Below are 49,037 nucleotides of genomic sequence, written 5' to 3' on the forward strand. Positions count from 1 at the left end.
AGAACCTCACTTGAGGAAGTCCGGGAAGTCCAGCGAGTCCTTGCGACCCGAGGACTTGGGGGTGCCGCTCTCCGGGGGGAGATCGACGTCGAAGCCGGCGTCGTCCGGGACATCGTCGTTCGACGGGGTCGAGGAGGCCGCCGAGGCGCCGCCCCACGACCCCGCTGCCGAGCCGCCGAAGCCCGAGCCCTGGCCGCCGCGCTGGGCGGAGGAGCTCGAGGCCGTGGACGGAGCGCCCGCGCCGGCGCCGAAGGCGGCGCGGGTCGAGGCGGCCTGCTGCGCGGCCGGCGAGTTCGCGTTGGCGTTGGTCTCCTGCGAGAGGGAGTCGAAGCCTGCGGCGATCACGGTGACGCGGGCGCTGTCGCCCAGGGCGTCGTCGATGACCGCCCCGAAGATGATGTTGGCCTCCGGGTGGGCGACCTCCTGGACCAGGCGCGCGGCCTCGTTGATCTCGAACAGGCCGAGATCCGAGCCGCCCTGGATGGACAGCAGCACGCCGTGGGCGCCGTCGATCGAGGCCTCGAGCAGCGGCGAGGCGATCGCCAGCTCGGCGGCCTTGACGGCGCGGTCCTCGCCCTGGGCCGAGCCGATGCCCATGAGCGCGGAGCCCGCGCCCTGCATGACGGACTTGACGTCGGCGAAGTCGAGGTTGATCAGACCCGGCGTGGTGATCAGGTCGGTGATGCCCTGCACACCCGACAGCAGCACCTGGTCCGCGGACTTGAAGGCATCCAGCATGGACACGTTGCGGTCCGAGATGGACAGCAGGCGGTCGTTCGGGATCACGATGAGGGTGTCGACCTCATCGCGCATGGTCTCGATGCCGTTCTCCGCCTGGTTCGAGCGGCGACGGCCCTCGAAGGTGAACGGACGAGTGACCACGCCGATGGTCAGCGCGCCCAGCGAGCGAGCGATGCGCGCGACGACGGGGGCGCCGCCGGTGCCGGTTCCGCCGCCCTCGCCGGCGGTCACGAAGACCATGTCGGCCCCCTTCAGGACCTCCTCGATCTCCTCATGGTGATCCTCGGCCGCCTGGCGCCCGACATCCGGGTTGGCGCCGGCGCCCAGGCCGCGGGTCAGCTCGCGGCCGACATCGAGCTTGACGTCGGCATCCGACATCAGCAGCGCCTGGGCATCCGTGTTGATCGCGATGAACTCCACACCGCGGAGTCCCTCCTCGATCATGCGGTTGACGGCGTTGACGCCGCCGCCGCCGATGCCGACGACCTTGATGACGGCCAGATAGTTCTGGGGCGTGGTGTCCATGATCACCCTGTCTTGTTTCGGGGCCGCCGACCTGCATCGACGGTGGGGTCCGCGTTGATCCCCCAGCTTCAACCTTCGATTCAAGGTCGAGATATATGCCTGAGGGCTCATGCTCTGATTTCCGGGTCAGCCTAACAACCGACACGGCGTGGTCACGAGTTCGCGGCGCGTGTTGAGCGCATTGAGTCCCCGATCCGGGGACATCTGTTCAACTCTCACCTGAAAGTGCAAGGAAATACCGCGGGACGACTACTCAAGGACCGGGTGCCGGGGCGCGGAGACGTCATAGACCTCGACGGCGCCGGTGGCCTCCGAGGCATCCACGAGCTCGGCCAGGACCTCTGCCTTGAGCGCGCTGTCCGTGTCATCGCCCCAGCGCACCGTGACGTCGTCCTGCAGCTCGAGCATCACGACCCCGCCCGATTCGGCGCGCGCCGTGCGGACCTGCTCCAGCAGCGACGACGGCAGCGAGGCCAGCACGGAGCCGACCGTCTCCCAGTCCTCCGTGCCCAGCACCTCGGTCCCGCCGGCGATCACGGGGACCTGGATCTGCTCGCGGTCGGCGACCTGCTCGAGCTGCACTCCGTCGCGGTCTACGAGCTGCCAGCCATCGCCGTCAGCGATGGCGGCCACCGGGATCCGCTCCTGGACCTCGACCCGCAGGGTCCCGCTGCCGCCAGCACTGGTATCCACGGAGGCCACCGCCGGGAAGTCCGCGAGCAGGGACTGGACCTCATCGGCCGAGATCCGTGTCATGGACTTGCCCTCGAGCGGCTGCAGCGCCTCCTCGACCGCCGCCTGATCGCTCAGGGAGAGGCCCTCGATCTCCAGGGAGCGCACCGCGAACAGCGGGGAGAGGAAGACGGCCCACAGGATCAGGGCCACGACCAGCAGGGCCACTACGATGCGCACCAGGCGGCGCATCCGCGGGGAGAGCCGCCGCCCGCCATCATCGTGGCGCCCGCCGCCCTCCGAGCCCCTGGATCCGGAGCGGGACGAGCCCAGCTGCAGCGTGCGCCGCCAGTCGCTGAACTGCCCGCCGCCCGTGGGCACCGGCTCGAACTCGGACTCGCGCTGCTCATCGACAGCTGCGACCTTGCCCCGGCTGTTGACGCGCACCCGGGCAGACCCGCCGCGCCCCTCGGCGGACGAGGCCGGCTCGGATGTCGTCTCGGCGCGCGCCGAGTCCTGCTCGCGCAGGGTGCTCGCGCCCTCCGATGTGCCGTCGAAGCGCGGCTGGCGGGGCCGGGGTCCTCCTGCCATCAGGCCGAGGCCCCCGCCTGCCCGGTGTCCTCCAGCGCGCTGAGCAGGCCGGGGCCCAGAGCCGTGACGTCGCCGGCGCCGACCGTGAGCACCAGATCCCCCTGCCCGGCCTGAGCCGCGATCTGGGCGATCGCCTCCTGGGGATCGAAGGCGCTGCGCACCGACTCCCCTGCGGCATCGGCGATCAGCTCGGCGGAGACGCCCTCGAGAGGATCCTCCCGGGCAGCGTAGATCGGCAGGACCCAGGCCTGGTCCGCGAGCTCGAGCGCCTGGGCGAACTGCGCGGCGAAGGCCTGCGTGCGGGAGAACAGGTGCGGCTGGAAGACCACCAGGACGCGATGCTCCCCCGCGACCCGTCGGGCGGCGCTCAGCGCGGCGCGGACCTCGGTGGGGTGATGGGCGTAGTCGTCGATGACCCGCACGCCCCGGGCCTCGCCCTTGAGGTCGAAACGTCGATCGGAGCCGTGGAACCCGGCCAGCCCCCGCAGCGCGTCCTCGGCCGGGACCCCGGCGATCCGGGTGACCGCGAAGGCCGCCGCCGCGTTGAGCACGTTGTGCTCTCCGGGGACCTCCAGGCGCAGGCGGTGGCTCCAGCGATCGGCCCCCTCGCCCACGCTCAGCTCGGCGGTGGCCCCGATGCCCTCGGTGCGGATGTCGCTGAGACGGATCTGGGCGGAGGCGTCGGTGCCGTAGGTGACCACGCTGCCGCCGCGGCGGCGCACGGCCTCGGCGAGTCGGCGCGAGCCGGCATCGTCCTGGCAGGCCACCAGCGTGCCGCCGGAGCGCACGGTGCCGGCGAAGTCCTCGAAGGCCTGGAAGAACGCCTCCTCGGAGCCGTAGTGGTCCAGGTGGTCGGGCTCGATGTTGGTGACCACAGCGATCGTGGGCGCGTAGGAGAGGAAGGAGCCGTCGGACTCATCGGCCTCGGCCACGAACCAGCGGCCGCGGCCCAGATGGGCATTGGTGCCCAGATCGGCGACGTGCGCGCCGATGGCCCACGACGGGTCCTGCCCGCACTCCTGCAGAGCCACCGCGGCCATGGACGACGTGGTGGTCTTGCCGTGCGTGCCGGCCACGGCGACCACCTGGGAGCCGTGCATGGCCACGGCCAGCGCCTGGGAGCGGTGCAGCACGCGCAGCCCCGCCTCCCGAGCGGCCGCCAGTTCGGGGTTGGTCTCGCGGATCGCCGTGGAGATCACGACGGTCCGGGCCTCGGCGATGTTCTCGGCCGACTGCCCGATGCTGATGCGGGCACCGCGCTCGCGCAGCGCGTCGAGGCCGCGGGAGTCCTGGGCATCCGAGCCGGAGACGCTCACGCCGTGGGCGAGCAGCAGACGGGCGACGGCGGACATGCCCGCCCCGCCGATGCCGATCAGGTGGGTGCGGCCCAGGGCGGCGGGGTCGGTGTCCACGCCCATGGACTCGTTCGGGGACCCGGTTGCGGGATCAGTGCTCATGTCGTGCCTCCTGCAGGATCAGTTCAGCCATGGTCGCGTCCGCATCGCGCACGCCAGCCCCTCGAGCCGCACGGGTCATCTCGGCCAGGCCGTCGGGGGAAGTGAGCAGGGGCAGCACGTTCGCGCGGTACCACTCGGGGGTGAACTCCGAGTCCTCGACGAGCCGGGCGGCGCCTGCGGCCACGAGGGATCGGGCGTTGAGGGCCTGCTCGCCGTTGCCGATCGGCAGCGGCACGAAGATCGCCGGCAGGCCGACGGCGGCGACCTCGGAGACGGTGGCGGCTCCGGCGCGGGCGATCAGCAGATCGGCGGCGGCGTAGACGTCCTCCATGCCGTCGACGTACTCGACCTGCCGGTAGCCCTCCGCCTCGAGCGGGCGAAGGTCCGGGGTGAGCACCGGCTTGTCCCGGCCGGTGATGTGCAGCAGCTGGTAGCCGTGCTCGGCGATCCCCCGCACGATGCCCTGGATCGTGCGGTTGATGGCCACGGCTCCGGAGGATCCTCCCGTGACGATCACGGTCGTCCGGTCGGGCTCCAGGCCCAGTCGCAGACGTGCCTGACGCTGGGCGACCGAGCGGTCGAGCTGCGAGATCTCCCGGCGCATGGGCATCCCGACCGTGCGCGCGCCCTTCAGCGGGGTGTCGGGGAAGGCGGTGGCCACGACGGAGGCGAAGCGAGCTCCCACGCGGTTGGCCAGCCCCGGACGGGCATTGGCCTCGTGGATCACCACCGGCACACCACGACGACGGGCGGCCAGGTACATGGGCGTGCAGACGTAGCCGCCCACCCCCACCACCACGTCGGCCTGGCGGTCGTCGATGATCCGCCCGGCCTGGGTGATCGCCCCGCGCAGGCGCACGGGCAGCTTGAGCAGGTCGATGGAGGGACGGCGCGGCAGCGGGACGCGGTCGATGGTCTCCAGCGCCAGACCGGCGGCCGGGACCAGGCGGGTCTCCATGCCCGAGGCGGTGCCGACCGCAGTGACCTGCGCTGCGGGCTGCGCGCGCAGCACCGCCGCGGCGATCGCCAGCAGCGGCGACACGTGCCCCGCTGTGCCGCCGCCGGCCAGCACCACGCTCACGGGGCGCTGCGGCTCGGTCGGGTGGGGGTCGTGCTCGCTCATGCGGCTGCTCCTGCGGTGTACGGGACGTGCGTTCGGATCCGAGGGCTCAGGCGTCCCCTCGGCGGCGGATGACTCGTCCGCGGCGGATGTCATGGACCTCGGCGATGGGCTCGCGCTCATCATCGAGCAGGTCGTCGTAGCTGCCCTCGTCGTGGTAGGCATCGTACGCATCCTCGTCCGGCCGCGGCCGTCGGGGCGCGACGGCGCGAGAGCGCGGCGGCGGGATCGACTCGACCATGCCGACGGAGGGCCGACGGGCGAAGGACATCACCACGCCCACCGCCGACAGGCACATCAGCAGCGACGAACCGCCGTAGCTGATGAACGGCAGCGGCACGCCGATCACGGGCAGCACGGCGGTGACCATGCCGATGTTCACGAAGGCCTGCCCGATCAGCCAGGCCAGGATGCCGCCGGTGATGATGCGCTCGAAGCCCGAGGTGCAGCGCATCAGGACCCGGGCCATGGCCACCGCCATCACGGCGAACAGCGCCAGGATGCTCACGGTGCCGAGCAGCCCGAGCTCCTCGCCGATGATCGCGAAGATGAAGTCGTTGTGCGCCTCGGGGACGTAGTTGTACTTGGAGCGCGACTGCCCCAGGCCCACACCCCACCAGCCGCCGGTGGCCAGCGCGGAGAGTCCGTGCATGGCCTGGTAGCAGCCCGCCGAGGGGTCGCAGTCCCCGGTCAGCCAGGAGCTCACGCGCTCGAGGCGGTGCGGTGCGGAGATCACGAAGGCCAGTGACACGGCGGCGCCTGCGGCGAAGGCCGTGAGGATCCAGCGGATCGGCACACCGGCGAAGAACACCGCGGCCAGATAGATCAGCAGGAAGATGCCCGCCGTGCCCATGTCGCGGCCGTACATCACGAACGCCACCGGCACGACGACGGCCACGGCCGAGGGCCACAGTGCGTCCTTGAGCGTGCGGATGCGCCCGGCCACGCGACCGAGCCACACGCCGAGGGCCAGGATGCAGGTCAGCTTGGCGATCTCGGAGGGCTGCAGCGTCAAGCCGCCGATCGACAGCCAGTTCCGGTTGCCGCCGACCTCGATGCCGAACGGCACCACGAGCGCCAGGATGACCACGGAGATCCAGAACAGCAGGATCGCCAGGCGGCGCATGAGTCGGGCCGGCATGCGCGAGAGCACGAACATGGAGATCAGCCCCAGCCCGCCGAAGACCAGCTGACGCACGAACAATCCGTAGGCCGACTGCTCGGCCGAGATCGACTCGACGGCCGAAGCGGAGAGCACCATCATGGCGCCGATCGCGAAGAGCAGGACCGCGCTGATGGCCAGCGCGTAGTAGGACTGCAGCAGCGGGCCGGTGCGGATGCTGTCCTCGACTCGGCGCAACGGGCCGGGATGCCGGTCGATCCGGTCCCGCAGCCGGGTGGCGAGCCCCCCGGTCCTCGGGCTCACGAGAGGCGCTCCACCAGATCGGCCACGCTGCGCGCGAAGGCCTCGCCGCGGTGGCCGTAGTCCCGGAACTGGTCCATGGAGGCGGCCGCCGGGGCCATCAGCACGGTGTCGCCGTCCACGGCCACGCGGTGAGCGGCCTCGACGGCGGCGCGCATGACCGCCTCGCCGTCGCTGAGATCCTCCAGGCCCTCCGCGGCGCGCAGGATCGGCACCTCCGGGGCGGAGGCGGCAAGGGCCGCCTCGAGCCGCTCGTTGTCGGTGCCGATCAGCACGACGGCCCGCAGGCGTCCGGCGTGGGCGGCGACCAGCTCGGAGCTGTCCGTTCCCTTGGCCAGCCCGCCGGCGATCCACACCACCGGGTCGAAGGCCGACAGCGAGGCAGCGGCGGCGTGCGGGTTGGTGGCCTTGGAGTCATCGACCCACACCACGCCGAAGGTCTTGGCCACGGGCTGGATGCGGTGCCCGCCCGGTTCCCAGGCGGCCAGGCCGCGGGCGGTGTCCTCGCCGGAGACCCCGGCGGCACGGGCCAATGCGGCTGCGGCCAGCGCGTTGGTCACCCCGTGCGGGGTCGGCACGGGCTTGATCGACTCGACCAGCCCGACCTCCAGTGCCTGGTTGCGGCGGTCTGCCAGGAACGCGCGGTCCACGAGCAGCTCCTCGACCACGCCGAGCATGGAGATCTCCGGGTTGCCCGCCGTGAAGCCGATGGCCCGGCAGCCCTCCACGACGTCCGCCTCCTCGACCATCTCGCGGGTGCGAGGGTCGGCGACGCTGTAGACGGCGGCGACCTGGCAGTTCTCGTAGATCCGCGACTTGTCGGCCACGTAGTTCTCGAATCCCCCGTGCCAGTCCACGTGGTCCTCGGCCACGTTGAGGCACACCGCGGCCAGCGGGGAGACCGAGTGCGCCCAGTGCAGCTGGAAGCTCGACAGCTCGACGGCCAGGACGTCGTAGTCGACGGGGTCGCGCAGGGCATCGAGGATCGGGGTGCCCACGTTGCCCACGGCCAGCGCCTTGAGCCCGCCGGCCTGGAGCATGGCCTCGGCCATCTGCACGGTGGTGGTCTTGCCGTTGGTGCCGGTGATGCACACCCACTGGGCGGTGGGCCGCCCCGCCCGCTCGCGGAGGCGCCAGGCCAGCTCGACGTCGCCCCAGATCTGGATGCCGCGCGAGACGGCCTCGGCCAGGACGGTGTCGTCGGGACGGAAGCCCGGGGAGGTCACCACGAGCTGCGGGTCCTGGCCGTCGACCTGCGGCAGTCCTGCCACGGCCTCCGCGCCCAGCAGGACCTCGGCGGCGCCCACGATCCCCAGGGTCTCGGCCTTCTGCCGGTTGGCCTCGGAGTCCCGGCCGTCGATGACGACCACGCGGGCGCCGAGCTCGATCAGCGTGTCCGCGGCGGCGAAGCCCGACACGCCGATGCCCAGCACCACGACGCGAAGGTCCGCCCAGTCGGCGTCCCAGCTGGTCAGCGACGCCAGCCGGGGGTCGTCCAGGACGGGATTCTCGTTGCTGGCATGGATCACAGGAACGCGCCTCCGTTGGAGATGAGCCACTCGCCGTAGAACACCGCGAGCGCGACGGCAGTGAAGAGCCCGGCGATGATCCAGAAGCGCACGACGATCGTGACCTCCTGCCATCCCTTGAGCTCGAAGTGGTGCTGCAGGGGCGCCATCTTGAAGATGCGCTTGCCGCCGGAGAGCTTGAACCAGCCGACCTGCAGGATCACCGAGACGGTGATGAGCACGAACAGCCCCGCGATCAGCACGAGCAGCAGCTCCGTGCGAGTCAGGATCGCGAACGCCGCGAGAGCGCCGCCCAGGCCCAGGGAGCCGGTGTCGCCCATGAAGATCTTGGCCGGCGACGTGTTCCACCACAGGAAGCCGATCAGCGCTCCCACCAGGGCGGCGGCCAGGACGGTGAGGTCCGAGGGATCGCGCACGGTGTAGCACAGCCCGGGTCCGCCGTCTGCGCACAGGTGGTCCGTCTGCCACAGGCTGATCATGAGGTAGCCGGAGAAGACGAGGATCGATGCGCCCGTGGCCAGGCCGTCGAGCCCGTCGGTGAGGTTGACGGCGTTGGTGGTCGCTGTCGCGATGAGGTTGACCCACACGATGTAGAGGATCAGGCCCAGGATCACGAGCACGACGGTGCGCTCGGAGCTCAGGGCCTCGACGAGCCCGCCGCCCAGCTGGCCGAGGCCCAGGTCCAGACCGGTGTCGCGGGTCAGCGAGACCTCGGTCGAGCCGGGGGTGCGGCCCTGCTGGTCGGGCAGCATCAGCGTGAGCACCGCGAAGATCGTGCCGATCGTGCCCTGAAGCGCGATCTTGCCGCCGGGGCTCAGGCCCAGGTTCTGCTTCTTGGTGATCTTCTTGGCATCGTCGATCCCTCCGACAAAGCCCATGCCGAGCATGAGGAAGGCGGCCAGCAGCCCGGAGGCGGTGGGCCCGATCCACTGTCCCGTGAACAGCCCGACGACGGTTTGCGAGATCAGGTAGGCGAGCACGGCCGAGCCCAGGATCGCCACGCCGCCCATGGTGGGCGTGCCGCGCTTGGTCTGGTGGCTCGAGGGCCCGTCCTCGCGGATGAACTGGCCGTAGCCGCGGCTGGCCAGGAAGCGGATGAACAGCGGGGTGCCCAGGATCGACAGGATCAGACCCAGTGCTGCGGCGACGATGATCTGGATCATGCTCGGCCTCCCTCGCCGGCGCCGGCGACCCGGTCGCCGAGCGTCTTGAGCCCCGCGGAGTTCGAGGACTTGAACAGGACGATGTCTCCGGGTCGGAGGTTCTCTGCCAGGAAGGCCTCGGCCTCCTGGAGGTCCTCGACCCAGGCCGCCTCCTCGCCCCACGAGCCCTCGAGCTGAGCGGTGATGTAGGTGGGCCGCGCCAGCGGCCCCACGGCCAGCAGCCGGGAGATGTTGTAGCGCACCACGAGCGAGCCCAGTCGGTTGTGCTCCTCGACCGAGCTGTCGCCGAGCTCGTACATCTCCCCGAGCACGGCCCAGGTGCGGCGGTGCTGCGGCGAGTCCTGCGGCCCGCCCATGCGCGCCAGGGTCTGCAGCGCCCCTGCCATGGACTGCGGGTTGGCGTTGTAGGCGTCGTTGAGCACCGTCACGCCGTCGGGGCGCTCGGTGCGCTCCATGCGCCAGCGGCTGCCCGGGCCCAGGCCCTGCAGCACGACGGCGATCGTGGCGGCGGGGACGCCTGCCATCGAGGCGGCGGAGGCCGCGGCCAGGATATTGGAGACGTGGTGCTCGCCGATCAGCCCGGAGACCACGTGGTGCACGGAGCCGTCGGCGAAGTGCAGGTCCAGGGACGGGTGCCCGTCGTCGTCGGTCGAGATCCCGTCTGCCCACACGCGAGCCGCCGGGACCTCCGGGAGGATGCTCTGCTGCCCGGTGCCGAAGAACACGATCGGCGCCTGGGTGCGCGTGTGCATGGCGCGCACGCGGTCGTCGTCGTCGTTGAGGATCGCCACGCCGTCCGCGGACAGCGACTCGACCATCTCGCCCTTGGCGATTGCGATGTTCTCCACGCCGCCGAACTCGCCGGCGTGCGCGGAGCCCACGCACAGCACGGTTCCCACGTCCGGGGAGACCATCCGGCACAGATAGGAGATATTGCCGATGTGGGTGGCGCCCATCTCCACGACGAGGTACTCGGTGGACGCATCCGTGCGGAACACGGTCAGCGGCACGCCGACCTCGCCGTTGTAGGAGCCCTGCGGGGCCACGGTGGGACCCATCTCGGAGAGGATCGAGCGCAGCAGGTCCTTGGTGGTCGTCTTGCCGACCGAGCCGGTGACCGCGACCACCTTGAGGCCGTTGTCCTTGCGCAGCATGCGCACCACCGCGGAGGCCAGGACGCCCATGGCCTCCACGACATCCGGCACGCGCACCGACGGGAAGACGGTGCCGTCCTCGGCGGCGACCTCGCGCTCCACGAGCGCCAGCGGGGAGCCGGCTGCGAAGGCGGCGGCCACGAAGCGGTGGCCGTCGGTGACCTCCCCGGGCTTGGCGACGAACAGGGTCGCCTCCCCCGCCTCGCGGGAGTCGGTCGTCACGTGCTCGACGACGGGGCCGTCCTGCTGCGGCTCCAGCCCCAGCAGCTCGCCTCCGACGATCTCGGCGATGCGCCTGGCATTGAGAGGGATCACGAGCGCCCCCACCGTCCTTCCTGCGTGTCGTGGAGCGCGTCGCGCAGCTCCTGCCGATCATCCAGGGGATGGTCGACGCCTGCTATCTCCTGAGTCGTCTCATGTCCTCGCCCGGCGACCAGGATCGAGTCGCGCGGCCCGGCCACGGCGACCGCCGTGCGGATGGCCGTGGCGCGCGGGAAGATCTCCTCGATCTCGGTGGCGCGAGCGGCGCCCTCCTCGCGGGCCTGCAGGGCTCCGGCGATGACCTCGGCGCGGATCCCTGCGGGGTCCTCGTCGTGGGGGTCGTCATCGGTCACGATCACCACGTCCGCGCCCTGGGCTGCGATCCGGCCCATGAACGGGCGCTTGGTGGTGTCACGCTGCCCCGTGGCGCCGAAGACCACGATCACGCGGCCGTCCCCCTCGGGCGGATCGACCGCCTCCAGTGCACGGGTCAGCGCGTCCGGGTTGTGCGCGAAGTCCACGACGGCGGTCGGCTCGCTGCTGATCAGCTGCATGCGCCCGGGCACGTCCGTGGTCAGGGGGTCGTGGTCATCCAGCGCGGTCTGCAGGGCCTGCAGCGGCACGCCGGAGGCCAGCACCATGACGACGGCCAGGGCGGCGTTGGCGACGTTGAACTCGCCGGGAAGCCCGGTCGACACGCGCAGCCGGCGGCCGTCGCGGTGCACCAGCTCGAAGCGGTGGCCCACCCCGCGGCGGGACAGCTCGCTGAGCGTCCAGTCGGCGCCGTGGCGGTGCGGGCCGCGGTCGCGATCCTCGACGATCCCGCCGCGCAGTGCGATGACCTCCACGGCCTCGGCGCCGAGCTCCTCTCGGGCCCGGCGGGCCATGCGCAGGCCCCACTGGTCCTGGTCATCGGCCACCACGATCACGGCGCGGTCCGTGCGAGGGGCGGTGAACAGCTGGGCCTTGACCTCGAAGTAGGCCTCCATGGACCCGTGCAGGTCCAGGTGGTCCTGGGTCAGGTTGGTGAACCCGGTGACGTCGTAGTGCACGCCGTCCACGCGATGGAACTCGAGAGCATGGGAGGAGACCTCCATGGAGGCCCCGGTCATGCCGGCCTCGCGCATGACGGCCAGCAGGGCATGCACCGACGGCGCCTCCGGCGTGGTCAGCAGCGACGGGATGCGCTGATCGCCGGCGAGGATCTCGATTGTGCCGATCAGCCCGGTCGTGCGGCCCAGGGCCTTCTGGATCGAGTTGAGGAAGTACGTGGTGGTGGTCTTGCCGTTCGTGCCGGTCACGCCGAACAGCGGCATGCGTGCGCGCGCGTCCTGTGTGCCGCCGTAGAGCGCGGCGCTGATCTCGCCCATGTGCTCGCGCGGCACCGCCGCCACGATCACCGGGACGCCGAGCGGGCCCAGAGCGCGGATCTGCTCGAGCCCGGCCTCATCGGTGAGCACGGCAGCGGCCCCGGAGCCGATCGCGGCGGCGGCGAATCCCGCGCCGTGGAACCGGGCACCGGGAAGGGCCGCGTAGAGATCTCCGGGCTGCACCGAGCGGGAGTCGATGCTGATGCCTCGGACAGGGAACGGCTCCTGCGCACTGTCGTGCGCCTCGGGTGTCTCCAGGCGCGCGCCGATCCGCTGGGCCAGCTCGGCGGCCGGCAGCGAAGCAGCGCCGCGGGGCCGCAGACGGGCCGCGTCCAGACCCGGCTCGGGCAGGTTCTGCATGTCGTCCTTCCTCGGATCGGCCGGTGGGAGCCGGCCGTTCCCTCGATGCGGGCCCCGTTCGGAGCCCATCGGTCGCGGACAGCGCTTCCCCCTGCCCGCCGAGGACGCCCGACCTCGAGGACGGCGGGGAAGAGCCGTATTCCGGACGTGGCGAGTCTAGTCCGGCAACTGATGCCGCACGCTGAGATCGCCCGCGCGGCGTCCACTCAGGCGATGCCGGTCGGCGTATCCGCCAGCTCCTCGTTGCGATCGGCGTCCTCGCCGAAGAACTTGGGCAGACCGACCGCACCGCCGGTCGAGGGCGGGACGCCGTAGTGGCGCAGCACCTGGCCCATGATCTCGGCGAAGACTGATGAGGCGCCGATCGCGGACACCGCCCCCTCCGGCTTGTGGATGGTGGTCGCCACGACATACTGCGGATCCTCCATGGGGCCGATGCCGGCGAAGGATGTGGTGTAGCCGTCGTAGCCGCCCTCGGCGCTGGCGGCCTCGGCCGTGCCCGACTTGCCGCCCACCCGGTAGCCGTCGGTGGCGGCATCCGGGGCGCCGCCGACGGTGATCACGGACTCCATCATCTCGCGCAGCTGCTGAGCGGTCTCGGCGGAGAAGATCTGGCGCCCCTCCGGGGGCTCCAGCTCGGTGCGGGTGCCGTCGGGGTCGATGATCGCCTGCAGGAGCCGAGGCTCGATCTGCAGGCCGTCGTTGCCGACCGCCTGGAAGATGGTGGAGGTGCGCAGCGGCGACTGGGAGACGCCCTGGCCGAAGAGCACCGTGTACTGCTGCCGGACATCCCAGTCCTCCCAGTCTGCGAGCAGCCCCGGGGACTCGCCGGGCAGCTCGATGCCCGTCAGCTCCCCCACCCCGAACTTCTTCATCCAGTCATAGCGGCCCTGCCGGTCCAGGCGCGAGCCCACCAGCACGGTGCCGGTGTTCATGGAGTCGGCGATGATCCCGGCGAAGGTGCGATCCTCCTCGCGGTGTTCGAAGGCATCCGTGATCGTCTGCCCGTCGATCTCCAGCTCCGGGGGCACGGTGATCTCGGAGTCCTTCTCGGCATGGCCGGTGTCGATCGCCGCCGCCGCCGTGAGGATCTTCTGGGTGGAGCCCGGCTCCACGGCCGAGGCGACGCTGCGCGGCTGGAAGTCGCCCTCATCCTCGGTGCGCCCCGTGTCGTTGGGGTCGACCATCGACGAGTCCGCCAGCGCCAGGACCGCCCCGTCCGAGATCCGCAGCACGATCGCCGTGCCCCACTGCGCGCTGAGCTCCTCCACGCGGCGGGCGATCGCCTGCTGGGCATAGAACTGGACATCGCGGTCCAGGGACAGCTCGATCGACGAGCCGTCCTGCGCGGTCGTCTCGTCCTGCGGAGCGACCGGGATGCGGACACCGTCGGCGCCGATCTCGAAGCTTCGCTCGCCGTCGATGCCCCGCAGGTGCTCGTCCTGAGTCAGCTCGAGGCCGCCCAGGGCCTCGCCCTCGGCCCCGACGAACCCCACGACGGAGCCGGCCAGCGAGCCGTTGGGGTAGCTGCGCTGGGCCACCGGCTCGGCGGTCACGTATCCCACGCGCAGGTCCGTGATGCGGTTCCACTGCTCGGGAGTCGCGTCGCGGAACAGGTACTCGAAGTTCTTGCGCTGCTCGACCGGCACCTCCGTGTCCCCCTGCAGCGTCTCCTTGACCTCCTGATCCGACATCCCGAGGATGTCCGCCAGGCGCCGGATCGCCTCCAGGACGGTGAGCTCCTCGGTCGTGCCGTCCGGGTTCTGCATCACCACGTCCTGCACGATCGTCTGATCGACCGCGATGTCGTAGCGCTGGATGCTGCGCGCCAGCACCGCCCCGTTGCGGTCCAGGATCTCGCCGCGCTGTGCGGGGATGACCTCGACGCGCAGGCGGCTGGCCTCGGCTCGAGCTGCCTGCCCGCGCAGATCCAGCCCCTGGACGTACACGAGCCGCAGCGCGAGCACCACCAGGGCCAGCAGGCCGATCAGCAGGCCCACGAACTCGCGGCGGCCCATGCCGCCGGCGCTGCCGCTGTCATCGCGCGTGCTTCCGCTCACTGGCCTGCTCCTTCCTGCGCGGTGTCGTCCTGGACTGCCTCCTGTGCCGGTCCGCTCAGCGGCGTGTGGCCCTCGGGAGCCTCCGGATTCCCGTCCCCGCTGCTCGTCTGCTCCTGTGCGGCAGAGCTGTCACCGCGCTGCTGCGGTGCGGGGATCGTGCCGCCGTGGAGCTCGACGTCGTCCTCGGCCTCGCGGGCGCTGTCGAGCTGGTCCTCGGCCTCGGACTCCGAGGAGGGCAGAGCATCGCGACGCGCGCGCTCCTCCTTCTGGGCCTGCTCGGCCGCTGAGGATCCGGACTGGATCGGCGCCGGGATGGCGATGTCGAGCTCGTCGTCGGCCTCGGGGGCGGGAACGGCCTGGCCGGTCACCTCTCCTGTGCTCAGATCGACCACTCCCTGCTCGGTGGGAGCGGGCACCAAGCCCTCCTCCCGGGCGCTGCGGGCCAGGTTCTGCGGTGCCTGGTGGAACTCGAGATCCTGGGTCAGCGACTCGTTCTGCTGATCCAGGGCCTCCTCCTGATTGCGCAGCTCGACCATGCGGTACTGCCCGTCGGTGATCCGCACCGTCATCAGCAGGATCACCGCGAAGGTCCCCAGCACCACCAGCAGGGCCGCCGAGACCGGGATCAGTCGCGACCACATGGCGCGTCGGGCGGCGCGCTGGTGCTCGGGGAGCCGGGCACGACGGCGCGGCAGGCGCAGCCGTGGGCGCCCTGGCGTCCTGCCCGCTGCTGTGCTCATGAGTGCTTTCCGTGCCTGGTGTCCGGTCTGATCCGCTCCGCGGCGCGCAGCCGCGCCGAGGCCGCCCTCGGGTTCGCCTCGATCTCCTCGGCGGTCGGCGTGTGGGTGCCGCGGGTGATCATGCGGAAGGTCGGCTTGTGCTCCTCGAGCTCGACCGGCAGGCCCTTGGGCGCCGAGGAGCGTGAGCGGGCGGCCAGCTCCTGCTTGACCATCTTGTCCTCGAGCGAGTGGTAGCTCATGGCAGCGACGCGCCCTCCGAGCCTGAGAGCATCCAGGGCATTCGGCACAGCGCGGCTGAGCACCTCCAGCTCCTGATTGACCTCGATGCGCAGCGCCTGGAACGTCTGCTTGGCCGGGTGGCCCTTCTTGTGCAGGGCCGCGGCGGGCTTGGCCGCCCGGACGATCTCCACGAGCTCGCCGGTGGTCGACAGCCGCCGGTGCTCGCGCGCCTGGACGATCCCCCGTGCGATGCGCTGGGCGAAGCGCTCCTCGCCCCAGTCGCGCAGGATGCGGCGCAGGTCCTGCTCCGAGTACTCCCTGACGATCTCTCGTGCCGTGAGATCGGCCGTGGAATCCATCCGCATGTCCAGCGGCGCATCGTAGGAGTAGGCGAACCCGCGCTCGCGCTCGTCGAGCTGCATCGAGGAGACGCCGAGGTCGAAGAGGATGCCGTCGGCAGCCTCGAATCCGGCCTGCGCGAGGGCATGGTCGATCTCGTCGTAGGTGGTGTGGACCGGGAAGAAGCGCTCGGACCAGGACTGCAGGCGGCGCCCGGCCAGGCGCAGGGCCTCCGAGTCGCGGTCGATGCCCACCAGTCGCACCTCCGGGAAGCGGCGCAGGATGGCCTCGCTGTGCCCGCCCATGCCGAGCGTGGCGTCGATGACCACGGGCGCAGGACCCTCCAATGCGGGGGCGAGCAGGTCCAGGCAGGCCTCGAGAAGGACGGGGACGTGCCGGTCGCCGGCGGGGCGCTCGAGATCGTCCATGGCTCGTCCTCCTGATGCTCGGCGAGGCGCGAGGGACGCGCCGCGACCGGGTGCTCATGCTGGCATCCCGACGACCGCCCACCCTATCGGGCACGGGCGACTGCGAGGCCTCGGCGGGGCCGGTGAGCGCGATGATCCGCGCCACCACCGCACGCCCGGTCCGAGGCCGTCCCGGCGCAGGTGCGCAACGACGACGAGCACCGCATCCGGTGCTCCAGAGCGAGAACCCCAACCGCTGACCATCCCTCGAATCCGGCCTGGCTCAGGGGAAGGTGAGTCAGGACGGGAATGGCAGTGCGGGTGGAGATCCCATCCGGGAGATCCCGATGCAGTGCTCGTGGCGCCGCGTCTGCGGTCCGCCTCTCGGCGGTCCAGGTCGTTCAGAAGAGTCCGGGGATGACTTCCTCCTCGGTGTCCGAGAAGGCCGCCTCCTGCTCCTCCAGGTACTGCTGCCATGCCGCGGCGTCCCAGATCTCGGCCCGGGAGCCCGCGCCGACGACGGCGAGCTCGCGATCCAGACCTGCGTACTGGCGCAGCGGTGCAGGGACGGTCACCCGACCCTGCTTGTCCGGCACCTCGTCCGAGGCGCCCGAGAGGAACACGCGGATGTAGTCACGGGCCTGCTTGGAGGACAGCGGGGCCGCCCTCATCTGCTCGTGCACCCTCTCGAACTCAGCAGCGCTGAAGACGTAGAGGCACCGCTCCTGGCCCCTGGTGAGGACCAGTCCGTCCGCCAGCTCCTCTCGGAACTTGGCCGGAAGGATCAGCCGCCCCTTCTCGTCCAGGCGTGGGGAGTGCGTTCCGAGGAACATGCCCACCGCCGTTCGGATCCGGATGACGTCTGATTCGCTCTCGTGTACACCACTTTACTCCACCTTCCTCCACCGTCAATCGAGAATGCCCGCCGCAGGCGGGTTCTGGGGCCATTGCGCGTCGATCCAGCTCTCGAAGGCGAGGGCGTCTCTCCTTGTCACAGCTGGGTGGAGGCGCCCTGGGAGGCGAAGTGGGGCGCTGGGGAGGGATTCGCGCGACCCTCCCCCACCGCAGCGAGCAACCGACCCGTCCCCCGGTCGGCCGACGACCTCTCGCCGCACCGAGATTCCAGCGATCAAGCGGATCCGGGCCGCGCGGGATCCGACCGGGACGCGGCCGACGGCATCGGTGGAGGGAAGTGGGGTGGGGCTGGGGAGGGAAGTGGGGCAGTGCTGGGGCAGGAGGAGGCGCGCGGGCAGACGGCTGCGGCATGACGAAGGCCCCCGTCCTCACGGACGGGGGCCTTCGAGTGGTCTGTGCGCGGCTCAGCTGCCGGAGCGGCGCTCGTCCCAGCGATCCTCGAGGTTGCGCATGAAGCCGGACTGCGGCTTCTTGGCCGCAGTCGCCTTGGCTTTGGTGCCGCCCTGCGAGGAGTCCGATGACTCGGAGCCCTGGGTGGTCGTGGCGCGCGTGGAGGCCCAGTAGACCCCGAAGGACATGATCAGGAACCCGAGGACGCCCACCAGGATGGAGTTCAGGGCCACGCCACCGACCACGACGCCCAGTCCGACGACGCCGATGACGGCTCCGAGCACGAGGGCGCGCGTGGAGAAGGTGGGCTTCACGGGTCGCGAGTCCATCTGGCTCACGAACTGCGGGTCATCCGCGTTGAGCTGCTGCTCCAGCTGAGCCAGCAGCTGCTGCTCGCGCTCCGAAAGGGCCACGACGTCCCTCCTGGGGGGTCTGCTTCTGAGGATCAGGGACACGGCCTGGTCCCTGCGATGAGGCGAGTCTACCCGCAAGGCCTCCCGCACGGCACGTGCATGTCACATGCCGCTCATCCACGGCCCCGCGGCCGCGGCTTCCGGGCGCTGTCGGCAGCGGGATCGTCGCGGTGGCCGGCGCGCAGCTCGCGCCGTCCGACCGTGCTGCGCGGCGGGCGCAGCATGGAGGCAGGTCCCAGGACGGCGCCGCCGAAGCGCTCGCGCGCCCTGTCCATGGCCGACTCGGCGGCGGCCCATTCCTCCTCCCGTCCGTCGAGGCTGAGCTGCATGGCGGAATCGGCGTCCTCGAGGGACTCGGCCCGCACGCCGATCAGGCGCACCGCGCTGGGCAGCGGCAGCTCGGCCGACAGCAGCTCCTCGGCGTAGGTGTAGAGGTCGTGGCCGGAGGTGAAGGGGTGGGTCACCGTCCGCGAGCGCGAGATGGTGGTGAAATCCTCCCACCGCAGCTTCAGCCCCACCCGGCGGGCTCGCAGTCCCTGGCGGCGCAGACGCGCTGCCGTGCGGTGGCACAGCCCGAGCAGCTCGCGGCGCAGGGTCTCGATGTCACGGACGTCGGTTTCGAAGGTCTGCTCCGCCCCCAGGCTCTTCTCCTCGCGCTGCGGGGTGACCGGACGGGGGTCCACACCGTGGGCCAGTGCGTGCAGGTGCGCGCCGCTGGCCGGACCGACCACGCGGGCGAGCTGCTGCGGGGTGCGCTGGGCGATCTCGCCCACCGTGCGCAGCCCGGCGCGCCGCAGCGCCTCCTCGGTCCGCTCGCCCACGCCCCACAGAGCCCCGACGGGCAGCTCGGCCATGAACGCCACGGTGTCCTGGGCGCGCACAAGCAGCAGCCCGTCCGGCTTGGAGCGGGTGGAGGCGATCTTGGCGACGGTCTTGGAGGCGCCGATGCCCACCGAGGCGGTCAGCCCCGTCTCCCGCTGGATCCGGGACCGCAGCTGGCGAGCGATCTGCACCGGCGAGCCCAGCCGGCGGATGGCCCCGGAGACGTCCAGGAAGGCCTCGTCCACGCTGATCTGCTCCACCAGGTGCGTGAGATCGTGGAACATGGCCATGACCTGCTCCGAGTAGGCCGGGTAGTCCGCGTAGGACGGATCCAGCAGGATGCCTTGCGGGCACATGGCCCGCGCGCGGGAGACCGGCATGCCGGAGCGCACGCCGAAGGCCCGGGCCTCATACGAGGCGGACAGGACCACCGAGCGCCCGGAGTCCCGGGCGACGATCACCGGCTTGCCCACCAGGTCCGGGCGCTCCAGCAGGCCGACGGCCACGAAGAACATGTCGAGATCGACGTGCATGATGGCAGCGCTGCGCCACTGCTCGAGCTGCTGAGCGCTCATGCGCCCCCTCCCCTGCTGGAATCTCCCGGTGGCTGGGGTCCCGGCCGCCTGGCACGGCAACCCGCGGGCTACCCTGGCCGCAGGCGCTGTCCGACCGGCGGCGCCGCGAGCACCCCCACCGTCAGGAGCCTTTTGACCACCTCCAGCTTCGCACCCGACTCCGACAGCCCGAGCCCCGATCTCGCGCGCGCCGCGGCCGCCGAATCCGAGGCCTTCCGCCGCGACGTCGACGCCGTGCTGCAGGGCTGGTTCCATGACCAGCGCACGGTGGCCGAGGGCATCTCGGAGGCTGCCGGGCCCGTGGTCGAGGCCATCGCCGGGCTGTCCACGGGCGGCAAGCGCACTCGCGCCCAGCTGCTCTACTGGAGCTGGCGCGCCGCCGGCGGTGCCGCGGACTCCCGCATCCCGCGCCTGGCCGGAGCCGGGATCGAGCTCTTCCAGACGGCCGCCTTGATCCACGACGACATCATCGACCGCTCGGCGACCCGTCGCGGCATGGCCTCGATCCACGTGCAGTTCGCCGATCGCCACCGCGACGCCGGATGGAGCCAGGACAGCGCGCACTTCGGCACCTCCGCTGCCGTGCTGGCAGGAGATCTGGCGCTGACCTGGTCGGAGCAGCTCTTCGGCGAGGCCGTCGAGCTGGCCGGTCACCCCGAGGGCGCGGCAGCCGACTTCACCCGCATGCGCACCGAGGTCATGCTCGGGCAGTACCTGGACATCCACGCCGAGGTCGCGGCCGGGACCCTGCCGCCGCACAAGGCCATCGAGCGGGCCTTCGAGGTGCTGCGCTACAAGTCGGCCAAGTACTCGGCCGAGCACCCGGCGGCCCTGGGGGCGCTGCTGGCCGGGGCGCCGTCGTCGTTCGTGGAGGCCTGCCGGGAGTTCGCGCTGCCGCTGGGCGAGGCCTTCCAGATCCGCGACGACGTCCTGGGCGTGTTCGGCGACCCGCGGACCACGGGCAAGCCGGCCGGCGACGACCTGCGCGAGGGCAAGCGCACCGTGCTGATCGGCCAGCACCTCCGCGACGCCCAGCCGCAGGACGCTCGTCTGGTGGCCGAGGCCCTGGGGGATCAGTCGCTCGACGACGCGCGGATCGAGCAGCTGCGCGGGGCCCTGCGCCGCAGCGGCGCCCTGCAGCGCACCGAGGAGATGGTGGATGAGCTGTCGCAGCGCACGGATCAGGCGCTGGCGCAGCTGCCGGTCGAGGACCTTCCGCGGGCGGGCCTGCACCTCATGGCCGAGGCCCTGATCCGCCGCGCTCGCTGAGCCGACGCTGAGCAGAGGCGTTCGTAGGAGCTGCGAGTCACCAGTCCAGGGTCTGTGCCCGACGACGGATCTCCGCCTTGCGCCCGGCCCGCAGGAAGTCGATGGGCCGACCGGGCAGGGACTCGTCCTGGGTGAACAGCCAGGTGACCGCCTCCAGGTCGGTGTAGCGGTTGTCCCGCAGCACGGTCATGGTTCCCCGCAGGGCGTCGAGCGGCTGGCCGTCCATGAGGAACTCGGCCGGGATGCGGCGCACGCCGTCGCGGGGGTCGCGGAAGGCCACGAGGGTGCCGTCCTCGGCCATGGAGTGCACGCGGGTCACGATCACCCCGGTGGACTCGGCCACGTCCGGGAACGTGGTCCACTCACCGACCAGGGCGTCGAGGGCCTCGAACTGCTCGAGGGTGGGCTGCGCGGGGTTCGTCTCAGACTTCTTCACGGATCCAGGGTGCCACGAACCGCCGTGCCGCGCCGCCATCGGAGCCCCTGGGCGCGCACCGGGTACCCTGCAGGCAGCAGCGCTTCGGCACTTCCCCTGATCAGCGCATCTTCCAGCCCGAGGTCATCCCCAGCATGCAGCACACTCCTCAGGATCCCCGCCCCCAGGACTCGGATCCGGCCCGCGGAGGCTCCCGCGCCCGACGCTCCGCGGCAGCCCTTGCCGCGCTGGCCGTCTTCGGCACCACCGGGACGTCCGCGGCCCACGCGGTGGACCAGCCGAAGGGCTCGGCACCGGATGAGCGCCCCGACGCCGTCGACGGACCCGCCCGCACCGTCCAGCCCGGCGACAGCCTCTGGTCGGTGGCCACGGCCAACGGCCTGTCAGTCGAAGACCTCATGGAGTGGAACGGGCTGTCCGGCGATGCCGCGCTGGCCCCCGGAGACACCCTGCGACTGTCCGCACCGGCCGAGACGACCGCCCCCTCGACCACCGACGACGAGGCCACCCGCGTCGAGGACCCCGCCGCTCCGGCCGAGCCCGCCCAGGCCGCCCCGCGCGGCGCCGAGCATCACGTGGTCGCCGGCGATTCGCTGTGGCTGCTCTCGCAGCGCCACGAGGTCACGGTCCAGGAGCTGCTCGAGGCCAACGACCTGGACATCGCCGCCCCGCTGCGCGAGGGCCAGATGCTGCGGATCCCCGCCGCCGAGTCGGCCCCGGCCGCCGAACCCTCGGCAGAGAAGGCCGCGGATCCCGCAGCGAACGCCCAGGCCCCGCGGGTCCAGGACGACTTCCCCGGCTACGACTACGACGACGAGACCCTGGCCTCCGCCCAGGAGCACCTCGATCAGCTGTACGAGCGCCCCGCGCCGTCGGCCGATGAGATGCAGCGCCTGGTGCGCACCACGGCCCAGGAGATGGGTGTGGACCCCGCGCTGGCGCTGGCCCATGCCGAGCAGGAGTCGGGCTTCAGGCACCGCAGCGCCTCCCCCGCAGATGCGGTAGGCACCATGCAGGTGCTGCCGTCGTCGGGCCAGTGGGCCTCCGCGCTGGTGGGTCGGGATCTCGACCTGCTGGACCCGCAGGACAACGTCACGGCCGGAGTGGCCATCATCCGGGAGAACCAGCGCACCTCCGCCGATCTCGAGCACGGGATCGCCTCGTACTACCAGGGGGCCTACGGCGTCGAGGAGTACGGGATGTACGACGACACGAAGACCTACGTGAAGCAGGTCAAGGCGAAGCTCTCCGGCTGGACGCACCTGCGCTGAGTCCGCCGCGGCGCCGAGCGCTCTGCGTCACGATTGCACACGCCCTGCTTCCTCCAGGCGCAGTCCAGTCCGCTCCCCTACTGTGGGGCTCGTGCACAAGCCAGTGGATGACCATCTGACCGGCTCGACCCTCGAAGGCCGCTACACCGTCGGCCCGCGCCTGGCACGCGGCGGCACCGGCGGTGTGTATCGCTGCGTCGACCAGCGGCTGGATCGGACCGTGGCGGTCAAGATCCTGCACGCGCACCTCACCGAGGACCCGTCATTCATCGACCGCTTCGCCCGGGAGGCGAGGGCGGCCGCCCGGCTGTCGCACCCGAACGTGGTCTCCGTGCTGGATCAGGGCCGCACCGACGACGGCCATGTCTTCCTGGTCATGGAGTACGTGGAGGGCGGGACCCTGCGCGATGTCCTGCGCCGCAAGCGCTTCCTGCGCCCCGGCGAGGCGCTGACCATCCTCTCGGCGGTGGCCGCGGGGCTGGCTGCGGCGCATCAGGCCGGGCTGATCCACCGCGACATCAAGCCCGAGAACGTGCTCATGCGCCCGGACGGCACCGTGAAGGTCGCAGACTTCGGGCTCTCGCGCGCCGCCGATCAGCACACCACATCCGGGGCCGTGCTGGGCACCGTGGCCTACGCCTCTCCCGAGCTGGTCACCGAGCGGACGCTCGACGCCCGGTCCGATCTGTACTCGCTGGGCATCATGGCCTGGGAGATGCTCACCGGCCGCCGCCCGTTCGACGGCAGCCCGTGGACGATCGCCCACGCCCACGCCGAGAAGACCGTCCCCTCGCTGCTCGAGGCCGTCCCCGGGATCGACCGCGGCCTCGCAGAGGCCGTCGGCGCGTGGACCGCCAGGGACCCGCAGGCCCGCCCCGCCGACGGCGCCGAGCTGCTGGGCACGATCGGCGAACTGCGTCGACAGCTGAGCCTCGATGCCCTCGATCATGTTCCCGAGGGCTGGGAGCAGGGCCCCGGCCCGGCGGCTCCTCGACCGGAGGATCCGGGCGCCACGACCCTGCCCAGCACCGCCCCTGCCACCGGTCCGATCGACCTGAAGGCGGTGGACGCCCTGCGCCAGGGCGGGTCCACGGCCGCCCCCGCCGCCGGGCTGCAGCACGGCTCGGCTGCCGGTGCCGATGACAGCGCGGCGCAGGACGCGCCGGCCGACGACGACGATGTCCCGCCGATCACGCAGGTGCTGAGCATCCCGCTCGGCGCCGAGGGCGGCCGGGCACCCGAGGCGCCTGGGGACGGCGAAGAAGCGCCCACCGAGGCCATGCCCGGCCTCAGCAGCAGATCGCAGGGGGTCGGCTCCTCCGCTTCCGCCGCCACGGAGGCCATGCCCGGCTTCGGCGGCCAGTCGCCGGACGCCGCGCCGACCGAGGCCATGCCCCGCTTCACCGGCGAGCCGCGAACCGGCGCGCCCACCGAGCACGGTTCCGCCCCGACAGAGGCCATGCCCGCCTGGCAGGACGCGCCCGAGGACCGCGACGGCGTTCAGCGCACGTCGGTGCTTCCCTCCATGCGAGGAGGCGCCGCAGCGGCGGGGGCCGCAGGCGTGGCAGGGGCAGCCTCCGCCGCGACCCGCACCGGCTCGACCGCGGTGGGCGCTTCCGGCGGTCTGGGCGCGTCGGTGGATCCGAGCCAGCGGCGCCGGGGTCCCAGCGTGGACCGGCTGGCGGCCTTCGACGAGCCCTCGAGCTCCGACGGCGACACCGCCGAGCAGGAGACCGAGCAGCGTCCCGGCCGGCTGCGCGAATCAGCGCCGGTAGATCCGTCCAAGCCCACGGTGCGGCTGCAGCAGGGCCATCCGCTGAAGGTGATCGTGGCCCTTGCCCTGGCCGCGCTGCTCGTCGCGGCGGCCGCCTTCCTGGGCTGGCTGCTCGGCTCGGGCAGCTTCCGGACCGCGGTGGTCCCGGAGGTCGCGGGCACGACCCAGTCCGTGGCCGAGACGTCCGTGGAGACCGAGGGCTTCTCCAACGTCTCCGTGCGAGAGCAGCCCAGCACCGAGGTCCCGGCCGGCAGCGTCATCGAGTCCTCGCCGGCAGCCGGCACCCAGGCCAGGGTGGGCGAGCAGATCGTGCTGACCGTCTCCTCCGGTCCGGAGCAGGTCGAGGTCCCCGCGATCGTGGGCATGTCGCAGACGGATGCCGAATCACAGCTGAGCTCCGCCGGTCTCGAGGTGGGCTCCGTCTCGGAGCAGTTCGACGACTCCGAGGAAGGCAGCGTGGTCTCCGCCTCCCCGTCGGCGGGCGCCCGGGTCGAGGAGGGCAGCACCGTGGACCTGGTCGTCTCCGCCGGGGCCGAGCCCCAGGAGGTCCCGCGGGTGGTCGGCAGCGATGCGGATGATGCCCGCGATCAGCTCGAGGATCTCGGCTTCACGGTCGAGATCGAGGAGGTCGCCGGCGGCAATCTCAACCGCGTGGTCTCCCAGAGCCAGGACGGCACCACCATCACGCTGCGCGTCATCTGAGCCGGCAGCGCCCCATCGAGCGGACGAAGGGCCCGACTCCTGCAGGAGTCGGGCCCTTCCCGCACAGGGATCGCCGGATCAGCTCTGATCGCCGGAGAGGTAGCTGGCCACCAGGAACGCGACCTCGAGGGACTGCATGTGGTTCAGGCGCGGATCGCACAGCGATTCGTAGCGATCGGCGAAGTGCGCCTCCTCGATGGTGTCCGCCCCGCCCAGGCACTCGGCGACGTCGTCGCCGGTCATCTCCACGTGGATGCCGCCGGGGTGCGAGCCGATGGCGCGGTGCACCTCGAAGAAGCCGTTGATCTCGTCGATGACGTCGTCGAAGTTGCGGGTCTTGAACCCCGACGGGGTGGAGACCGTGTTGCCGTGCATGGGATCGGTGACCCACACGACCTTGGCTCCGGAGTCCTCGACCGCCTGCACGACCGGAGGCAGCGCCTCGCGGATGTTCTTGGCCCCCATGCGGGTGATGAACGTGAGGCGACCGGGCTCGCGGTTCGGGTCGAGCTTGTCGATCAGGCGCAGCGCGTCCTCGCCGGTGGTCTTGGGCCCGAGCTTCACGCCGATGGGATTCTCCAGGCGCGAGAGCAGGTCCACGTGGGCGTCGTCGATCCCGCGGGTGCGCTCCCCGATCCACAGGAAGTGCCCCGAGGTGCCGTAGGGCAGGTGGGTGCGGGAGTCGATGCGGGTCAGAGCGCGCTCGTAGTCCAGCAGCAGGGCCTCGTGGCCGGTGAACAGCTCGGTGGTGGCCAGGGCATCGAAGTCGGCGCCGCAGGCGGCCATGAACTTCACCGCCCGGTCGATCTCCTTGGCGAGCTTCTCGTAGCGGGTGTGCGCCGGGTTGGAAGCGAAGCCCATGTTCCAGGCGTGCACGTGGCGCAGATCGGCGAACCCGCCGCCGGTGAAGGCGCGGATCAGATTCAGCGTGGAGGCCGAGGTGTGGTAGCCGCGCAGCATCCGCTCGGGATCGTGGGCGCGGGACTCGGCGGTGAAGTCGAAACCGTTGACCATCTCGCCGCGGAAGCTCGGCAGGGTGATATCGCCACGGGTCTCGTCATTCGAGGAGCGCGGCTTGGAGAACTGACCCGCCATGCGCCCCATCTTCACGACCGGCATGGACGCGCCGTAGGTGAGCACGGCGGCCATCTGCAGCAGCGTCTTCACCCGGGCGGAGATGCGGTCGGCGGTGGCGCCTTCGAAGGTCTCGGCGCAGTCGCCGCCCTGCAGCAGGAACGCGCGGCCCTCGGCCACCTCGGCCAGACGGCGGCGCAAGGTGTCGACCTCTCCGGCGAAGACCAGGGGCGGAACCGAGCTCAGCTCGCCCATGACGCGCTCGAACTCCGGGTGCTGAGCCCAGTCCGGCTGCTGGTCCGCGGTGAGGCCGCGCCAGTCGTCCAGGCCCGGATAGTCCGTCGTGCTCGGCTTGGGGCCGGGCATGAAGGCAGTGGGCTGGTCGGCGGACAGCGGCTGGGTCACGGTGATCGTCCCTCGTCTAGATCAGGTCGGAGGCGGCCTGGGATTGCGCAAGTGCGGCAAGGACAGACCGACGTGCACCGGCAGCGAGGCTGCGCGGCACCGCGTCGACTGCGGCCACCGCAGGCAACGCTATCGCAGGGCGGCTGATTCCCCGTGATCGGGGGCGTGGGCTCAGGAGGCCCCGTGCTCGGCCGCGCGCCGGGCATCGGCGGCGTAGGTGTCCACGTACTCCTGCTGGGACAGCTCCTGGATCGCCTGGGTGATGCGATCGGAGATCTCCCGGGCGGCCACGCGGTCGCCCGTGCGCCCCTTGTACTCGGAGAAGTCCAGCGGCTCGCCGAAGATCGTCTTCACGCGCTTGCCCTTCTGCCGCCAGGGTGCCGGGAACGGCGTGCCGAGGGGCTGGACAACGTCCGTATTGATCATGGCGATCGGGATGACCGGCGCGCCGGACTCCATGACCAGGCGGGCAACACCGATCTTGGCGCGGTAGAGGCGGCCGTCATGGGAGCGGGTGCCCTCCGGATAGATGCCCAGCAGCTCGCCCTCGGCCAGCTTGCGCCCGCCGGCCGACAGCGAGGCGGCGGACTTGCGACCCCCGGAGCGGTCCATGGGGATCTGGTTGATCGCGCGGAAGAACGCGGCGACCGCCCTGCCCTTGAGGCTGCGGCCGGTGAAGTAGTCCGACTTGGCCAGGAAGTAGATCTGCCGCTGCACCGCGATCGGCATGAAGATGTGATCCGCCGCCGAGAGGTGGTTGCTGGCCAGGATCGCTGCCCCCTGGCTCGGAACGTGGTGGGCGCCTTCGACCTCCGGGCGGAAGACCGCGTTGATCACGGGGGTCACGATCCAGTCCTTCAGGAACATGTAGACCATGGCGGGTTGCTCTCCTCGTGGCCCAGCAGGTGCACGGGCATCGTGGCGGGATCTGGTACGGCGCGACGGGCCGCTGCTCGGCGGTGAGCCCCGCCGCGCAGTGATTGTCGCATGATCCGAGCCCGTGCGAGGCGTCGGCGCGCACCCGGTGGGGATCCGGCGCGCAGACAGTGAGAGGATAACCTCATGACCCCGCCCGAGCGTGATCCGCACAGCGACGCCCGCGCCTGGGAGGACATCGTCCGCCGGCTGCAGGGCGACGACTCGCCTGCCCCGGCCGAGGAGCGGCCCCGCGGCCCCCGCGACTTCGAGCTGGCCCCGGAGCCCGGGGACGACGATCCCCTCGAGGACGACTGGCAGCCGGAGGATCCCGGCCCCGTGACCGCCGGGATGCGCCCGGGCACGATCATGGCCTGGGCCGTGCTGCTGGGCACCGCCGCCGCCATGCTCGTGCTCGGCTTCCTGCTCGACGGCCTCCCCTGGTGGCTGTGGGTCCCGGGCCTGGCCCTGGTCCTGGGCAGCCTCGCCTCGCTGTTCCAGGCTCTGCCCCAGGATCGCAGCGAGTACGACGACGGCGCCCAGGTCTGAGGCGCCCGCACCTGCTCTTGACGACCGACCAGCCCTGATCGTGCACGAGATGACGGAGGATGACCATGAGCATCGAAGCCGAGCCGGCCATCGTCGCCGAGCTGCAGGCCCAGCGGATCACCGACCTGCTCGACCAGCGCGCCTCCTCCCCGCAGGACCCGGTGCTCTACGAGCGCCTGCGGGCCGAGGGCTCCGTCGAGGTGCGCGCGAGCGCCTTCCGCGAAGAGGTCCGGGCCGTGGCCAAGGGACTGGTCGCGGCGGGGATCGAGCCCGGCGAGCGCGTGGGCATCCTCTCGCGCACCCGCTACGAGTGGACCCTGGTCGACTTCGCGATCTGGTGGGCCGGGGCGGTGTCCGTGCCCGTCTACGACTCCTCCTCGCCTGATCAGATCGCCTGGAACCTGGGCGATTCGCAGGCCCGCGCAGTGTTCGTGGAGGACGAGAAGCTCGAGGCCGCCGTCCGCCAGGCCGCCGCCGATCTGGCCGAGGGCAGCCTCGACGGCTTTGACGAGGCGCCTGAGCTGGAGCCCGAGCTCCGTGCCGCCGAGCGGATCTGGCGCCTGGACGGCACCGGGGACGACCTCGCGCGGCTGATCAACCTGGGCGCGGGCGTCGACGACGACGAGCTCGAGCGCCGACGCACCAGCCGCCGGCTCGACGACACCGCCACGATCATCTACACCTCCGGCACCACCGGCCCGCCCAAGGGCTGCGAGCTCACGCACCGGAACTTCGTGTTCCTGTGCGAGAACCTGCGCCCCTTCCTGCCCCAGGTCCTCCGCCCCGGTTCCCGCACCGTGCTGTTCCTGCCCCTGGCCCACGTATTCGCCCGCATGGTGGAGGTCATCTCGGTCCACGGCGGACTCACCCTGGTCCACACCCCGGACGTGAAGACGCTGATGGGCGATCTGCAGCGCGTGCAGCCCACGTTCCTGCTGGCCGTGCCGCGCGTGTTCGAGAAGATCATGACCAGCGCCCGGCTCAAGGCGGAGAGCGGTGGGAGGCTGCGCGCCGAGATCTTCCGGCGCGCCGTCGAGGATGCGGAGGCCTTCTCCCGTCAGCGCCAGGACGGCCGCGTCTCGCCCGCGCTGAGGCTGCGTCACCGGCTGTGGGAGAGGCTCGTCTACGCGCCGCTGCGCGCGGCCATGGGCGGGCGCGTGCGCTGGGCGATCTCCGGCGGCGCGGCCCTGGGCGAGGAGCTCGCGCACACCCTGAACGGGATGGGGATCTTCGTGGTCGAGGGCTACGGCCTGACCGAGACCACGGCTCCGGTGGCCGCGAACACCCCGCGCACGGCGGCGCTGGGCACCGTCGGGCGTCCCCTGCCCGGGCATGAGCTGCGCCTGGCCGAAGACGGCGAGATCGAGGTCCGCGGCCCGCATGTGCTCGCCCGCTACCACGGGCGCCCCGACCTCACCGACGGGGCCCTGCACGACGGCTGGTTCGCCACCGGCGACCTCGGCTCCCTGGACGAGCGCGGCATGCTGCGGGTCACCGGGCGCAAGAAGGAGATCCTGGTGACGGCCGGGGGCAAGAACGTGATCCCCGACGTCCTCGAGAGCCCCATCCGCACTGCGGCCATCATCAGCCAGTGCATGGTCCTCGGCGACGGCCGCCGGTTCATCGCCGCGCTGATCACCCTGGACGCGGAGCTGCTGCCGCAGTGCCTGCGCGGCCTGGGTCTGGATCCGTCGATGAGTCCTGCGCAGGCCGCCGAGCACCCGGCCGTGATCGAGCACGTCCAGGAGATCGTGGACTTCGCCAACCGCCGTGTCTCCAAGGCCGAGGGCATCAGCGCCTTCCAGATCCTGCCCGTGGACTTCACCCCAGCCTCCGGGCACCTCACGCCGTCGCTGAAGCTGCGCCGTGCGGTGATCCTGCGGGAGTTCGCCGAGCAGATCGAGGAGATCTACTCCCGACCCGCCCCGGCGCCCCGCCAGGAGATGACCCGCGAGCGCGCCGCCCAGCTGCGCGAGGAGTTCCGCGGACTGCGCGATCGTCTGCGCGATTCTGCGGAGTCCGTGCGAGGGCGCAGGCCGGATGGACAATGACGCCAGGCGCCTCCGTGACGCCTCCGGCAGAGGATCCGCAGCGCCTCCGTCGGGCCCGGATGGGGGCAGCGCTGCTGTTCCTGGTCAACGGCGCGGTCTTCGCGAACCTGCTGCCGCGTCTGCCGCAGATCAAGGACGCCTTCGAGCTGTCGAACACCGCCTACGGGTTCGTGGTGATCGCCTTCCCCCTGGGCTCGCTGCTGGCCGGAACCGCTCCGGCTCCCATCCTGCGGCGCTGGGGGTCCGGCCGCACGGCTGTGGCGGGCTCCGTCGCCATCGCGGTCATGATCACGCTGGCAGGCGTCTCCGGAGACATCGGCGGGGGCCTGCTGGTGCTGCTGGCCTACCTCGTGGCCCTGATGCTGGCCGGAATGCTCGATGCCATCACCGACACCGCCCAGAACGCTCAGGCCCTCGAGGTCCAGCGCGGCACGGGCAGATCGATCCTGAACTCGATGCACGCCCTGTGGAGCCTCGGCTCCGTGATCGGCGGCCTCATGGGCACCGCTGCGCTGGCGCTGCACGTGCCGCTGGGCATCCATCTGCTGTGCTCAGGCGCGATCTTCACAGCGGTGGCGCTGATGGCGGGAACCCGTGTGCTCACCGCCGACGAGGTCGCCACGCTGCGCACCGTTCCCGCGGGCGAGGCGGCGGCCGGGAATGAGGGGTCGGCCGGCACGGTGGGGACGGCGACTGGTGCGGCCTCGGCCGGGCGCGGGACGAGTGCGTCTGCGCGCCGGGCCGTCGGCATGCTCGTGCTGATCACGCTGGTGGCGATCACCGGCGTGATGGTCGAGGACCTCGGGCAGAACTGGTCGGCGCTGTACCTGCGCCAGGTCCTCGACTCTCCCGCCACGATCGCGGGACTCGGTCTGGTGGCGCTGATGTGCGCGCAGTTCCTGGGGCGGCTGATGGGCGATCGGATGGTTGACCGTTTCGGGGATGCCGCCATGGCCCGGTGCGGAGCTGCGGGGATCGCCGTGGGCATCGCCCTAGTGGTCATCGCCCCGGTCTCCGCAGTGGCGATCGCCGGGTTCTTCCTGGCCGGCCTCGGCTCGGCCACGCTGGTGCCTTCTGCCTATCACGCCGCCGATCTGGTGCCGGGTCTGCGTCCTGGCACGGGGCTCACGGTGGTGAGCTGGCTGATGCGCGGGGCGTTCCTGTCGCTCTCGCCGTTCGTGGGCGCCGTCTCCGACGTCGTGGGTCTGCGCCTGGCGCTGCTGATCATCCCGGTGATGGCGGTCCTCGCCCTGCTCGCCGCCGGTCGCCTGCGCCAGCCCGCCCCCGCCTGAGCCCACGCTGAGTCGTCCGCCTCCGCAGGCATCCGACCGAGCAGCGGAAGGGGCGGTGGGCCCCTCCCGCAGACATCAAGCGAAGCAGTCAAGGGAGGGGCCCACCGCCCCTACCCGCCCAGGAACCGACCCGCAGACGAGTCAGTGCTCGAGCGCCACAGCCCCGTCGACCTGGACGTCGAGCCCGAGCAGCGCGTTCTCCACGACCTCGGCCAGCGCGGGGTGGATCCAGTACTGGCCGCGTGCCATCGAGGCGGCGTCGAGGCCGAAGCTCATGGCCTGGATCAGCGGCTGGATCAGCGACGACGACGCCTCCCCGATCAGGTGCGCGCCCAGCAGCTGGCCGGTGGCCCGGTCGGCGATCAGCTTGCACAGCCCGTGCCGGTCCTCCATGGCCCATCCGTAGGCGACGTCGCCGAACTCCTGGGCCTTCACGGTGATCTCGGTGCCGTTCGCCTCGGCCCACTCGCGAGCCTCGGGCTCGGTCATGCCCACGGAGGCGATCTGCGGGTGGGTGAACACTGCCGAGGGCACGAAGCGGTGATCGCTGCGCAGCAGGGACTGCGGGTTCAGGAGGTTGTGGGCGACCACCCGGGCCTCGTGGTTGGCCACGTGCTTGAGCTGCGAGGGGCTGCAGATGTCGCCCAGCGCCCACACGCCCGGCACGACCTCGCCTTCCGGGGACAGGACGCGCTGGTGCTCGTCGACGCGCAGCAGGTGCGTGGACTCGTCCACGCCGAGACCGCCGGCCGCCGGGTCCAGCAGGTCGGTGGCGGGGCGGCGGCCGGTGGCCAGCAGGACGATGTCGGCGACGTCCTCGCGCACCTCCCCCGCCGGTGCGCCGCCGTCGCCGCTGGCCAGCGAGCGGACGGTCACGGTGCCGTCCCCGTTGTCGACGATCGCATCGATCCCCTGGTGCAGCGCCAGATCCCACTGCTCGGAGGCTGCTGCGGTGAAGCGCTCCACGATCTCGGCGTCATGGCCGCGCAGCAGCCGGCCGGAGCGGTTGAGCTGAACGACCGCCGAGCCCAGGCCGTGGAAGATATGCGCGAACTCGGCGGCGATGAAGCCGCCGCCCACCACGACCACGCGCCGCGGCAGCTCGTCGATGCGCATCACAGTGTCGGAGGTGTGCACCTGCGGCAGGTCCTCGCCGGGCACCCCGGGGGTGGTGACGTGCGAGCCGGAGGCGATCACGATCTGCTCGGCCTCGAGCTGCTCGCCGGAGTCCGTGATGAGAGTACGCGGGCCTGTGAAGCGCACGTGCTCCTGGTAGACCGTCACGTTCGGCAGCGACTGCCGGTAGGCCAGCCCGCCTACGGAGATGGCGTCGATGCGCCCGAAGATCCGGTCGCGGATCTCCCGCCACCGCACGTCCTCGACCCGGGCGCTCACGCCGAGCCGATCGACGTCGCGCGCGGACTGCGCCACCTCGGCCGGATAGACGTACATCTTGGTGGGGATGCAGCCGACATTGATGCAGGTGCCGCCGAAGATCCCGCCGTCGATCAGCGCGACCTCCAGTCCGTCGTAGTCCTCCGAGAGGATCGTGTTGCCCGAGCCCGAGCCGATGATGATGATGTCGAAGCGTCGCATGCCTCTCACTGTATCGGCGCGGCGGCGCGCGCCCGCCCCTGCCTGCCGGGCGTGCGGCGCTGGGTACCATGAGGGCGCCCGCCTGTTCCCCTCGGGGACATCCCCAGAGGCGGACGCGTCGACGTCGGAGGATCCCACTGTGCAGATCGTGAGCATCTCGAGCCTCAAGGGCGGGGTCGGCAAGTCCTCCGTGGCCCTCGGCCTGGCCTCGGCGGCCATGGACGACGGCCATCGCGTCCTCGTGGTCGACCTCGATCCGCATGCCGATGCCACCACCGGCCTCGGCGCGGCCGCGCGCAGCTCAGCGGACGTGGGCTCGGTGCTCAACGGCCGCGTGGCCCGCTCCGGCGCCCGCGCTGCGGCCGTGCCCTCAGCGTGGATCGAGCGAGAGCAGGCAGCATCCCGTGACAGCGGGCGCAGCAGCTCGGCACGACTGGACGTGCTGCCGGGCTCGTCGAGCTCCTCGCGCCTGGACCGCTCGACCTTCCGCGGCAAGGACCTCGATCGGCTCTCCCGCGCCCTCGAGGGCTTGGACACGGACTACGACCTGGTGCTCGTGGACTGCCCGCCGAATCTCAACGCGCTGACCCGGCTGGCCTGGGCCGCCTCGGACAAGGTGCTCACCGTGGCCGAGCCCTCGCTGTTCTCCGTGGCCGGCGCGCAGCGCACCATGACCGCGATCGGCCAGTTCGAGGCCAGCTCCCGGCGCGCCGTCCCCTCGGCCTCCGTGCTGGTCAACAAGGTCGCCGACGACGACACCGAGCACCGTCACCGCGTGGCCGAGCTGCAGGAGCTGTTCGGCGCCCTGCTGGTATCCCCCGTCATCCCGGATCGCGCCGTGTGGCACCGCGCGCAGGGCGCAGCCTGGCCGATCCACCGCTGGCCGGGGGCGCAGGCTGCGGACATGGCCTCGCGGTTCACCTCGATCCTGCGCGGCCTGATGGACTGAGCCGGCGTCGTCGGCGGCGCACGAGCGGCCGGTGCCCCTGGCACCTGGTCATAGACCGGCCGATCTCCCGCTTCACCCACGTCGAGGGGCCGATTCGGCACGCCACAACCATCGACAGGCCTCTCTGCCACCGATTCGACGCGGAACCGGTGGCGAATCGGCCAGTCGATGAGTCAACGGTGGCGAAGCGGCCCGTCGATGTGTCGGAAGCAACGTGACGGCCCGATGACCTCGATGGATCTCCGGCGGAGAATCGGGCGGCCGGGGCAGCTCATGCTGCGCAGCGACCGGGGTGCGGGTCAGCTGACGTTCTGCTGGCGGCGCGCACGCCGGGCGGAGAGCTCGTCGCCGGGGAACTCGCCGGTCTCCCCCTCGCCGTTGGCGGGAGGGGTGCCCGCCAGGGAGCCTTCGACCTCGCGCCACACGCGGCCCACGGCGATGCCGAAGACGCCCTGACCGCCCTGGACGAGGTCGATGACCTCCTCCTGGGAGGTGCACTCGTAGACCGAGGCGCCGTCGCTCATCAGCGTCAGCCGGGCCAGGTCCTCCACGCCGCGCTCGTGCAGCGCGTGAACGGCCGAGCGGATCTGCTGCAGCGAGACGCCGGTGTCCAGCAGACGCTTGACGATCTTGAGCACGACGATGTCGCGGAAGCTGTAGAGGCGCTGCGTGCCGGAGCCCTTGGCGCTGCGCACGGTGGGCTCCACGAGCTCGGTGCGCGCCCAGTAGTCGAGCTGGCGGTAGGTGATGCCGGCGATCTTGCAGGCGGTGGCGCCGCGGTAGCCGACGGTGTCGTCCAGGGCCTGGCGCTCGTCGTCGAAGAGGACGCCCTGCGTTCCGCCCGTCAGGGACGTGAAGATCGGCAGGATGGGATCCTCAGCGAGGAGCTCGTCCGGGAAACCGGCGGAGAGGTGCTCGACGTGCTCGGTGTCCTTCACGCGCGTCCTCCCTTCCTGTGCTGCCGATGACGTCCCGCGGCAGATGCCGGAGGCGGAAGCGGATCCGATGGACCCGCTCGCAGAAGTCTACCCGTCAGCCCTGGAAATCCTCGGGATCCACCGTGTCCAGGAAGTCGCGGAAGCGTCGGACCTGCCGGTCGGCCTCCTCGGGGCCTGCGGAATCGTTCTCGCCGGCGGCCGTGTCGCCGGGCTCGCGCAGCTCGCCGTCCCCGGTCATGATCAGCCCGGCCTGCTCCAGCACGGACGATGCGCACAGCACGGGGCATTCGACGCGCACCGCCAGGGCGATGGCATCCGAGGCGCGGGAGTCCACCACGGTGCCGTCGTCGAAGACCAGCGCGGCGTGGAATACCGTGTCCTCGACCATGTGCACGCGCACCCGCTCGAGGCTGCGCCCGAAGGCCGAGGCGACCGAGACCAGCAGATCGTGGGTCAGCGGGCGGGGCGCCTCGATGCCCTGCACCGCGAAGACGATCGAGGTCGCCTCGGAGCTGCCCACCCAGATCGGCACGTAGCGCTGTCCTTCTGCTTCCCGAAGCACCACGACGGGCTGCGCCGAGGGCAGGTCCATGCGCACCCCCTCGATCTCCATGAGGTGATCCTGCTGCGCCATGGCGCTCCTTTCCGAATCGATCGCCGCCGGTACGAGTGCGGCCTCAGTCCTGCGCCGAGTCCTCGGGGGCGATCTCGAGCTGCAGCTGCTCAAGCCGGCTCGCAACGAGCGCGGCGTGCAGGCTCAGGCACAGTCCGGCGATCTCCTCGGCGCGCTGGGCCGCCCGTCGCGCCGATTCCTGCGTGCGCCGCGTGGCCTCCGTGGCCACGGCCTGCTCCACCAGCCCGGTCTCCCGGTCGGCCGCCTGCCTGAGCGTGCGCAGGTGCCGGGGCTCCACACCGAAGGCCTGCAGCTCACGGGCAGCAGCGGCCACGGCGATGTCATGGCTGTCGAAGTGACCGGCGCCGTCGTGCAGCAGCCCGAAGCTCAACAGCTCGCGCACCAGCGCCACCCCTGCACCCGAGCGCCGGCACAGCTCTTGCATGGTCAGCGACTGCTCGTGGCGGCGACTGAGCACGGACCCCGACGACGACGCCTCCGAGCCCTCCTCCTCCGAGCCCTGCTCCGGGGCGCGGTCTTGGGACGCTGCCGCAGCAGGAGGCTGCTGGAAGTCGAGGAGCCGACCGGCGTCGGCGAGCTCGCGGATGACCTTCAGGGGCATGTAGTGCTCGCGCTGCAGCCGCAGCACGGCCTGCAGGCGCTCGAGGTCCCCAGCGCCGTACTTGCGATAGCCCGAGGCGGTGCGCTCGGGGTGCACGAGCCCCTGATCCTCGAGGAAGCGGATCTTGGAGGCCGTGATCCCGGGGAAGTCAGGCTCGAGCTTCCGCAGCAGCGCACCGATGCTGACCCGGCGGGCGGGCCGTTCGGAGGCGGACTGATCGCTCAAAGGCGCCCTCCCTTCAACGGATGCCACGCGTACCGCCGAAGCCGACGGGCGCGAGCCTGCGGATGCGGCCGGGGACTCAGGCGCTCTGGCCCGGCCGGCGCGCGGAGTTGTAGTAGACGAAGGTGAACTTGCCGATGCGGACCTCGTCGCCGCCGTTGAGCCGCGCCGAGTCCACGCGGTCGCCGTTGACGTAGGTGCCGTTGAGCGAACCCTGATCGACGATCTCGAAGCCGTTCTCCCGACGCAGGAAGCCCGCGTGCTTGCGCGAGACCGTGACGTCGTGCAGGAAGATGTCCGAGCTGGGGTGGCGGCCGGCGGAGACCTCATCCGTGTCCAGCAGGAAGCGGGAGGCGCGGGCGCCGTGCTCGACCGTCTCCACCAGGAGGGCGGTGCGCGGGGGCAGGGCCTCGACCGCAGCGCGCTCCTCGGCGCTGAGTCGGTGGTTGGCCTCCCGAGACAGGACATCGGTGACGACCTGGATGCTGGTGGTCTCGGGGCCGGCGGAGGGGGCAGTGCTCTCGGACGGCGTGCTCATGGCTTCCGTGCTCCTCGGTCGAAGTCGTGCTCGCAGGCTCTCAGGCCGACGAGTGGGGATCGGCCCGCGAGCCGCCTGCCGGAGGTGTGCTCCGCAGCCCCCGGCGCATGACGCAGATGCGGATGATCACCGGACAGTCTAGTCATGTCCGGGGCATGCTCTGATCATCGAGGGGAAGGATGGTGAACGCCTCCCACACGGGACGCAGGAGGCTGTCGCCCGTGGGTGCCGGCATGCGCATCTCCTCGCCGTCGCGCACGGCCACGAAGAGCCGGGCCAGAACGTCGATGGGCAGCTTCAGCTGGATCCCGTGCGCCTGGACGTGGCCCAGCGCCTCCTCGGCAGCGCCCAGCAGACGCTCGTCCTGATCCTCGACGACCCGGCGCATCTCCTCGCTGCGGCGAGAGGCCAGGTGCATCTCGAGCCGGAACAGGTGCCACTCGGAGTCGCTGGAGACCCCGGAGATCGAGTCGATGACCCAGCGCAGAATCTTGTCGAAGGGCACGCCGGCATCGAGCTGCTCGACGACGCCCTGTGAGAGCAGCTCGACCAGCCGGTCGACGTGATCCACGTAGATCGCCGCGGCCAGCTCCTCCTTGGACTCGAAGTTGCTGTAGAAGGCGCCGCGGGTGAACCCGGCCGCCGAGCAGATCTGTGCCACACTGGCACCGCCGATCCCCCGCTCCACGAAGACCCGGGGCGAGGCCTCGATCAGTCGCCTTCGGGTCTGGGCACGAGATCGCTTGGCAACCTCTGTGCCGCCTTCCGGCCATGCGTCGTGCATCTCACGTCCCTTCGAGTCCCATCGGTGCAGTCCTCGAGTGTAGCGTGGATATCAGATATTCAATACATAGGTGTATTGAGAAGTTCAGAATCTTCCGATCCAGGAGCACGTCATGCCCTCTTCCCCCAGACTGGAGGCCGGTCGGCCCGTCGTCCGGGCGCTGCCGCGGACCGTTCGCTGGCTGCTGCCGCCGCTGGTCATCATGATCATCGGCTTCCTGGGCGTCCTGCTCTACATGGGCGGACTGGGCTCGCCTCAGCAGAACCTGCACGAGTTCCCGATCGCCGTGGTGAACGAGGACGAGGGAGCCCAGATGCCCGGCCCCGACGGCTCGCCCACCGACGTGCAGATGGGCCAGGAGATCGCCGAGGAGATCGTCGCCCAGGGCGAGGACAGCGATGAGGTGGACTTCCGCTTGCTCTCCCGCGAGGACGCCGAGGACGCCCTGAAGAGCGGCGAGGCCTACGGCGCGATCGTCGTGCCCTCGGACTTCAGCCAGCGCTCGACCGCGCTGATCAGCGCCTCGCTGGGCGGCGACGGCGACGGCCAGCAGCCGGTGATCGACATCGTCACCTCCCCTCAGGCCGGGTCCATGACCTCCCGGCTGGCCACGGGCGTGATGGATCCGGCCGTCTCGTCGGCGTCCTCGAGCCTGGGCGAGCAGCTGCTGCCGAGCGCGCAGAACCAGATCCAGCAGCTCGAGAAGGCCGACGGCCCGACCCCGAGCCTCACCACGGTCGCCGAGTCGACGCTCAGCGATCCCATCATGGAGAACCAGACTGCCTGGGAGGAGCTGCCCGACGGCGTCGCCCTAGGCATGGGCCCCTTCTACTGGGCCATCGTGGCGCTGGTCGTCGGACTGTCCGGCTCGGTGGCCGTCTCGACCCTGGTCGACGGCCTCAACGGCGTGGCCCCCTGGGAGATGGGCCCGTCGCTGACCTACTACGCGCCCACCGGGATGTCCCGGCTGGCGACCTTCGCGCTCAAGCTCGGCATCGTGATCATCGGCGCAGCTGGGGCGTCGGGCCTGATGATGCTGGCCGGGGCCATAGTGGATGTCCCCATGCCCAACGGGGGCACACTGTTCCTGGTGACCTGGCTGGGGATCGTGACCTTCGGCGCTGCCACGCTGTCGCTGATCACCGTGATGGGCAGCGCCGGCATGCTCGCGGCCATGTTCTACCTGGTCTTCATGGGCCTGCCCTCGGCCGGGGCCGTCTCCCCGCCCGAGGCCCTTCCCGGGTTCTTCCACGGCCTGTCGTCCTGGGAGCCGCTGCACTATCTGTGGCTGTGCACGCGCGACGTGTTCTTCTTCGACGCTCGTGCGGACGCGGGTCTCGGCACCGGCGTGCTCGGCCTGCTGGGTGTGCTCGCGGCATTCGTCGTGCTGGCGGTGCTCATCAGCCCGCTGTGGGATCGGATCGCGGGTCGCCGCGGCCTCATCCACGGCAAGGGCAAGCACGCCGCTGTGTGAGCACAGCGGACCTCCGGCAGTCTGGCCGGGGCCTTAGGATCACGGCGGGCACGCAGCAGCGTGCCCGCCGTCCTGCGTTCTCGAGCCGAGGAGCCCCATGAGCGAGTCCAGCCCCGATCCGTCCAGCGCCGCGCCCTCCCATGATGGGCTCGTGCGCGGCGACGACGGGCTCGTGCGCCCGGAGTGGGCTGCCGCCAGCCCCCTGCTGCAGGAGTACTACGACACCGAGTGGGGCATGCCGATCCGCGATGAGCAGGGTCTGTTCGAGCGGCTGAGCCTCGAGGCCTTCCAGTCCGGGCTGTCCTGGGCCACGATCCTGCGCAAGCGCCCGGCCTTCCGCGAGGCCTTCGCCGGATTCGACCCGGAGGCCGTGGCCGCGTTCGGCGACGACGACGAGGCCCGGCTGATGGCCGATGTCGGCATCGTGCGCAATCGGGCCAAGATCCGGGCCACGATCACGAACGCGCAGGCCACGGTCGCCCTGCGCGAGCGCGGCGGCCTGGGGCAGCTGATCTGGTCCTTCCAGCCCGAGGCCACGCCGCAGCCGCGCAGCATGGCCGAGGCGCCCACGCAGTCCCCGGAGTCGAAGGCGATGTCGAAAGCCCTCAAGAAGGAGGGCTTCGTGTTCGTGGGCCCCACGACCATGTACGCGCTGATGTCGGCGATCGGGGTGGTCGACCTGCACCCGATGGGCTCCCACCGACGGGGCAGCTCGGGGATCTGGCCGGCCTGAGCCGCGCTCCTGCGGCCCCGCTCAGTGCTGCACGTACTGCGCCAGGTGCTGGCCCGTCAGCGTGGACGCGTCCTCGACGAGCTGGCGCGGGGTGCCCTGGAAGACCACGCGCCCGCCCTCGGTGCCGGCGCCGGGGCCCAGGTCGATGATCCAGTCGGCATGGGCCATGACCGCCTGATGGTGCTCGACCACGATGACGCTGCGCCCGCTGTCAACGAGCCGGTCGAGCATCGCCAGCATGGCCTCCACATCCGCCAGGTGCAGGCCGGTGGTGGGCTCGTCGAGCACGATCACCCCGCCCTTCTCCCCCAGGTGCGTCGCCAGCTTGAGGCGCTGGCGCTCACCCCCGGACAGCGTGGACAGCGGCTGGCCGACCCGCAGGTACCCCAGGCCGACATCGTCGAGCCGCTCGAGGATCCGCTGGGCCGCCGGGACCCGGGACTCGGAGGCGGTGAAGAACTCGAGGGCCTGGGCGACCGACATGGCCAGCACCTGCGCGATGTCCTTGCCGCCGAAGGTGTGCTCGAGCACGGAGGCGTCGTAGCGCCGGCCCTCGCACAGATCGCAGGTCGCCGAGACCGAACCCGCGAGCGCCAGATCCGTCTCGATCACTCCGGCGCCGCCGCACTGCGGGCAGGCGCCCTCGGAGTTCGCGGAGAACAGGGCAGGCTTGACCCCGTTGGATTTGGCGAAGACCTTGCGGATGGGCTCCAGCAGGCCCGTATAGGTCGCGGGGCTCGAGCGCCGGGACCCGCGAATGGGCGTCTGATCGATGCTCACCACGTCGTGGCGATCGCGCTGCTCGGACGGCATCGAGCCGTGGATCAGGGACGACTTGCCGGACCCGGCCACGCCCGTGATGAGGGTGAGCACGCCCAGGGGGATCTCGACGTCGACGTCGCGGAGGTTGTGGGCATCCGCCCCGCGGATCTCGAGGGCGCCGGTCGCTCGGCGGACGTCGTCCTTGAGCCGTGCCCGGTACCCGACGTGCCTGCCGGTGAGCGTCTCGGAGGCTCGCAGGTGCTCGAACGTGCCCTGGAAGGTGATCTGCCCGCCCTCGGTGCCCGCGCCGGGTCCGAGATCAACGATGTGGTCGGCGATGCGCATGACCTCGGGCTTGTGCTCGACGACGAGCACCGTGTTGCCCTTGTCCCGGAGGCTGAGCAGGAGCCGGTTCATGCGCTCGATGTCGTGCGGGTGCAGGCCGGTGGTGGGCTCGTCGAAGACGTAGGTCACGTCCGAGAGCGCCGAGCCCAGGTGGCGGATCATCTTGGTGCGCTGGGACTCGCCTCCCGAGAGGGTGCCGGCGGCCCGGTCCAGGGACAGGTAGCCCAGGCCGATGTCGATGAACGAGTCCAGGATCTGCTGAAGCGACTCGAGCAGCGGCCCGGCCGAGGGCAGGTCGCGGGTGCGGACCCACTCGGCGAGCTCGGTGATCTGCATCCGGCACAAGTCCGCGATCGACTTCCCGTCGATCAGCGACGACAGCGCCGCCTGCGCCAGCCGAGTCCCGCCGCACTCCGGGCACGTCGTGAAGGTCACCGCCCGGTCCACGAACTCGCGGATGTGGGGCTGCATGGACTCCCGGTCCTTGGACAGCATCGAGGAGCGGATCTTGGGGATCAGACCCTCGTAGGTGGTGTTGATGCCGCGGAACTTCAGGCGCACGGGCTCGTGATGCAGGAAGTCGTGCAGCTCCTGATCGGTGTAGTCACCGATCTTCTTGGCCGGATCCAGGAACCCGGATTCGGCGTAGTAGCGCACGGACCAGCCGCCGGCCTTATAGCCGGGGACCGTGATGGCTCCCTCGTCCTCGAGCGACTTGGACGGGTCGTAGAGTTCGCGCGGGTCCAGGTCCGAGACCGTGCCGCGACCCTCGCACCTCGGGCACATGCCGCCGGTGCGGGTGAACGAGCTCAGCTTCTTCTCCTGCTTGCCCTTGGCCACGGTGATCGAGCCCTTGGCCGTGACCGACGCAGTGTTGAACGAGAACGCCGGGGGCGGCCCGATGTGCGGGTCGCCCAGCCTGGAGAACAGGATCCGCAGCACCGCATGGGCGTCGGTCGCGGTGCCGACCGTAGAGCGCGGATCCGAGCCCATCCGCTCCTGATCCACGATGATCGCCGCGGTCAGCCCCTCCAGGACGTCGACATCTGGGCGGGCCGTGGAGGGCATGAATCCCTGCACGAAGGAGCTGTACGTCTCGTTGATCAGCCGCTGGGACTCGGCCGCCACGGTCGAGAACACGAGCGAGGACTTCCCCGAGCCCGAGACGCCGGTGAAGACCGTGAGGCGGCGCTTGGGGATCTCGATCGAGATGTCCTGCAGGTTGTTCTGCCGCGCGCCGAGCACGCGGATGACCTCATGGGCTCGCTCGGCGGTGCTGTCCTGGCCGCTGCCGGCGGCGTCACGGGGGGCTGGATCGCTCATGAGGCACCAGAGTACGGAAGGCTCACAACGATGCGGCTGGGCACGCCACGGCGCAGCTCGACGCGCGAGGCGCGCCACCGCGGCACCCCTCGGAGACGACGCGGACGGCGTGGCCCTCGCTGGCCGAGACGCCGAGCTCGTGCCTAGCCTGGCGGGATGCGCACTCTCGAAGACCTCCGCCGCGAGCTCGCCCGCATGGACGGGCGCGGCTACCCCGCCTACCGCGACCTGCAGGGTGCCTGGGACCTGGGCCCGGCAGTGCTGCACGTCGATCATGTGCAGTCCGACCCGTATGCGCCGCCGTCGAAGATCCGGCTGGTGCTGGATCGCGCGGACACCGGTGTGCCGGGCGACCTGGTGCGCGAGCACGCCCAGAGGGTGGCTGCGGGCGATCACCTCACACGGCTGTTCTGCGACGCGCTGCGACGGGTCGGCCCGAGCGGTCGCGACAAGGCCGCCGGCTCCCTGCGGATGATGGTCCCGGGCCAGCAGGTCCTGGAGCGCACGGCCGTGCTCGTCGATCCCGAGCACGTGGAGCTGCGGCTGGAGGCCGCCCTGCCGGCCGGCGGGCGACGGATCCGCGGCAGCGCGGCAACCGCGCTGCTGGCCGAGGCCCTGCCGCAAGCGGTCGAGCGCTCGCTGCTGCCCGGCGCCCTCGATGTCGAGGCGCTGCGGCGGCAGGTGGAGCTGGTGCTGGATCAGCTGCACCTGCAGGCGCAGCTGGGGCAGCGCGGGCTGATCGCCTTCGTGGGTGAGGGCTCGATCCTGCCGCGGGCCTCCGGGGACTCAGACCTGCCGCTGCGCCGCGGCGCACAGCCCCTGCAGTGCCCCGAGACCCTGCGCACGAGCTTCGAGCTGCCCAGCGGCCGCTCGGTGACCGGCATGGGGATCCCGGAGGGCATCACGGTCATCGTGGGCGGCGGCTACCACGGCAAGTCCACGCTGCTGCGCGCCCTGGAGCGCGGGATCCATCCGCATATCGCAGGCGATGGACGCGAGTGGGTGCTCACCCGTCCCGACGCCGTGTCCATCCGCGCCGAGGACGGACGCAGCGTGGCCGGCACGGACATCTCGCCGTTCATCGCCGGGCTGCCACAGGGCACCGACACCTCCGCGTTCGTCACCGCCAATGCCAGCGGCTCGACCTCCCAGGCCGCCGGTCTGGTCGAGGCGATCGAGGCGCGCAGCCCTGCGCTGCTGATCGATGAGGACACCTCGGCCACGAACTTCATGATCCGCGACGCCCGCATGCGCGCTCTGATCCCGGCCGATGCCGAGCCGATCACGCCCTTCATGGACAGGATCGGGCCGCTGCACCGCCAGCTCGGCGTCTCGACCGTGCTGGTGGCCGGCGGCTCCAGCGCGTTCTTCGAAGCGGCCGATCATGTGATCGCCATGGAGTCCTACCAGCCGCGCGATGCCACCGCGCAGGTGCGACAGCTGATCGCCGAGCAGCCTGCCGCCCTGGAGGAGGGCGATGACGAGCTGTTCCCCCACGGCGTGGACCGCGTGCTGCCTGCCGGAGCCCTGGGCGCCCCGCGCCGCGACGGCGGCTCCGAGCGCGGCCGACGCGGACGGGGATCGAGCGGGGACGGCGAGCGCCCCAAGCCGTCGCGGGCCCGGGGTCTGCACACGATCCAGCGCGGCCGGGAGGACGTGGATCTCTCGGCGCTCGCCCAGCTCGTGGAGCCGGGGCAGACCCAGGCGATCGCCCTGGCGCTGGATGCCGCGGCCGCGCACCTGGACGGGTCCACGACGGCGGCCGAGGCGGTCGAGCGCGTTCTCGAGACGATCGATCGCGACGGCCTGGACACGCTGTCCGCGCATCGGGGGCATCCAGGCGACATGGCCAGACCGCGTCGCGCGGAGATCCTGGCGGCCCTGGGCCGCTGCCGGAGCCTGGCCGAGCAGACGGGCTGACACCTCCTGCTGGGACCTCCTCACGAGACACGGAGGCCGGGGCCTCCTCAGGTCTCGGCCTCGACGTGAAAGCAAGACTTCGATCGCGTCACGGGAGGCAGCTCCCCCTCAGAAGGAGGCCTCCTCCGCGTGCGGGGGCACCTGCGTGGCGTCGACCCACCGGGCCCACACGACCGATAGCCCCACCAGGATCGCGGTCGCCGGATCGGGATCGCCTCCGGGGTGGGCCTGAGCCAGCGCCTGACCGGCCTGCCCTGCCTCCGGGCCGGTCAAAACCTGAGCCTCGGCATGGGCCTGGATCTCATGACCCTGGCCGTCCACCGCCACGAGCGAGACCTTGGGGTTCGACTGCAGGTTGAGGGCCTTGCGCGATTCCTTCGACGTCCCGAACACGATCAGACCCGACGGCGTGACGGCCGTGTTGACCCACGCGGACTCGGGGAAGCCGCCGTCGACCGGCTCGGTCGCCACGACCACGCCTCCGACGTCCGCGACGAAGGCCGCCAGCGCTGCGGTCGGATTCTCGGTGAAATCGCTCACGGATCCTCCTTCTCGGTGCCGCCGGGGCGGATCCCCCGGTGCGCCCACGCTAGAAGAGGGAGGCCACCGGCTCCACGAGTTCCGGCGAGTTGTTCCGCACGCTGCCCACGGCCTGGCCGACGGGCCTCAGCTCCCACGTGGCCGCCACGGTCTCGTGCTGGGCCACAACGCGCTCGATGAGGGCCTGGGCTCCGTCCTTGTCCTCCGCGGAGGGGTCGAGCCAGGCATCGAGGGCATCGCGATCCATGGCCACCGGGATGCGGTCGTGGATCGCGGCGAGCTCGGCGAGGGTCTCGTCGTCGCTGTCCGGATCCGGGGACTCGGCGGTGAGGATCGAGCACGAGAGGATCCACTGGCCCTGCGGGTCCTGCCACCACTCGTAGAGCCCGGCGAACCAGATGTTCTCGGACTCGCTGGGCGGGTGGATGAAGTACGGCTGCTTGGCCGGAGCGTCCTTGGTGCCCTTGGCGGGCCTGCCATCGGGCCCGAGCCGCTTGCGCCACTCGTAGTACCCGTTGGCCGGGATCGCGCAGCGCCGCTTCTTCACGGCCGCGCGGAAGGACGGCTTCTCGGCGGCGGTCTCCGAGCGCGCGTTGAACATGCGCGCACCCACGGAGATCTCCTTGGCCCACGACGGCACCAGGCCCCAGCGGGCCACGTGCAGCTCGCGCAGCACCTGGCCGTCGTCAAGCCGCTCCAGGACGATGGGCACTTCGGTGGTGGGCGCGACGTTCCAGTTGGCCCGCAGCTCCTCCAGGTCGGCCCCCTGGAAGGGCTCACCGGGCTGGGCATCGACATCGGCCATCAGGTCCCCGGCGGCCCGGGCGATCACATAGCGTCCACACATCAGAAGGCCTGCTCTCTCAAGGATCCGTAGCCCATGTGCCGGGCATACATGCCGTAGACCTTGCGCACCGCGGCCTCGACCTCCGAGACGCGGGTGCCGGGGCGGAGGTCGTCGACGGCCCCGCAGGTGCCGGGATCCCACTGCAGGCCGAGGTCGCGGTAGACATCAGTGAGCACGGAGCGCAGCGGCTCGGACTGCTCCACGACGATCACCGTGGAGAAGTACCACGCATCGGAGACCACGCGCTGGGCGGCACCGGCGAGCTTGATCTGCGCCTGCGCCCGATCGACGGTGCGCCCCGTGCCGTGGACGCTGTGCTCCCCGGGGCAGTACTCCCCCGGCAGCTCGCCGACATCCGCATGGACTTCGAGCTCCTCGAGGGCCGCCACGATCATGTCGCCGAAGAGCTCGAAGCGGTCCTGGATCCCGGCCTTGGGATCCTCCGAGGGCTCGATGTGGTCGATGATCAGACAGCCGCGGTGGTAGGCGGCCGCCCGCCCGCCGACCTTGCGCACGAGCGGGGTGAAGGCGCTGCGCCGCGCGGAGCGCTCCGCTACGCCGAAGCCGGCCAGCAGCTCGTCACGGCGCCCGAAGGCCACCGTGGGCCGGGGCTGGTAGAGCCGCAGCACGGGCTCGCGGCTGGCCCGCACTGCGCCCAGCATCCGCTCGCCGGCGGTGTAGTCCAGCTCCGGCCCCAGGGAATCGCGCTGTCGGATCAGCTTCATGCCTCGTCCTCCGGTCGGTTCGACGCTGCATCGGCCGGTGCGCCGGAGACCATCTCGTGGTGATGGGCCCGGTACCAGGTGGCGAGCTCGCGCGCGGAGATCCGCACCCGCTCGAGCCATTCGAGAGCCTGGGAGTCGGCGTCGTCGGAGACGTGCTTGGCCATGCGCAGGGACACGCCCAGCTCGCGGCAGGCCGTGGCCACCGCGAAGCCCTCCATATCCACCAGGTGGGCCCGCTCGGCCAGGGCATCGCGCACCGGGCCGCCGGCCACGAGCGAGTCGCCGGTGGCCAGCACGGAGCCGTCGCCGGTCTGCCCCAGCTCGGACAGGCGGATCAGGTCATCCGGATCGGAGCCCATGGCGCGCATGAGCTCGGCGTCGACATCCCGGTTGAGGATCTCGGAGGGCTCGCAGACCCCCGACAACCCGGGCCGCAGGCCGCCGCAGCTGCCCAGGTTCACCACCTTGAGCCCACGGCGCTCGGCCGGCGACGGAGCCCGCTCGAGCACCGCACGGGCCGTGACCGCGGCGGCTCGGGACATGCCGATCCCGGTCAGGACGACGTCGGCCTCCGGTGGCAGCTGCGCGGTCTCCGCCGGATGCGCCGCGATGACGAGCACTCGATTCACGCGCCCCACTCTAATGGGGCGCACCCGCGCGGCGGCGCAGGCGTCGTGGTGCTCAGCGCGCCCCGGGCTCGTCGTCGGCCTGCGCGCGATCCTCCCAGTACGTCTGCCCCTGATCGACCACCAGACGACGCCGCGAGTCCGGGAACCCGGTGTGCTCACCCGGCCTCAGGGCCCGTCCCCGCCGCGTCGCCTCCCGGCGGCGCCTGCCTCGGCCGCTCAGCGCCGAGGACGCCCCGTGCGGGCCCGACGATGTGCCGCTGCCCCAGGGGCGGCGCCCCACCAGGGATCCGATGAGGACGCTCAGACCGCCGCCGATCACGAGGGCGCTCAACGCTGTGCCCCACGGGGTGATCGTCCCGACCACGAGGAGGCTGCCGCCGACACCCGCGACCCAGCCGATGGTCAGGAGGCCGAAGCCGACGTCGAATTCCGTCAGCCATCGCGGCTGATTGACGTCCACGAGCGGGGCCAGTGCCGTGGCCAGCATGATGTGCCCGACGGAGGCGCCGGTGAGTATCTGCGGCAGGAAGATCAGCGTGCCGAGCGCAGCCACCGGCGGCACGATGGTCCGCACGACCGGGCCGTGGCTGTCCACCAGGTTTCCCAGACAGGCCACGGCAGCTCCGGCCCAGAAGCACGTTCCGAGCGTGAGGATCGAGTTCACGGTCGCGGCGTCGGAGAGGAACTCCACCCCGGAGAGCGCCGCCATGAACGTGGTCGGAGCCGAGACCTGGGTGGTGCCGGCGGCCAGCGCCACGACCATCCACACCGTCAGCACGGCGAAGGCGATCACCCACGCCCACTTCCGCAGCAGCAGGGGCGCCAGCAGCAGGTCGATCACCGCTATGCACACCGGATAGACCGCGACCATGGCCACGAGAAGCCGGGGAACCGGCAGGGGGCCGTCGCTGAGCAGCTCGGCGACCACCAGGACGCCCGCGGTCGGGATCAGGGTGATGAAGTACGTGCCGATACGTCCCGCCAGGATCCGGGGCCCGACGGGCGGCGGCTGGCTGAGGACGGTGTGGGCGACCAGCATGCCGCTGATGGTCATGGCCGCCTGCAGGCAGATCGTGGCGAAGAGGTAGCTGCGCTCATCGACCTCGGAGCGCCAGGGGGTCCAGGTCCCCGGGGCCCCGCCGGCTGCCAGCGAGGTGCTTGCCATGCACAGCCCGAGCAGGGCCAGCAGGGAGAGCACGTTGCGCGCGCCGAACAGGTTCCGTCGGCGCCGCTCGCCCATCTCCACGACCAGGGGATCCGCATACTCTGAGGTCTCGGTGCGACTTCCGCTCATGCGCAGGTCTCCTTCGGGGGCTCCGCCGCTGCCGTCACAGGGCCTTTGCGGGAGGGCAACAATACCCTGCCGCCTCGGCCCCGCTCAGACCAGGCGGCGCCACCGCCTCAGGGGCGCGGGCGCTGGCCGAAGATCGCGCGCCCCGCCCGCACGCAGGTGGCTCCCTCGGCGATCGCCAGCTCGAGGTCGCCGGACATGCCCATGGACAGCTCGCCATCGCCCACGAAACCCGGGCCGTCCTCGCGCGCCCGATCGCGCAGCTGACGCAGGAGCCGGAAGCAGCCGCGCACCCGCTGCTCGTCCTCGGAGTCCATGGCGATGGTCATCAGCCCCGTGACCCGCAGCGTCTCGAACTGCTCCAGCTCGCTCAGCAGCTCGGGCAGCTGCTCCGGAGCCAGCCCGGACTTGGACTCCTCGCCGGAGGTGTTGACCTGGACCATCACCTCGAGGCTGCGCCCCTCTCCCTGCAGGCGGCGCTCGAGGGCCTCTGCGGTGCGCAGGCTGTCCAGGGACTGCAGCTCGTGAGCGAAGGCCGCCACGTCCTTGGCCTTGTTGCGCTGGAGATGCCCGATCACCGACCAGCGCAGCTCCAGGTCGGCGAGCTCGGCGGCCTTGCCCGCGGCCTCCTGGACCTTGTTCTCCCCCAGCTCCCGGCACCCGGCGGCGACGGCGGCGCGCAGCCGCTCGGCTGGCACCGTCTTGGACACCGGCAGCAGGCGGATGCCCTCCGGATCGCGTCCGGCTTCCCGCGCCGCCGCTGCGATGCGCTCGCGCACGCCCTCGAGGCCGGCGGCGATCTCGCGGACCTGCTCCTGCGCGGAGGAGTCGTGCGTCCGGTGAGGTTGCTGAGTCGTCGAATCCATGAGCCCCACGGTAGGTCACCGTCGGTCGAGCCGCTTCCCCGACCCATGAGTCGGCCAGCGTCTAATTCGATCCATTCGCATCGGATTGTGACGACGCGACCGTCCCCGCTCATCTGCGGACAGATTTCGGCCCAGATGTGATCGACAACACCCGGCAACTCGGGTTGCCCAGTTCAACACACAACTGTTCGGGGGGGGGGCGTCGAGGTCACTGCCCCCCCTCTGTGGTGACGCGTCACCACACTGTGACCTGCGGCATTGATTGCTTTTCAAGCGCTTCGACCTGCCGTGCGCAGCGCGGCGCCGGCGGAGGCTGGCCGCCGGCCGAGGCCAACA

Annotated in this window: 41 protein-coding genes; 10 read left to right on the forward strand and 31 right to left on the reverse strand. The window is 71.3% G+C overall.

All coding sequences use genetic code 11. From position 1 onward, the window contains the following. Window positions 1-6 precede the first annotated feature (6 nt). The 15 genes from ftsZ to dinB all read right to left on the reverse strand — a co-directional run bounded on the left by ftsZ (window position 7) and on the right by dinB (window position 19,246). The gene (gene ftsZ, locus M3E84_RS05560; protein WP_259895150.1) at window positions 7-1,266 is read right to left on the reverse strand and encodes a cell division protein FtsZ; all 1,260 of its coding nucleotides are present in this window, start codon (window positions 1,264-1,266) and stop codon (window positions 7-9) included. A 249-nt stretch (window positions 1,267-1,515) separates the two neighbouring features. Continuing rightward, entirely contained in the window at window positions 1,516-2,529 is a 1,014-nt protein-coding gene (locus M3E84_RS05565; protein ID WP_259895152.1) for a cell division protein FtsQ/DivIB, read from the reverse strand. Then, window positions 2,529-3,986, reverse strand: coding sequence for a UDP-N-acetylmuramate--L-alanine ligase (gene murC / locus M3E84_RS05570; RefSeq protein WP_259895154.1), 1,458 nt, complete (start codon window positions 3,984-3,986; stop codon window positions 2,529-2,531). The genes M3E84_RS05565 and murC overlap by 1 nt, the downstream gene beginning before the upstream one ends. Continuing rightward, window positions 3,976-5,109 carry an undecaprenyldiphospho-muramoylpentapeptide beta-N-acetylglucosaminyltransferase gene (murG, locus tag M3E84_RS05575; RefSeq protein ID WP_259895156.1) on the reverse strand — a complete coding sequence of 378 codons (1,134 nt, stop codon included), beginning with the start codon at window positions 5,107-5,109 and terminating at the stop codon, window positions 3,976-3,978. Before murG ends, murC begins: the two co-directional genes overlap by 11 nt. A gap of 46 nt (window positions 5,110-5,155) precedes the next feature. Further along, a complete protein-coding gene (gene ftsW, locus M3E84_RS05580; protein ID WP_259895158.1) occupies window positions 5,156-6,532 on the reverse strand; it encodes a putative lipid II flippase FtsW in 1,377 nt (458 codons plus the stop codon). Next, entirely contained in the window at window positions 6,529-8,058 is a 1,530-nt protein-coding gene (gene murD / locus M3E84_RS05585; RefSeq protein ID WP_259895160.1) for a UDP-N-acetylmuramoyl-L-alanine--D-glutamate ligase, read from the reverse strand. The genes ftsW and murD overlap by 4 nt, the downstream gene beginning before the upstream one ends. After that, window positions 8,055-9,221 (reverse strand): phospho-N-acetylmuramoyl-pentapeptide-transferase, encoded by a 1,167-nt coding sequence (mraY, locus tag M3E84_RS05590; protein ID WP_259895163.1) that lies wholly within the window; start codon window positions 9,219-9,221, stop codon window positions 8,055-8,057. Before mraY ends, murD begins: the two co-directional genes overlap by 4 nt. After that, a complete protein-coding gene (gene murF, locus M3E84_RS05595) occupies window positions 9,218-10,690 on the reverse strand; it encodes a UDP-N-acetylmuramoyl-tripeptide--D-alanyl-D-alanine ligase (protein WP_259895164.1) in 1,473 nt (490 codons plus the stop codon). Before murF ends, mraY begins: the two co-directional genes overlap by 4 nt. Then, on the reverse strand, window positions 10,687-12,366 hold the full coding sequence (locus M3E84_RS05600; RefSeq protein ID WP_259895166.1) for a UDP-N-acetylmuramoyl-L-alanyl-D-glutamate--2,6-diaminopimelate ligase: 1,680 nt from the start codon (window positions 12,364-12,366) through the stop codon (window positions 10,687-10,689). Before M3E84_RS05600 ends, murF begins: the two co-directional genes overlap by 4 nt. Before the next feature lie 206 nt (window positions 12,367-12,572). After that, window positions 12,573-14,426: a penicillin-binding protein 2 gene (locus tag M3E84_RS05605; protein ID WP_259895167.1), complete on the reverse strand. Its 1,854-nt coding sequence runs from the start codon at window positions 14,424-14,426 to the stop codon at window positions 12,573-12,575. Further along, window positions 14,423-15,166, reverse strand: coding sequence for a hypothetical protein (locus M3E84_RS05610; RefSeq protein WP_259895169.1), 744 nt, complete (start codon window positions 15,164-15,166; stop codon window positions 14,423-14,425). Before M3E84_RS05610 ends, M3E84_RS05605 begins: the two co-directional genes overlap by 4 nt. Then, complete coding sequence (gene rsmH / locus M3E84_RS05615; protein ID WP_259895171.1) at window positions 15,163-16,152, reverse strand: 16S rRNA (cytosine(1402)-N(4))-methyltransferase RsmH; 990 nt, start codon at window positions 16,150-16,152, stop codon at window positions 15,163-15,165. Before rsmH ends, M3E84_RS05610 begins: the two co-directional genes overlap by 4 nt. 380 nt (window positions 16,153-16,532) lie before the next feature. Continuing rightward, window positions 16,533-16,964, reverse strand: a complete 432-nt coding sequence (gene mraZ, locus M3E84_RS05620) for a division/cell wall cluster transcriptional repressor MraZ (RefSeq protein ID WP_259895172.1) — start codon at window positions 16,962-16,964, stop codon at window positions 16,533-16,535. A 486-nt stretch (window positions 16,965-17,450) separates the two neighbouring features. Further along, entirely contained in the window at window positions 17,451-17,849 is a 399-nt protein-coding gene (locus M3E84_RS05625) for a DUF3040 domain-containing protein (protein ID WP_259895174.1), read from the reverse strand. A 113-nt stretch (window positions 17,850-17,962) separates the two neighbouring features. Next, window positions 17,963-19,246, reverse strand: a complete 1,284-nt coding sequence (dinB, locus tag M3E84_RS05630) for a DNA polymerase IV (RefSeq protein WP_259895176.1) — start codon at window positions 19,244-19,246, stop codon at window positions 17,963-17,965. 132 nt (window positions 19,247-19,378) lie between these two features. On the opposite strand from dinB, the gene M3E84_RS05635 reads away from it, so the two are divergent. Next, window positions 19,379-20,515: a polyprenyl synthetase family protein gene (locus tag M3E84_RS05635; RefSeq protein WP_259895178.1), complete on the forward strand. Its 1,137-nt coding sequence runs from the start codon at window positions 19,379-19,381 to the stop codon at window positions 20,513-20,515. A 37-nt stretch (window positions 20,516-20,552) separates the two neighbouring features. On the opposite strand, the gene M3E84_RS05640 is transcribed toward M3E84_RS05635, so the two are convergent. Further along, window positions 20,553-20,951: an Rv2175c family DNA-binding protein gene (locus tag M3E84_RS05640; RefSeq protein ID WP_259895180.1), complete on the reverse strand. Its 399-nt coding sequence runs from the start codon at window positions 20,949-20,951 to the stop codon at window positions 20,553-20,555. Between the two features lie 134 nt (window positions 20,952-21,085). Here M3E84_RS05640 and M3E84_RS05645 point away from each other — a divergent pair, with 134 nt between their 5' ends. Together M3E84_RS05645 and M3E84_RS05650 are read left to right on the forward strand one after the other, a co-directional pair. Then, complete coding sequence (locus M3E84_RS05645; RefSeq protein ID WP_259895181.1) at window positions 21,086-22,222, forward strand: LysM peptidoglycan-binding domain-containing protein; 1,137 nt, start codon at window positions 21,086-21,088, stop codon at window positions 22,220-22,222. A 91-nt stretch (window positions 22,223-22,313) separates the two neighbouring features. Next, entirely contained in the window at window positions 22,314-24,698 is a 2,385-nt protein-coding gene (locus M3E84_RS05650; protein WP_259895183.1) for a protein kinase domain-containing protein, read from the forward strand. Window positions 24,699-24,776: 78 nt separating this feature from the next. On the opposite strand, the gene M3E84_RS05655 is transcribed toward M3E84_RS05650, so the two are convergent. Continuing rightward, window positions 24,777-26,138 carry a class II 3-deoxy-7-phosphoheptulonate synthase gene (locus M3E84_RS05655; protein WP_259895222.1) on the reverse strand — a complete coding sequence of 454 codons (1,362 nt, stop codon included), beginning with the start codon at window positions 26,136-26,138 and terminating at the stop codon, window positions 24,777-24,779. A 210-nt stretch (window positions 26,139-26,348) separates the two neighbouring features. Then, the gene (locus M3E84_RS05660; protein ID WP_259895185.1) at window positions 26,349-27,053 is read right to left on the reverse strand and encodes a 1-acyl-sn-glycerol-3-phosphate acyltransferase; all 705 of its coding nucleotides are present in this window, start codon (window positions 27,051-27,053) and stop codon (window positions 26,349-26,351) included. 186 nt (window positions 27,054-27,239) lie between these two features. Between M3E84_RS05660 and M3E84_RS05665 the strand changes: the two genes are divergently transcribed. From M3E84_RS05665 to M3E84_RS05675, 3 genes are all read left to right on the forward strand, one after another. Then, entirely contained in the window at window positions 27,240-27,641 is a 402-nt protein-coding gene (locus M3E84_RS05665) for a hypothetical protein (RefSeq protein ID WP_259895187.1), read from the forward strand. A gap of 65 nt (window positions 27,642-27,706) precedes the next feature. Then, entirely contained in the window at window positions 27,707-29,692 is a 1,986-nt protein-coding gene (locus M3E84_RS05670) for a long-chain fatty acid--CoA ligase (protein WP_259895189.1), read from the forward strand. Between the two features lie 14 nt (window positions 29,693-29,706). Beyond that, window positions 29,707-30,984, forward strand: a complete 1,278-nt coding sequence (locus M3E84_RS05675) for an MFS transporter (RefSeq protein ID WP_259895191.1) — start codon at window positions 29,707-29,709, stop codon at window positions 30,982-30,984. Between the two features lie 141 nt (window positions 30,985-31,125). Here the strand turns inward: M3E84_RS05675 and M3E84_RS05680 are convergent, their stop codons facing one another. Next, entirely contained in the window at window positions 31,126-32,580 is a 1,455-nt protein-coding gene (locus M3E84_RS05680) for a mycothione reductase (RefSeq protein ID WP_259895193.1), read from the reverse strand. 139 nt (window positions 32,581-32,719) lie between these two features. Here M3E84_RS05680 and M3E84_RS05685 point away from each other — a divergent pair, with 139 nt between their 5' ends. Continuing rightward, window positions 32,720-33,529 (forward strand): ParA family protein, encoded by an 810-nt coding sequence (locus M3E84_RS05685; protein ID WP_259895194.1) that lies wholly within the window; start codon window positions 32,720-32,722, stop codon window positions 33,527-33,529. A gap of 299 nt (window positions 33,530-33,828) precedes the next feature. On the opposite strand, the gene M3E84_RS05690 is transcribed toward M3E84_RS05685, so the two are convergent. The 5 genes from M3E84_RS05690 to M3E84_RS05710 form a co-directional block, all read right to left on the reverse strand. Continuing rightward, the gene (locus tag M3E84_RS05690; RefSeq protein ID WP_259895224.1) at window positions 33,829-34,398 is read right to left on the reverse strand and encodes a MerR family transcriptional regulator; all 570 of its coding nucleotides are present in this window, start codon (window positions 34,396-34,398) and stop codon (window positions 33,829-33,831) included. A gap of 163 nt (window positions 34,399-34,561) precedes the next feature. Then, entirely contained in the window at window positions 34,562-35,101 is a 540-nt protein-coding gene (locus M3E84_RS05695) for a bifunctional nuclease family protein (RefSeq protein WP_259895196.1), read from the reverse strand. A 43-nt stretch (window positions 35,102-35,144) separates the two neighbouring features. Then, the gene (locus M3E84_RS05700; protein WP_259895198.1) at window positions 35,145-35,927 is read right to left on the reverse strand and encodes a MerR family transcriptional regulator; all 783 of its coding nucleotides are present in this window, start codon (window positions 35,925-35,927) and stop codon (window positions 35,145-35,147) included. Window positions 35,928-36,003: 76 nt separating this feature from the next. After that, window positions 36,004-36,462 (reverse strand): FHA domain-containing protein, encoded by a 459-nt coding sequence (locus tag M3E84_RS05705; RefSeq protein ID WP_259895200.1) that lies wholly within the window; start codon window positions 36,460-36,462, stop codon window positions 36,004-36,006. 142 nt (window positions 36,463-36,604) lie between these two features. Further along, window positions 36,605-37,246 carry a TetR/AcrR family transcriptional regulator gene (locus tag M3E84_RS05710; protein ID WP_259895201.1) on the reverse strand — a complete coding sequence of 214 codons (642 nt, stop codon included), beginning with the start codon at window positions 37,244-37,246 and terminating at the stop codon, window positions 36,605-36,607. Window positions 37,247-37,358: 112 nt separating this feature from the next. Between M3E84_RS05710 and M3E84_RS05715 the strand changes: the two genes are divergently transcribed. Then, window positions 37,359-38,720 (forward strand): SNG1 family protein, encoded by a 1,362-nt coding sequence (locus tag M3E84_RS05715; protein ID WP_259895203.1) that lies wholly within the window; start codon window positions 37,359-37,361, stop codon window positions 38,718-38,720. A gap of 97 nt (window positions 38,721-38,817) precedes the next feature. Continuing rightward, entirely contained in the window at window positions 38,818-39,453 is a 636-nt protein-coding gene (locus M3E84_RS05720; RefSeq protein WP_259895205.1) for a DNA-3-methyladenine glycosylase I, read from the forward strand. Window positions 39,454-39,474: 21 nt separating this feature from the next. On the opposite strand, the gene M3E84_RS05725 is transcribed toward M3E84_RS05720, so the two are convergent. Next, entirely contained in the window at window positions 39,475-41,883 is a 2,409-nt protein-coding gene (locus M3E84_RS05725) for an excinuclease ABC subunit UvrA (protein WP_259895207.1), read from the reverse strand. A 156-nt stretch (window positions 41,884-42,039) separates the two neighbouring features. Here M3E84_RS05725 and M3E84_RS05730 point away from each other — a divergent pair, with 156 nt between their 5' ends. After that, window positions 42,040-43,803 carry an ABC-ATPase domain-containing protein gene (locus tag M3E84_RS05730; protein WP_259895209.1) on the forward strand — a complete coding sequence of 588 codons (1,764 nt, stop codon included), beginning with the start codon at window positions 42,040-42,042 and terminating at the stop codon, window positions 43,801-43,803. 108 nt (window positions 43,804-43,911) lie between these two features. On the opposite strand, the gene M3E84_RS05735 is transcribed toward M3E84_RS05730, so the two are convergent. The 6 genes from M3E84_RS05735 to M3E84_RS05760 all read right to left on the reverse strand — a co-directional run bounded on the left by M3E84_RS05735 (window position 43,912) and on the right by M3E84_RS05760 (window position 48,701). Further along, window positions 43,912-44,343 carry a pyridoxamine 5'-phosphate oxidase family protein gene (locus tag M3E84_RS05735; protein WP_259895211.1) on the reverse strand — a complete coding sequence of 144 codons (432 nt, stop codon included), beginning with the start codon at window positions 44,341-44,343 and terminating at the stop codon, window positions 43,912-43,914. A gap of 49 nt (window positions 44,344-44,392) precedes the next feature. Continuing rightward, complete coding sequence (locus M3E84_RS05740; RefSeq protein ID WP_259895213.1) at window positions 44,393-45,190, reverse strand: SOS response-associated peptidase; 798 nt, start codon at window positions 45,188-45,190, stop codon at window positions 44,393-44,395. Further along, complete coding sequence (locus M3E84_RS05745) at window positions 45,190-45,915, reverse strand: lipoyl protein ligase domain-containing protein (protein ID WP_259895215.1); 726 nt, start codon at window positions 45,913-45,915, stop codon at window positions 45,190-45,192. Before M3E84_RS05745 ends, M3E84_RS05740 begins: the two co-directional genes overlap by 1 nt. Further along, window positions 45,912-46,544 (reverse strand): nucleosidase, encoded by a 633-nt coding sequence (locus M3E84_RS05750; RefSeq protein WP_259895216.1) that lies wholly within the window; start codon window positions 46,542-46,544, stop codon window positions 45,912-45,914. The genes M3E84_RS05745 and M3E84_RS05750 overlap by 4 nt, the downstream gene beginning before the upstream one ends. Window positions 46,545-46,596: 52 nt before the next feature. After that, complete coding sequence (locus M3E84_RS05755; RefSeq protein ID WP_259895217.1) at window positions 46,597-47,838, reverse strand: hypothetical protein; 1,242 nt, start codon at window positions 47,836-47,838, stop codon at window positions 46,597-46,599. 107 nt (window positions 47,839-47,945) lie between these two features. After that, a complete protein-coding gene (locus M3E84_RS05760; RefSeq protein WP_311200439.1) occupies window positions 47,946-48,701 on the reverse strand; it encodes a YggS family pyridoxal phosphate-dependent enzyme in 756 nt (251 codons plus the stop codon). Between the last annotated feature and the right edge of the window lie 336 nt (window positions 48,702-49,037).

The sequence above is a fragment of the Kocuria sp. p3-SID1428 genome (assembly GCF_025149945.1).
Classification (GTDB): domain Bacteria; phylum Actinomycetota; class Actinomycetes; order Actinomycetales; family Micrococcaceae; genus Kocuria.

What these genes read in the sequence shown, in the direction of transcription:
- M3E84_RS05710 (WP_259895201.1), bottom strand. Translation starts at nt 37,246, where the DNA reads ATGCACGACGCATGGCCGGAAGGCGGCACAGAGGTTGCCAAGCGATCT.
- M3E84_RS05680 (WP_259895193.1), bottom strand. Translation starts at nt 32,580, where the DNA reads ATGCGACGCTTCGACATCATCATCATCGGCTCGGGCTCGGGCAACACG.
- M3E84_RS05715 (WP_259895203.1), top strand. Translation starts at nt 37,359, where the DNA reads ATGCCCTCTTCCCCCAGACTGGAGGCCGGTCGGCCCGTCGTCCGGGCG.
- M3E84_RS05610 (WP_259895169.1), bottom strand. Translation starts at nt 15,166, where the DNA reads ATGAGCACAGCAGCGGGCAGGACGCCAGGGCGCCCACGGCTGCGCCTG.
- rsmH (WP_259895171.1), bottom strand. Translation starts at nt 16,152, where the DNA reads ATGGACGATCTCGAGCGCCCCGCCGGCGACCGGCACGTCCCCGTCCTT.
- M3E84_RS05565 (WP_259895152.1), bottom strand. Translation starts at nt 2,529, where the DNA reads ATGGCAGGAGGACCCCGGCCCCGCCAGCCGCGCTTCGACGGCACATCG.
- ftsZ (WP_259895150.1), bottom strand. Translation starts at nt 1,266, where the DNA reads ATGGACACCACGCCCCAGAACTATCTGGCCGTCATCAAGGTCGTCGGC.
- M3E84_RS05695 (WP_259895196.1), bottom strand. Translation starts at nt 35,101, where the DNA reads ATGGCGCAGCAGGATCACCTCATGGAGATCGAGGGGGTGCGCATGGAC.
- M3E84_RS05655 (WP_259895222.1), bottom strand. Translation starts at nt 26,138, where the DNA reads ATGCCCGGCCCCAAGCCGAGCACGACGGACTATCCGGGCCTGGACGAC.
- M3E84_RS05725 (WP_259895207.1), bottom strand. Translation starts at nt 41,883, where the DNA reads ATGAGCGATCCAGCCCCCCGTGACGCCGCCGGCAGCGGCCAGGACAGC.
- murC (WP_259895154.1), bottom strand. Translation starts at nt 3,986, where the DNA reads ATGAGCACTGATCCCGCAACCGGGTCCCCGAACGAGTCCATGGGCGTG.
- M3E84_RS05660 (WP_259895185.1), bottom strand. Translation starts at nt 27,053, where the DNA reads ATGGTCTACATGTTCCTGAAGGACTGGATCGTGACCCCCGTGATCAAC.
- M3E84_RS05645 (WP_259895181.1), top strand. Translation starts at nt 21,086, where the DNA reads ATGCAGCACACTCCTCAGGATCCCCGCCCCCAGGACTCGGATCCGGCC.
- M3E84_RS05745 (WP_259895215.1), bottom strand. Translation starts at nt 45,915, where the DNA reads ATGAAGCTGATCCGACAGCGCGATTCCCTGGGGCCGGAGCTGGACTAC.
- M3E84_RS05670 (WP_259895189.1), top strand. Translation starts at nt 27,707, where the DNA reads ATGAGCATCGAAGCCGAGCCGGCCATCGTCGCCGAGCTGCAGGCCCAG.
- mraZ (WP_259895172.1), bottom strand. Translation starts at nt 16,964, where the DNA reads ATGTTCCTCGGAACGCACTCCCCACGCCTGGACGAGAAGGGGCGGCTG.
- dinB (WP_259895176.1), bottom strand. Translation starts at nt 19,246, where the DNA reads ATGAGCGCTCAGCAGCTCGAGCAGTGGCGCAGCGCTGCCATCATGCAC.
- M3E84_RS05760 (WP_311200439.1), bottom strand. Translation starts at nt 48,701, where the DNA reads ATGGATTCGACGACTCAGCAACCTCACCGGACGCACGACTCCTCCGCG.
- M3E84_RS05740 (WP_259895213.1), bottom strand. Translation starts at nt 45,190, where the DNA reads ATGTGTGGACGCTATGTGATCGCCCGGGCCGCCGGGGACCTGATGGCC.
- murG (WP_259895156.1), bottom strand. Translation starts at nt 5,109, where the DNA reads ATGAGCGAGCACGACCCCCACCCGACCGAGCCGCAGCGCCCCGTGAGC.
- M3E84_RS05720 (WP_259895205.1), top strand. Translation starts at nt 38,818, where the DNA reads ATGAGCGAGTCCAGCCCCGATCCGTCCAGCGCCGCGCCCTCCCATGAT.
- M3E84_RS05705 (WP_259895200.1), bottom strand. Translation starts at nt 36,462, where the DNA reads ATGAGCACGCCGTCCGAGAGCACTGCCCCCTCCGCCGGCCCCGAGACC.
- M3E84_RS05665 (WP_259895187.1), top strand. Translation starts at nt 27,240, where the DNA reads ATGACCCCGCCCGAGCGTGATCCGCACAGCGACGCCCGCGCCTGGGAG.
- mraY (WP_259895163.1), bottom strand. Translation starts at nt 9,221, where the DNA reads ATGATCCAGATCATCGTCGCCGCAGCACTGGGTCTGATCCTGTCGATC.
- M3E84_RS05600 (WP_259895166.1), bottom strand. Translation starts at nt 12,366, where the DNA reads ATGCAGAACCTGCCCGAGCCGGGTCTGGACGCGGCCCGTCTGCGGCCC.
- M3E84_RS05730 (WP_259895209.1), top strand. Translation starts at nt 42,040, where the DNA reads ATGCGCACTCTCGAAGACCTCCGCCGCGAGCTCGCCCGCATGGACGGG.
- M3E84_RS05755 (WP_259895217.1), bottom strand. Translation starts at nt 47,838, where the DNA reads ATGAGCGGAAGTCGCACCGAGACCTCAGAGTATGCGGATCCCCTGGTC.